Genomic DNA, 57,671 nt, shown 5'->3' on the forward strand with positions numbered 1-57,671 from the left:
CAGTTGGCAGTTGGCAGTTGGCAGTTGGCAGTTGGCAGTTGGCAGTTGGCAGTTGGCAGTTGGCAGTTGGCAGTAGTCAGTTGGCAGTTGGCAGTTGGCAGTAGTTAACAGTCAACAGTCAACAGTCAGTAGGAGCGGTGGATGGTGCGTGCGGGCCCTCTTAACTTAACAGTCAACAGTTAACAGTCAACATTCAACATTCAACATTCAACATTCAACATTCAACATTCAACATTCAACCAATGAATTATAAGGTAATTTACGACGGCAATTGCAATCTCTGTGTCACCTTGGTCCAGTTACTAGAAAACTTAGATCGAGGGCAGAATTTTGAGTATATTTCTATGCAAGATTTAGAGGGATTAGATCGCTTTGGCATCACCGCCGATGACTGCGAAATGGGGATGATTTTGATAGATTCACAGAATCTAGAAAAACGCTGGCAAGGTAGCGATGCGGCGGAGGAAATCGGGCGGATAATGCCTGCTGGTGAGGTGTTTGTGGCTGCTTACCGGGCAATGCCGGGGATGAAGTGGATGGGCGATCGCGTGTACGAACAAGTCCGCGATAACCGCTATACTTTGTTTGGCAAGCGATCGACTACTTACAAATCTGCTTATCCAGTTGGTTGTAAGTCGATCGACAATTGCGATAATAGCAAAGACTAAAGTCCTTACTACAAACAGGTTCGCAGTGAAAACTGAAGTCCTCAAAAAGATTGATTAAACAAATCGAATATCTGCTGGCAAAAGTCTTTGAGTTTTTGCGCCGACTCCACCGCAGGTTCGGTTAGACCGAGAAAATTCCAATTTTCCACAGTAGAAAAGTGCCACTGCTGACCGCTATGATCGTAACCGGCGGCCTCAACCCCGATCGCCCGCCGATATCCTTCCACCGGATCTTGGTAAAATCGGATTTGAATCAAGATGCTGCGGCTTTGCAACAAGCGGCTTCTACCGGGAAAATGGAAGCCAATGTCGATCGAATCTGGATCTACAAGTTCTCTGGTATCCTGGTCATTCATCCAAGGTTTCAAATCGACTTTTGCATCCGGGAATTCGGACTTGAATAAATTAACAACCGCAGCAATTTTGCTGGCAACTTCTATATTTTTGGCTTGTTCGGCAGCGTTCACTCGAAAAACTCCTATCAAATATAGTTATTACATTTAGCTAATAATGTAACTGCATACTGCCGAATGTAGACTGTGAACAGCGGACTTTTTCAGAAATAATTAGGCATTGACAAATTTTCATATATGTGTTGTGCCGTTTTTAGCCGAGTCTCGATCCCCCTAAATCCCCCTTAAAAAGGGGAGTAGGGGTTGACTTTGAGGATACTCTTGTCCCCCCCTTATTAAGGGGGGTTAGGGGGGATCTCCGGGTTTTAAAACACGCCATAGTTCCATAATCTTAATTCAGGGGAAGGGCGATCGCAAATTCCGAACCTTCTCCCAGCACTGATTCACAAGTTAGTTTACCGCCATGGGTTTCTTCCACAATTTGGCGGCTGATAGACAACCCCAAACCCGTACCTTTCCCTACTCCTTTGGTAGTAAATAGATGGTCAAATATTTTCGACTTGAGCTCCGATGACATCCCTTGACCGTTATCTTTGATTGTAATCACCACGCTGTTGTTATCCTCGGAGACTTGAGTGATAATGGCGATCGTATTCGGTAAAGCTTCAATTTCAGCATAAGTGCGACCCTGATTGAATTCGTCAAAACACTCGATCGCATTTGCCAGCAAATTCATAAATACCTGATTCAGTTGCCCAAAATAACATTTAACTGGCGGGATATCTCCGTATTCTTTGATAACTTTAATCGCGGGGCGAGTATCTTTAGCTTTCAGACGATACTGTAAAATCATCAAAGTGCTGTCGATGCCCTCATGAATATTTGCTGACACTTTATTCGCAGTGTCAGCGCGGGAAAAAGTCCGCAAAGACTTGCTAATATTGCGGATGCGCTCTGTACCTGATTTCATAGATAAAAGCATTTTCGGCAAATCTTCGATCAAATATTCTAAATCAATCTCCGATGCTTTATCTTCTAACTCATTTCCTGGATTAGGAAATTTTTCTTGGTAAAGTTGTAAGCAATCAATCAAATCTAAGCTAGCCTCAGCAGCAGCATCAAGATTGCCCGCAATAAAACCAAGCGGATTGTTAATTTCGTGAGCAACCCCTGCAATCAAGTTGCCGAGAGCAGACATTTTTTCGCTTTGAATGAGTTGCAGTTGCGCCTGTTGCAGTTCATTGAAAGATTTTTCTAACTGTTGAGATTTTTCTTTCTCGCGCGCGTACAAACCAGCATTTTCTACGGCAATCGCAACTTGAGAAATTAACACTTTGAATACTTCTACTCTCTCTGCTGTAAAAGCTCCTACTGTCAAAGCATTTTCTAAATAAATTATTCCGCGCCGCTGAGATTGATAAATAATCGGCAAACAGAGAATTGATTTGGGTTGATATTTCTGAATGTAGGTATCTACATTAAAAGGTTCGGCGACAGTCGCATTGTCTAAAACCAGATGCTTTTGACTGCTGTGTACATAATTAATCACAGACAGGGGAATATCTTGACAATTTTCTACGGGAATAGACTGTAAAATTGTCACTTTATCCTCCGCAAAATTCCCAGTAGCTTCTATGCAGAGAATATCGTTTTTCAGCAGCAGCAGCACTACTTTTTGAGCCGCCGCATTTTCTAAAATAATTTTGATTAATTTGGTCAACAATTTTTCTAGAACAATTTCACCGTTAATGGCTTGCGCCGACTTAATAAAAGTAGCTAAGTCTAAGAAATCGCCTAAACTACTACTGGTAGTATTTCCGGTGGCAGTGCGGGTGACATCTAGGGTTGGGGTTTGAATTGTGCGCGTCTGTGCTGCTAAGAAAGGATGTGTTGATTCTAAATGTTTAACTTTAGCTATGGCTCCCCAATGGATATATCCATAATAAGCTTTAGTCAGATATGCTTGAGAAACTATCTCTTTACCCAAAGCTTGATAAAATTCTCCTGCTAATTCATAGGCTAATGCTTCCTCTTGAATGTAACCGTTTTTGGCTGCTCCATCAATTGCGCGATCGTACAATCCCATTGCTTCGGTATTTTTCCCCAAAACTCGCGCTGTTTCCCCTGCTACCAAGTCGTATTTGTGTTGATAATTCATCGGAGCGCAATCGGCCCAGTTTTTCATCTTTTTTTGTAACTGTATCACTTTTTTAAGATATTGCTTTTGCTCACCTTTGCCAGCTTGGGGAAACAAAGCGAGGAGACTGAGAGAGTAGTAGAAGTTACTAATAGAAACTACATAAAATGCGGCGGCGGCTTCTTCATGTTTTTCAAATAACCTTGAATTATCCAAGGTTTCCACGTAGTTTTTGAACAAAAAATTAAGCTGAGCTTTGGCGTTATAAATCAAACAAACTAAAAGAAAGTTTTTAGCTTCTATTAAAGCGGGGAGCGTTTCAACTTCATTTAAGCTCTCGCCGACTAAATGGCATGGTTCGACAGATTGACCGCGCAAATTGAGGGCTGTTTGTCGGCTTATACTTATATACTGTACAGCCTGTTCTAGTTGAAATTGCTGCATTAGTTTGATATATTTCCCCATCTCCTGCTCCACCAAATCTAGAGGCTCTCCTATCGACAGTTTTTTGAAGCAATATTCATTTATAGAATAACCAGCATATTCCAACTCTCCAGTTTCCATCCCAGTTTTAAAACCTTCTTTGAGATCGCCTAATCCGGACTTGACAGAGGCTTTCCAGTGGTTAATAAAGCAACCAAAGGGTGCATAAACTCTACTTTTGATTGAACGGGAGGGAAATTTGTCTAACATCCTAATTGCCAGTTGACCGAATTGGTATGCCAAACTAATATCCCCTACCTTGTACATAACTACGCCATAAAAAACGTAAGCAATACTTGCATAAGGCGAATTACCATATTTAATGCACAGCTTGACCATCCTAAAAGCCAGTAGCGGTACCAGTCGGGGCTTGGTCTGAACAGCAGTGCTGAAAATCCCTGATAAAATCCGCATGGCTGCTTGTTTGTCGGGATCGGTCATTTCTGGCAAGTTAGCTAAATCCTCAATTCGTCTCAATCCTAAGCTTAGTTTTGTATTAATCAGTCCCGCCATAATATTTAGCGCCTTGGGATTTTGAGGAAAAGAAATGCCTAACAATTTAAGGACTTCCAGTCCTGTATTGAGTGCTTCTACAAGTCTATTCTGAGCGTTATAAGACTGAATTTGAAGTTGATAAACATTCACTTTTTCCAGTAAGGTTTTAGCTTTTTGCACTACAATATCAACCAGATTTTTTGAATCTTCATAGTTGGTATTTAAGTATTCAGCTTCTGCAGTTGACTCGTAAATGGCTAACGTTAAGTCATAGTGGCATTGCCAAGAATCGGCAGGCAATAATTCCATAGCAACCCGCAAATACCTAACAGCAGCTTCATACGCAGCAGCCGCTTTAGCCTTGCGTCCAGCAGTTAAGTTTAATTGTGCTAACTGAGTTTTTTCTGACTGTTGGCTAATCGTGTCAATTCCGACATTCAATTGATTGACGATATCAAAGATGTTTTCTTCTAGCTTGTCTAGTGGAGTATTCTGTAAAAGTAATTGACCGATTTTTAAATGGGTGGATTGCTTTTGGTCGTCGGGAATTAGCGAATATGCCGCTTGCTGAACGCGATCGTGCAAAAATCTGTAACTAACCCGCGAAGTGTCTAACTTGAGATTGATTGATTCGGCTCGATCGAAAACTAAAGGAATGCGATAAGCATCGCTCAATGGCAGAATTAACCCGGATTGCAAAGCTGAATAAAGTTCAGTTGCTGTAGTATTAGCTGACTTTTCGCTAACAAGTGACAGCACATCTAGAGCAAATTTATCCCCGACACAAGCTGCTAATTTCAACATTTTTTGCGTGGCTGCGGGCAGCTTTTCAATGCGAGAAGCTACCAGTTCCACCACACTTTTATCGGTGATTCCAATGGCTTGGATTTCATCGATACTCCAATACCAGCCACCTTGAATTCCCTCATTTATAATGTGATTAAATTCAAATTTCAAAAGAGAGTCTTGATAAAGTGCTTGGAGTAATTGGGTCAAGAAAAAAGGATTGCCACCCGTTTTATTCCAGATTAACTCGGCTAGATTTGTTACTTTTTCTTTGCAAGTGTTAAGTGTTTCAGTGACTAATTCCGTCACATTTGCTAAATCTAGCAGTTGCAACACGATATTGTTGACTATTGTACCAGTTTTTTCAATTTCTTCTACAGTCTGAATTAAGGGGTGGGTCGGACTAACTTCATTGTCTCGATAGGCACCGATTAGCAACAAATATTCTTGGTCAGGGTCAGTTATCAGTATTTGCATCAACTTTAATGTTGCTGAATCGGCCCACTGCAAATCGTCTAAAAAGATAACTAGGGGGTGTTCTTTTTGGGCGAAAACGCGAATAAATTCTTTGAATACCCGATTGAATCGATTTTGGGATTCTACAGGGGCGAGTTCTGGGACTTCTGGCTGCTTGCCGATGATTAATTCAACTTTTGGAATTACGTCGGCAATTACTTGGCCGTCTGTTCCCACTGCTGTTAAAATTTTAGTGCGCCATATTTCTAAGGAAACAGCACTTTCTGTTAGCAATTGTCGCAGCAAGGAGTTAAATGCTTGGATTAATGAGGCATAAGGAATGTTGCGTTTTAGTTGGTCAAATTTGCCGCTGATGAAGTAACCTTTTGACCTGGTAATTGGTTTGCTAACTTCGTTGACTACGGCTGATTTACCGATGCCTGAGTAGCCTGATACTAGCATTAGTTCGCTTTGGCAATGGGCGAATTTTTCTGTATTTTGGTTTGGTGGAAAAGATGCGACTGAAAGGGTTTCTGCATTGGGGCGGGCGGGTTTTTCTGTATTTAGGTTGGGTTGCAAAGATTTGGGTGAACCCGCCCCTACACGTTCAAATGCTGCTAATAGTTCGTTGACTTGTTGTTCTCTACCATACAATTTTTGGGGGATTAACAATTGGCTGAGAATATCTAAGCGTCCCGGGATGAAGTCGGCAATTTGTCCGGTGGTTTCTAACTGATCCAAAGAAATTTCTAAGTCGGCTAACAATCCGGCAGCACTTTGATATCTATCTTCGGCATTCTTTGCCATTAATTTCATCACTATCTCTGAGATGGCGACAGGTATTTCTGAATTGGTTTGATGGGGATATATTGGTTGAACTGCAATGTGGCTATAAACTACTTCTAAGGGGTCGTTGCTGCAGAAAGGCAATTTTCCTGCCAGCATTTCATATAAGGTGATACCAAGGGAATAAAAGTCTGTGCGGTAGTCGAGGGTGCGGTTCATTCTCCCGGTTTGTTCGGGTGACATATAGGCTAATGTGCCTTCGACTGAGTTGGGATTGTTAAATTGCGGATTTTCTTTGTTGAGTTTTGTAGCAATGCCGAAGTCGGTGATTTTTACTTGTTTTGTTTGCGAGTTAATTATGATGTTGCTGGGTTTGATGTCTTTGTGAATAATGTGATGAAAATGCAGGTATTGTAAGGCTTTGACTATTTGGATGGCGATGTGTAACTTGGCTTCCAGGCTCAAGGTTTCTCTTTCCAGCAGTTTTGCGAGGGATTCGCCGCCAAAGTCTTCTAAAACGATGCCTAATCGGTGGTCGAATGTTTCGATACTTATGGCTTTGACGATTTGTTCGCTGTCTAAATTTTGGCGGATTTGATATTCGTGTTTGAGCCTGGTAATGGCTTCGAGGGTGGGATATTCGGCTTTGAGGACTTTCAGAATTTCTGGTGCCGCTTTTCTCGGTGTTTGTCCGCGATAGATGATTGTTTCGACGCCTTCGTGCAGAGTAGAATTTATTTGGTATTCTGATAAGTTTAACATAACTTAACTTATAAATTACAGGAGCTAATTATCATTAGGTTAACACTACTTAATCTAAATTAAGTGTGATTTTGATCGTGTATTTGGCGATTTCCAATCACACGGAATATAAACTAAGTGAAAATGTGGGCTTGATCATTTGTGTCAACCAACATTTAAAATGTAATATTGGTCTTGTGTGTGAGTCCCGAATGCTTTGGCTGCAAAGTTTTTCAGGGGGATGGGAGCGATCGCACTGGGCCTAAAACAGCCGGAGATGGGAGCGATCGCACTGGGTCTCAAATAGGCAATTGAACAGGTTCTCAATCGCTGACTACTGTAACTTCACAGATAGTAGAAATAGATTCCGGGTCAGGTAAAATACGCACGCGGGCGAATTTTAAACCGCTGACTCCTTGGAGTGATTCTACCATACCAGTCTGAACTTTTGGCTCTACCCAACCTTCGCGAGACAAGTAGCGCAAGTATTGCTGATACTCTTCCCACTCTTCCTCCGTGGAATAAACAACAGTCAACATTCCCGACTGGGTAATTCGCTCTTGTGCGTCTTTGTCAACGGCTTTTTCGATCCGCTTTTTCACAAGTTCGTAGCGAATGTCGCGAGTGCCTTTGACATCAAACATTTTTTCGGTGTTTTCGTTGTGAAAAATGTCGATCGTGGTATTCTGCACTAAGACTAAATGTGCGAGTTCCATATTGATTTGAGACTCGGCTTGTAGGCGAAAAACTGTGCGGCCACAATCGCAAATAGCTCGCAGTTGTTCGTACCGCAAACTGTGCAGGTGAAACTGGCTAAATTTGGGATCGATCGATTTTCCTACATAAATCATGTGATCGATGCCGTCGGTGCATTCGATGTCGCAGTAGTGGGGGAGAATTTGCTGCATTTTTTCTTGCCAGCGGGCCCAGGTTTCCTGGAGTTTGGTGCTGATTAAGTTCAGCATTTGGTCGTAGCGGTTGCGATCGCTGTAAACGCAGTTATGTTCGTTTTCACAGGCTGCTTGGTAAGCTTCAACGGCTGCCTGAACCTTGGGCCCGCACTGCACAAAATAGTCAAAATATACTTCTAAATGCTCGTTTAAATACTCGGCGGCTCGCACCTCCATATCGACTGTTACTTTTTGTTTTAAATGCTGGATGTAGTCGAGCAAGTCGAGCCGCAGTTGCTCGCCGAGGTGGGTAGTTTGTGTTTCGCAAACGGCATCAGCTATGACTAAACCTAAGCGGAATTGTTCGAGCAAATCAGTTTGAATGGCTCGGTTTCTTTCGTCGCTAGAACCGCGAATGTCCGAAATTCCGTACAGCGGATGAACATCAGCAAATACGATTGTTTCAGCAGGTAGTCCCCAACTTCGCCTTTCTGCTTCTTGGGCGAACCGCCACTCGACTGCGGGGTGGATGTTGTGAATGTGGGTAAACCGTTCTTGGATGGCTTGCCGCAGGGCTGCAATGAAGGCGGGAATGAGTTCTTGGGCGTGTTGAGCGTCAATGCCGTTGAAGTGGTTTGGCCGATCGCACAACAGCCCCACAACACCCAAAATCCGCACCCCGCACCCCTCACGGGTGACGGATTTGACTACCAGGGGCACCAGCAGCATCGATCGAGTTCCCATTCTCCGCAAAGTTCGATCGCACTCGGTTTCGCACTCCCTACGCAAGTCTGGCACGTTCCAAACTTGATTTGCTGCTGTGGCCTTCAAAAAGTGAGAAGCTTCTAAAGAATTCATTGAATAAAGAATTGGCTGCAAATGTTGGCCGTCTTTTGCAACTAATAGCTGTACCTGTTCGCCGTCGGGCCGCAGCAGCAAAGTGCCGTCAGCATTGAAAAGCGATCGCAAACACCGATCAATTTTCTCAAATTTGTCTGGTCGCAGCATCGAATCTTGATCGATCAATAACTGAGTCAGTCGGCGAATTTGCTCCTGCACAGTGACATCAAAACCTTCTAGCAACAGCAAGCCTTCTACGCGGTAATTATCCAACTGCAATCGATCGGCTAAATTTTCCAGTTGATTCGGCTGCATCAGCCAAGCTTCCCGTTCCGCAACAGGCATTAATCTTAAAGAAATATCTGCGAATTCATCTATTTTTGAGTCGATTCGAGTAGTTTTTAACTGTTCCGAACCCAGCCAAAATTCTATAAATCTGGGTTCTCGGTGTTTGGGGTTTTTTACACTCGCAGTGACAGGTTCTTCTAGCACCCGCAAACCGTCGATGTCAATTTGATAATATTGCTTAAATACCCAGTGCAAAAGATGGCGGCGGTACAATTGTTCTGCTGTTTTGCCGCCCCAATCCTCGAACAGTTCCAGCAGAGTGATGTCGGTTTCTGCAAACAAACCGTTGATAGATTGAGTTGCCAAGGACGTTTCCTCCCAACCGGCCAAGCGGCAAAATGCTGCGTTAGCGTACCGCAGGGCAAAAGTTCCCGGTTGCATTACTGCGATTAAAACGCGGCGATCGCCGAGAAATTGAAACAATCGCTGTAAATCTTGTTTCCACGTTTTCAAGGGTTCAATTTCAGCAGATTTACTGGGTACTTGGGCCGCCAAAGCTTCGAGTAGCTGTTCCATGCTTGGTTCGCTTGACATCTTGTCACTGTCTTGCTCTGTTTGAGCGATACTTGCGGTTGACCGTGATTTTACGGAGTTATTGTTGTTTTGAGGGGAAGGCGATTTAGGAGTAGACATAAGCAAAACACCTGAAAGCAGTGGATTTTGTTAAAAAATGAGCGAACGGGGATTTAGAGCGAATGTAAAGAACTTAGATCTTGTTTGTAAAGTTTGTGTATTGGTCTCGGAAACTAAGTGTATTTTTGGACGATCGCCCCAGAAACTTTTACTTTGCTTGACAAACAACCTCTGAGTCTCGACGTTATAGGTGATATTAACGTGTTTGCGGCCTGACGGGTCACACCCATTATAGGCGGTGAGCCGTAGCGGATACTGTCAGCGACTAATGCTATTTGACTCCTCGGCGAAATAGCAGCTTTGGCTTGAACGACGCACAGCCTTGGTAATTTAAAATTGTAATTAGTAATTGATAATTTGCCAATTGCCATCAATTATTTAGTTAATTGAAGTAATGCAAAATAAAATATCCTTGCTATTGGCCAATGATTTAATTAAAATATATAATGTAAATATTAACATTTTGCAAGGACATACTTATGGCTTTGACGATTAACAATCTCATCGGTGATTTGACTGGATTTCCTGTATTTGCTGGCGGCGGGCCGCGTTTTTTGGCATTCGCTACACCAGATGAGATTGACGTAGAAGAGGGAAATTTATCGTCTTTTCCCTGGGGAGTTTGGGGACTAGACGGCAACGATACCATAGCAGGTTCGTCGGATTCTAACGAACGGCTGCTAGGAAATAATGGGGATGATATTATCGGCGGTGGCGAGGGAAATGATATCATTTACGGCGGCAAAGAGAACGATCGCCTGGATGGAAATGATGGCAACGATTTAGTTAGGGGCGACGCGGGAAACGACATTATTTTTGGAGGGTCTGGAAACGATGTCCTGCGGGGAGGGCAAGGAGACGACGATTTAGACGGCAATGATGGCAACGATTTCTTGGTGGGCGATCGGGGAGTTGACGTGCTCACGGGAGGCCCCGGTGCTGATATATTTGTGCTCAGAAGCAACGACGAAGGATTTGGAGTCAATGCAGCCGATGTCATTACAGATTTTAATTTTGAGGAAGGCGATCGCATCGGTTTGACTGACGGTTTAACGGAACTAGACCTCCTCTTCACTGACGACAATCTGATCGCTTACGATAACGACGGAATTATTGATGATATGGTGATTCGCAATCGAAGAGACGGACGGATTTTGGGGGTAGTTTTAAACACAGATAACTTTGAGCTTCTCGGTTCCTTTGAAGAAGCCAGTCCGTTTGCTTTGGCAATTAACGGTACTCAGTTCCAGTTTTTGGCTTAGTTTTGTGTAGGCGGATTTGATGGGCGATCGAGCTATTTATTGAGTAGATCGAAGCTAACGATCGCTGGCGCTAATAAATCTTTTCCGCAGTCCAAAAGTCCGGCAGGGAATTAATTCCCTGCCTCACAGCTCAAGTCCTCTAAAAGAAGACTGAGTTTTTTTTTGATTAATAATTATTTGTTAAATTAACAATCAATTTTTAATAGTTTAATCCTAAATTCAAAATCTAAAAATTAAAATTTGTACGCTCGCGACTTGACTGATGCGGTTATTGTCGTAGTTTACAAATGTATGTGCTGGGAATATTAGAAATTGACCATATTATTCCCAAAGCTGTGGGTGGCACCGACGCTGAAGAAAACCTCTGGCTGGTCTGCAGTCTGTGCAATAATTACAAAGGAACCCAAACAGACGCATTAGATTCAGTCACACAAACGCGCGTTACGTTGTTTAACCCGCGCACTCAGCAATGGTCGGATCATTTTGCATGGAGTGAAGAAGGTACAGAAATTCGAGGAGTTACAGACTGCTGTCGCGCGACAGTCACAGCACTACAACTAAACAATAATATTGCTGTCACCGTTAGGCGTCAGTGGGAGTGCTGGCGGCACCCGCCAACAGAATAAAACAAAAATTAGTGGAAAATCGCCAGCGGTTAAAAAATACAAACATCAAACTACCCATGAGGGCAGAAACCGGGTTTTTTACACGATGCTGTGGGTGATAAGAAATATTTTCATAAAAAACCCGGTTTCTTGAGTCGATCGTGCGTTTGGGACTCTTTCAGCAAACATCAATCCAAAAACCCCCGTTTAGCCTTAAAATAAAAAAGACTGACTAGCCAACAAAGCCCTATGTTTGAAGCCCTTGCCGATCGACTCGAATCCACCTGGAAAAAACTGCGCGGACAGAATAAAATCTCCGAGAGCAACATCCAAGACGCCATCAAAGAAGTCCGCCGCGCCCTCCTGGAAGCCGATGTCAACCTCCAAGTCGTCAAAAACTTTGTCGGAGAGGTAACGGCCAAAGCACAAGGGGCAGAAGTCGTTTCAGGCGTCCGTCCCGACCAACAATTCATCAAAATCGTCCACGACGAACTCGTCCGCGTCATGGGGGAAACCAATGTACCCCTCGCCACCGCCGAATCCGGGCCCACAGTGATCCTGATGGCAGGTTTGCAAGGAACCGGGAAAACCACAGCTACCGCCAAACTAGCCCTGCACCTCCGCAAGCAAAATCTTACCGCACTGCTAGTCGCCACCGACATTTATCGACCAGCGGCGATCGACCAATTGCTGACCCTCGGCAAACAAATCGACGTACCAGTATTTGAATTAGGCAAAGATACCGATCCCGTAGAAATCGCCCGCCAAGGGCTCGAACGCGGCAAAGAACTAGGCGTAGATACCATCATCATCGATACAGCAGGCCGCCTGCAAATCGACCAAGAAATGATGGCAGAATTGGTTCGCATCAAACAAACAGTACAACCCCATGAAACGCTGTTAGTTGTTGATGCCATGACTGGCCAAGAAGCCGCAAATTTAACCCGCACCTTTCACGAACAAATCGGGATTACCGGTGCAATCCTCACCAAATTAGACGGCGACAGCCGCGGCGGTGCAGCCTTGTCCGTGCGCCAAATATCCGGCGCGCCGATTAAATTTGTCGGCGTAGGCGAAAAAGTGGAAGCATTGCAACCATTTTATCCCGATCGCATGGCATCGAGAATACTTGGCATGGGCGATGTCTTGACGCTAGTAGAAAAAGCGCAAGAAGAATTCGACATCGCCGATGCCGAGAAAATGCAAGAGAAAATGCTCACGGCCAAGTTTGACTTTACCGACTTTCTCAAACAAACCAGGCTGTTAAAAAATATGGGTTCCCTCGGCGGCATCATGAAAATGATTCCGGGGATGAACAAACTCTCAGACGAACAAATGCGGCAGGGAGAAGTGCAGCTAAAACGCACCGAAGCCATGATTAATTCAATGACAATTGAAGAACGCCGCAATCCCGAACTTTTAGCAAGTTCTCCATCCCGCCGCCGCCGCATCGGCAAAGGCGCAGGCTACGCCGAAAATGACGTAACAAAACTCGTCAGCGACTTCCAAAAAATGCGTACCATGATGCAGCAAATGAGTCAAGGCAATTTTGCAGGAATGGGAGGAATGCCGGGAATGCCAGGAATGGGAGGAATGCCGGGAATGCCGGGAATGGGCGGTCAGAAGAAAAAGAAAAAGAACAAGCCTAAAAAAGGTTTTGGTCAGTTGTAATCGAAGGAAGAAGGAAGAGGGAAGAAGGAAGAAGGAAGAAGTAGAAAGCGTAGGGTGCGTCGCTATTGACAATCTGCAAGTCCGCTTGAAAATATCACAGCGACGCACCCTACACAATAGTTTTTTGTTACCAAGTTTTACCCAAAAAACCCTGGAATTGAATATGGTACAAACATTTACTGAACCACAAACTATATCTCTAGAAGTGCCGAATTCGATCGCCCTATTAGTCACCGGCGAACAATTCGAGGCTTTAGCATTGGCAAATCCCGACTTGAGATTAGAAAGAACCACAGAAGGAGAATTAATCGTGAATCCACCCACCGGCGGAGAATCCAGCGAAAGGAATTTCAACATTACCGGGCAACTTGCTCGCTGGTGCGATGACAACGAGGATTTAGGATCGGGTTTTGACTCTTCGGGAGGATTCATCCTTCCTAACGGTGCTAACCGTTCTCCCGACGCTTCCTGGGTGAGTCGAGAACGCCTCGAAGCCTTGACACCAAAACAGCGAAAAGGCTTCGTTCCCCTGTGTCCAGACTTTGTAGTAGAATTGCGTGAAGCGAAGCTATCCCGTAGGGAATCGGCATCTGACAGTCTCCCGACTCTCCAAGTAAAGATGCGGGAATACATGGAAAACGGGGCGAGATTGGGTTGGTTAATTGACCCGCAAAATCGGCGGGTAGAAATTTATAGACAGCAGGTAGAAGTAGAAATATTAATCGATCCAGCCGAGTTGTCCGGTGAAGATATATTGCCCGGATTTGTGCTAAATTTGAGGCGCGTGTGGCGTTAAAAAGCTTCTAATTGTGATTTGTCGTTTTTCACGCGCAGCCTCTCTAAACACTTGGAATTGCTTGTCTGAATTCGCGCATGGCTTGAAGGTGATTTTCCATATTGATACACCGCGCCAATAGTACAATATCTAAGTCTGGGAGAACACCAGAGCGATCGACCTCTGCATATCCATCAGCCCCCAACAAATACATACCAAGTGCGCCATTTTCCCAAAACCAAACTTCAGGAATTTCCAGGCGTTTGTAAGCCTCTAACTTATTAATCCCACCGCTACTCACCACCACTTCCACCACCAAATCAGGACGTTCTCGGTTAGCGCCCAATTCGTAAGACTGATCCGCTTCTCGCTTCACCTTTCCAGCTTCACTTTCCCGCGTCACCGAGCCAGTTGGAGTAAAATCAATCCCTGCATATTCCAAATACAGATTCACTAGCGTTGAAATCCGTTCTTTAACAATTTGATGTTTTCTTCCAGGCATACGTCTAATCTCCAACACCCCATCTAAAAATGACAGCCTGATTCCCGGACGTGATAGTAACTGTTCAACAGCTTTAAACTCTCTCCAGCTCAGTCCGTCAATTAAGATAGGTTCATCGAGCTTTTCTAACTTTTCTAAAGTTTTCGTCATCCGAACCGCTCCTTACTCAATCCCGTCTTCATTATATCTGCGTTCACCTGCGTTCGTCTGCCGACATCTGCGGTTGCAATTCTATTTACTTTCCAAAATTCCCTTATTTTCATCCGGCACAAACTCCGTAACAACTTGGCCGCCACCACCGTCACCCTTAACAATCACAGTTTGATTTTTAAGCTCTCCCGCCGCCCTCGGCCCAGTTAAATTAAACACCGGATTTAGTTGCTTGTAAACCACATTGCCTTCTGCGTCAAAAGTTTGGTTAGTTAAATACCATGTTACGCGATCGGTATTTAATTGAGATTGACGTTTTTCCCCAATTCCTACCACATTTCCAGTTAAATAAAAAATCTTTTTCTCTAAATCTCCCCGCCCCTGATCCCCAGTCATCGTCACCTTTTCCACCCGGTGAAAAACCTTCACAGGCCCTGGCGATACCACAGATTGAGCCGGAAAATTCCAACTCATCAAACTACTTTCTATTTGCAGCGGCGGGTCGGATGGCATTAATTGAGCGTTTTTCGTTAAGGTAGCAATCTTGGTTTTTAAGTCTACATCTACCTGGTCAGCAAAACCGCTGTCTGTTACTTTTTTATCTTTATATCTATCAATTTGAGTCGGTTGGTCGCTGTTTATTTTTTGTTGCTCGACAAACCACACTAAGTGCTCGGTACGCAGTTGCAAAACCGGATCTTTCACATTCGCCACGACAGAACCAAATAACTCCATCCTCTTCGCCCTACTGAAAACCCGCGCTTCCTTCGCTGAAGCTGTCACCTGTTTGTTCTCTCCGGTCAAATTATTGCGAACAACTAAAACATCTTCCTTCGGTCGCCACTCAAGCTCGTTTCCCCGCAATACCAAGCCATTTTTTAGGTCAGTAGCGACGATGTTACCTTTGATAAAAACCTGATTTCCTTCCTGAAATACCTGCCCGGTATCTCCCTGAATGTCGTATATTTCTTTGCCATCCTGAAACAATTTTCCCACTGGTTTCTGAACGTCAACAGTCTTTTTGTCTTTGCTGTAAACGGCAGTTTTTGAGTTCACTTTCCAGAAGGTTTCGCCCTTTTCGTTTGCTTGTTCTAGGGTTACTTTGTTCAATGTTAAACTGCTGTTTGCCTGCTGAGCGGTTTTGAGATCGTCCGCTAATTTATTCTTTTGAGTTTCTTGGGGAGCAGCACAAGCACTAATCCCCAAAATCAATGCTGCTAAAAATAGCAGCACGAATTTTGGGGATTTGAGATGGAAATTTTGAGATTGGAGATTAATCATTGGTAATCGATAATTGGGAATTTGTAATTGGTAATTGGTAATTGGTAATTGGTAATTGGTAGTTGGCTAATTAAAAACACTAAATCAAAAATTAAAAATGTTTTATACTTTATCTAAATTTTTAACTTCTTATTTTTAATGATTCCACCCCTTACCTATTACCTATGCCTATCCCCCATTTCCTATTCCCCATTCCCTACTACCTCTTGCCAAATCCCTATCTATCGTCGTGTTCTTCCATCAAGCTTAGACCCGACAGCGGGCGGTAAGCATAGTTAGGGCGCGATGTTTTTTGGATGTCATCCTTAATCATTTCTAAATCGATGTAGCGATCGGCTACATTAATTAAACTGTCACTGGTCATCGATCGCAAACTGACGACTTCCACCCGCACACCGCGATAGCTCACAGCATCCACAGCATAGGCCAAATCGCCGTCACCGCTGACCAAAACGGCCGTGTCGTAGGACCCCACTAAAGCCATCATGTCCACAGCAATTTCTACATCCAAATTGGCTTTCTTAGAACCATCTGGTAACTGCACCAAATCCTTAGAAATCACTCGGTAGCCGTTGCGGCGCATCCACAGCAAAAACCCTTGCTGTTTCTCGTTAGTGCGATCGACACCAGTGTAGAAAAAAGAGCGCAGCAGCCGCGAACCCGCAGTTAAACGGCACAGGAGCTTAGTGTAATCAATTTCTATTCCCAACTGCAAAGCCGCGTAAAAAAGGTTAGAGCCGTCAATAAAAATTGCTACTCGACCCCGATTTTCGAGAACCTGTTCCGGTGTAAAAAGGTCGTTGCTTTCTATTCTATTCAACATGATTGTTATGCCTCAATTTTTATGAAAGATTGGTTAAGGAAAAAAGTGCTAATTCATAATCTGTCATAGCACCCCGATCGCTGGCTGCGAACTATGACGGTAATGTTTCCAACAGTTCGAGCCGCTTAAACACTGGTTGGGGTTCTCCCAGAGTTTGGTTGGCAGGCATTGCGCCCCAGGCAGCATGAACTGCAAAAGTCGCTGAACTGTTAACGGCAACCCGATCGTTAAAGTCAATTGAAAAACCTAGCTGCTGATAGATAGCAGTGCTGATATTAGGAAGAATCGGCGATAAAAGGTAAGATGCCAGTCTAACAGATTCCAGAACAGAATATAGCACTTGTTGGACACTTTCGAGCTGTCCTTGCTTGTACAAACTCCAAGGTGCTTGTACGTCAATAAACTTGTTCCCGGCTCTCACTAATGCAAGTACAGCTTCGCAAGCCTTGCTAAAAGCCAATTCTTCGTAAAAACCCGCGACTCGATCGCCCAAATCCAGGCTCATACTCTTGAGAAGGTTGTCGCCGGAAATGTTATCTGCTGATACATTTGGCACTAAGCCTCCGCAATATTTGCGAGCCATGTTTAAGGTGCGGTTGAGCAAATTTCCCAAATCGTTTGCTAGCTCAGCATTCAATATATTGATAAACCGAGTTTCATTAAAATCGCCGTCTTCTCCGAACTCAATTTCTTTGAGGAAATAGTAACGCACTGCATCAGCGCCGTATTTATTTACCAATTCAACTGGGTTTAAAGTATTGCCCTCCGATTTCCCCATTTTTTTGCCGTCTTTGGTCAAAAAACCGTGAGCGAAGACGCGCCCCGGCACTGACAAACCCGCTGACATTAGCATTGCCGGCCAGTAAACTGCATGAAACCGGAGAATATCTTTGCCGATCAAGTGCAGGTCAATCGGCCACCATTTAGATAAAGCATTCTCTAACATCGGATCGCTGTCCGGATCTAGCAAGGCTGTGACATATCCCAGCAAAGCGTCAAACCAGACGTAAATAGTGTGACTCGAATCAACCGGTATTGGTAGGCCCCACGCGAGATTAACTCTCGAAATCGAAAAGTCTTGCAGGCCGGAGTTGACGAAGCTGAGAACTTCATTGCGCCGACTTTCCGGCGCGATGAAGTCTGGACGTTCTGCGTACAAGGCCAGCAGTTGGTCTTGATATCGCGACAGGCGAAAAAAGTAGTTTTCTTCGTCGCGCCACTCAACTTCCTTGCTGGTGTGGACGGAACACCGATTTCCCGGTAACAAATCCCGCTCATCTTTAAATTCTTCGCAGGAGACGCAGTACCAGCCTTGTTGCTGGTTCAAGTAGATGTCGCCGGAGTTCCAGACGCGCTGGAAAAATTCTTTGACAATGTACTCGTGGCGGCGCGAAGTTGTGCGGATGAAGCGATCGTACTGGATAGAGAGTTGTTCCCACAGAGTTTCAAAGGCCGGAACTACTAAGTCGCAGTGAGCTTGGGGCGATCGTCCCAAACTTTCGGCGGTGCGCTGAATTTTCTGCCCGTGTTCGTCAGTCCCAGTAATCATCAAGACCGATTTGCCCCGCAGCCGCTCAAATCTGGCTAGGGCATCTGCGGCCATAGTCGTGTAAGCGCTGCCAACGTGAGGTAAATCGTTTACATAGTACAGAGGCGTTGTAATTGCAAAGGTATTCTTAGTTTGATCGGTCGATTTCATTGAATGCTAAAAGAAAATTCCCTAAATTGAGTTTCGATCTTAACTCAGCGTTTAAATCTTTGATGGAGCCGCAATCAAGCTAAATTTACTGCAAGTTATTTGCATTTGTCTAACCAGAGCTATTTCCAAAAGAAATATAGCTTTCATATCAACACTAATCTTTTTTAGTTGTTTTTGACGAACTCTCTAAAATGTCTTAATATTTGGAAATTTTACTGACTTGTGCCTCCCTAGCATTGTCTGTCCAGTTTCCTTAATTTTTGGATCGCCAAGGTGCGATCGCCCCACTTGCCATCTCCCAGCGAGAAACTAAGCTATCGAGCTCTTAATCGCCTGCAAATCCTCACTGTTTGCGATCGACCCAGGGAGGCAGAAACCCCGTTTTTTAGAATAAAAATCTCTCGTGAAGCGCGAGTGGTTTAGTTTCTTGGCCCAACCAGAACCTGAAAGCCAAGATTTTTTGTCAATCAACCCCGGTTGTTTCGATGTTGCAAGCGGCTTTAGGGCACAAAAAAAACCAAATTACTTCAACTTGGGGCGATCGCATTAGCGTGCATCTAACAAGGTATTAACCCATATTCCTTACCCTGGCTGTTTCACAGTACAATCACCGAGAATAATCGATTGTTTCAGCGAGCGATCGGGCTTATTCCCGATTTATTTGCGTAAATATACGGTTTAAAGTATAATTTATAGCTTAAATGCTATATCTAAAACCGTAAAAACCGAACGTAACAGTTGATGGTGTCGAATGTGGGATCTAAGGAACAAAAATTTAATAACTTAAACATCGGCCGCGCTTTTCTCTTTCCACAAGCCGCGAGGTAAAGAGAAGCAGAGCCTTGCCTATCTGCATTACCAGGCTCTTATTCGTAACGAGCAACAATTGAGGGTGCCGAATGTGGGATCTAACTTTCAAAACCCTATTTCTCGAAACCATGAGTCGGGCGGGCACTCTTAGCCCGCCCCAAAATTAAATTCAAATGCCGTCACAGCTTATCCTTCTGGAAAATTAACTCGATTTCCGCCCATAGCTTCCGACAAATAATCTGCTGCAGCTTCCACCACCGCGATCGCATTTTCGTAAACCATCCGCGTCGGCCCCAAAACCCCAACACTACCCACCGGCACCGATCCCCGGCGGTAAATCGAAGAAATCAGAGTACAGCCGCGAATTGGTTCTAAGGAATTTTCCGAGCCAATACGCACCGTTACCCGCTTCCCTGACTTCTCCAAATCCGGCGATTCAAAAATCAAAGGCCAAAGCAGTTCCTGCTCTTGTTCGAGCAATTGCACCAGGGTTTGCACTTGCTGCAACTGCGAAAACTCAGGCAAGCGCAGGGCTTCTGCCAAACCGCCAATCAGAATTCGCGTGTAGGTGGGATTGCTTTGGCGGCTGCTCAAAGCAGCCAGCATGGTTTCCATCCATTCTGCGTAGAGTTCAAAGTCTCGATCTAACTCGCTCCAGTCTACAGTTGAGAGTTCCGAGATCGATCGCCCCCGCAGCTTGGTGTTCAAAAAATTTGACAAAATCTGCAATTGGCGATCGACAATTGCCTCATCTGGCCAGCTACCATCTGCGTGCTTGGGTAACTGCACCAACACCGAATGAGTTTCGTAAACATCAGTCACCACGATCAGCATCACCTTTCCCGCCTCTAGCTGCACCAGTTGCAAGTGGCGCAAGCAAGCCGTATTGGTTTGCGGTATCGTGATCATGGCAATGTAGCCGCTGATAGTTGCCAGGATTTGAGCAGCGCCGCGGAGTGCGGCATCCATGCGGCCGTCTGACCAGTTGAGCTGGTCTAGTACCTGTTCCACCTTGCGGGCGAGGGTATCAGAGGGCTGAATCAACTGGTCTACATAAATTCTGTAGCCGGAGTCAGAGGGGATTCGTCCGGCCGAAGTGTGGGGCTGATATAGCAGTCCAGCTTTTTCGAGAGTCCCCATAGCATTGCGAATTGTAGCTGGGCTGACGCTGAGGTTGAATTCGTCAACCAAAGCTTTTGAGCCAACGGGTTCCGCTGTAGCTATGTAGTGGCGAACCGTTGCCCAAAGGATGTGTTGTTGCCGATCGGTGAGGTTAACGCGCACAGATATTTAAGTAGAATTACAATTTAGAGTTGAAAGCCACTATTGATTGAGAATCTCTGTCGAGAGGGCGATCGGGCAGAGTTACTTATTTAAACATAACAGATTTTAGGTTAAGGAAGAAGGCAGTAGTTATTGGTTACTGGTTATTGGTTATTGGTTACTGGTTATTGGTTATTGGTTACTGGTTATTGGCTATTGGCTATTGGTTATTGGCTATTGGTTATTGGTTATTGGTTATTGGTTATTAGTTACCAATAACCTCCCATGCCCCATGCCCTGTTTGGCCGATGCCCATGCCCTGTTTGGCCGATGCCCCATGCTCCATGCCCCATGCCCTTTAAGCGTGTTCGTGAAGAATATTTTGCAAGTAACTAGCCACTGCATCCGGCTGTTCCACCATTGCCAAATGACCGCTATCAATCTGAAGGACATTCTCGCCGCAACCTTGGAACATCCAGTGAAAGCTAGCCAAATGCAGCACGTATTTTGGTTCCATAATTTTGTCTTTACTGCCGGCAATAAAATAAACAGGCTGCTTGAGTTGGGACACTATTTGCGGCAAGAGGTGAATCTCCGCTTCTGTGGTGGAGTCCAACAAAGCCCGCAAAGCTGCGTCAGGATTGGCTGCCACGAAATCTATCAAGCGCTGCCTTCCCCAACATCTGCCGATCGATCTTGCCACAGAATCGCGGGCAAACACGAAATCTGCTAGCGGCAAGTGAGACAGCCAGCGGGGACGCATTTTTACTAGCTGCTTGCCGACCGCTCGAAAGCGCTCGAATTCTTCCTTTAGATAGATGCCACCGCCTGCATTGATGCAGACGACACCTTTAACGCGATCGGACAATTGACTGGCGGCCCAAAGAGCGATCGTACCGCCGAGAGAGTGCCCCACCAACCAAGCATTAGAAATATCTAGTTTTTCGAGTAAAATTTCCAAATCGCGAGCGTAAGCTGCGGGAGTGTAGCAGGAATCGAGCGGTTCCGAAGGCCCCGGATGGCCGTCGCCGTCCGGTTGAGAATCGCCAAACCCGCGCAAATCGTAGGTCAAGCACTGATAGTTTGGTGCCAAGCGATCGGTCACAGGTTGCCAGTAGCGGCGGCTTAACAGCCAGCCGTGGACAAATACCAGAACCGGAGAAGTTGCAGTCGGAGCCGTCAGATCGCAAGCGTGCCGAACCCCTAGGATGTCGATGGTTGCCATACATTTATCCTATCCCGAAATCAACGCTCAAGAACAGATCGATCGCCAACTACAACTGCCAACAGTCAACTGCCCGCTGCCAACCACCTAAAATCGCTCGCCCAGCAATCTTTGTCTGACCCCCTCAGCGATTTTCTGGCCCAGATACTCAGGAATTAAACTTTCATTGGGCCCCAACAAGTAGAGAATCAGGCGAGTTCGCCCCCGCCAAACCAGCAAATTAGCATTTACCACCAACAAATCCTCTTGCCAGATGGCATACATAACTTTGTAAAAAAGTCCAGGCTGATTATCAGCTTCTATCAGCAAAGCTGGCAAGTGGAAAACCGGATCGACGTAAAATTCAGTTGCCACATCCTCCAAACCCGCGTCTAGATTAAATTCCACAGCCAACATCTCTTCAACCTCAAAATGGCCAGCCAAGGCCTCTCGAACTGCCCTGCAGACATTTTCTGCTGTTTTATCTGCCAGCACCTTGCCGCCGCGAGATACTACCAATTTGATAAATACCAGCATTGGCGGGTAAATTTGACCGTACAGACTCAGACTGTGAATGGTCAGCCCGTAGGCCGCCAATACTCCAAAAATGTCGCTCAGGAGAAAAGATTGGTTCCGGTAAGCAAAATGCAGGGCACTTTTATTACCTTCGGCTCTGATTTCGATGACTGCTTGCCGAGTTTTGTAAAGCTGATAAGCTAATTTGAGGTTTTGCAGTTGGATTTCGCTGCTGACAAATTGCTCGTAAAACTGTGGAAACGCTCGGTTAAAGCGCTTGAGAAGTTCTAGGGTAGATGGTTTTAAACCCGAAGCCATAATTGAGGGGAAGGTGCGGGAGATATACTAGGTATTTGCTCTCCCATGCCTTATGGCAATGGGATTTTCGATTTGACGATCGGACTTAAATTGCGATCGCCTCTAAACTAAAACCAGAGGTCAGTAGATTTTAGATTGTAGATTTACTCCACAGATGAATCTGGGAGTTGGAACTCTTGTCTAAAATTTCTATCTCTCCACGACGGTCGTAAGTGGCACGATATCCGTTGTTGGGTGGGTAAAATCTGTGTGAGAATGTATTACCAGAAGGTCACGGTTGCGATCTTCGGGTCGTATTTCCCAGCCAGCGTATAAGTTCCGGCGCGATCGGCAGCACTTAAAAGAAGCAATTCCCAAAATGCCTCTGTCGTGAGCCAGCAACAAATTTTACCTTAAGAGCGGATTGTTCGAGCACAGGCTTGCAGAACATTTCTCCCTAACTTGACGAGAATCAAAAAAAGCTCAGACTCAATGTTAGACGACAAATCGCTGCTTTCGGCGTAAGATGAGTTTACCGTAAACTGTTGCTCAAAAGGCTACCCGTAATTTATCCCACGCCACTCGGAGTGGGTTTGTCTGTCGGGTTTTCTTTCACGTAGTCCAACTTCTACTACCTCAACCGCGCCTGCATGGGTTTTTGGAAAAACTTATTTAGTAGTCCTGAGTCTGCCTCTGTATCCCAAACAGCGGAATTTGAGGAAGATGTGGCCGTCGGGTTAGGCGATCCGCTTTCCCCAACATTTCGCAAACCCGCCAGTGGCAATGCTCGCATCTTTTTCAGTTGCGATCGGGACATCGATCTCTACGAACTCGAAGAACTTTGTAATGCAGTGGGTTGGTCTCGCCGTCCCCTGCGTAAAGTCAAAAAAGCTATTCAGCACAGCTTCCTAGTCGTCTCTATGTGGGAGATGCGTGGCAACCAGCGACGGCTGGTGGGTTTCGCCAGAGCGACTTCAGACCATGCTTTTAATGCCACGCTTTGGGATGTGGTAGTTCATCCTGACTACCAGGGTAAAGGCATGGGCAAAGCGCTGATGCAATACATCATTAAAAAACTCCGCAGTGAAGATATCAGCAACATTACTTTATTTGCTGACCCTCAAGTGGTGGATTTTTACCGAAATTTGGGCTTTATGTCCGATCCGGAGGGGATTAAAGGTATGTTTTGGTATCCAGATTAGCCAGTCAGGTGCAAATCGGCGTTGATTTTTTGAGAGCAAAGTCCAGCATTCAATATCGACGCTGCTAACACCTCCTCGCCCCCTGCGCTGCGGTAAGTCGATTCGGGTATTGGAGATTTGCTTGCTGCTGGGTGAATCACCAAAGCAGGAACTTTAGTCTCAAATTTTTACCTGTTCGCGAGAACCCTGCGGGAAACTGTATCCGTGTTTGGGCGGGGTCATTTACGCTCCAGATGTTTCGCAGCATGGCTGCTTTGAAGTGGTGCAACTATTGTCACATAGCAAAAACTGAAGGTAACTTCGGCCCAGCACCCAAAGCTAAAATAAAAAAAAGCTTGACAAACTGAGGGTGTTGTGTGTTAATAGTTAAAGGATAGCTAACTATCACAACGGGATGTAGCGCAGCTTGGTAGCGCGCCTGCTTTGGGAGCAGGATGTCGCAGGTTCAAATCCTGTCATCCCGATCGCACAATGTTAAATAATAGATAGATTGAAACAGAAACAGTCTCTGAGTTTTACATTTAGTCAAAATGTAAAAAGATTGAGGCAGTTTTTGCCGATCGTGTCAAGGTGTCAGTCTTTGCGTTAATGTGTTTCAGAACTGCTCCTGGTGGAAAAACATGAAATCATTAGTTCGTTTCGGCGCAATATTGGGAATTGTCGGCTGCGCTCTGCTCGGGCCGCAGCCAATGGGTAAGATGTCTGCACTGGCAATTCCCGAACCACAAATTTTGGAAAAATTGCGATCGGTGCCGGTATTTACAATTACAGATGCTCAAGGTGCGCCCCTGATCGCTTCTGTACCCAAACAAGGTCAAGGTCAAACTGGCAATGCTTCGGTGGCGGGAATTTTTATCAGCCAGAAAGATGCTCAAGCTTTTGTCGATCAGCTCAAAACCAGAAATCCTCAGTTGGCTGCATCGGTGCGCGTGATGCCGGTGTCGCTGGGGGAAATTTATCAAATCACTCAAGCCAATAAAGGCAAGCCGGATCAGGTGCAGTTTGCTTTTGTGCCGGCTCCGCAGCAGGTGCAGTCGGCTAAAACTGTACTTCAGCAGACTGGGCAACAAGTTAACGAATTCAACGGTGTACCTCTGTTTTTGGCCAGAGGGGGCGCGGAAAATGGTTATTTGACGATTCAACGGGGCCAGCAAGAGGTGATTCCTTTATTTTTTAATAAGGAAGAATTGCTGGGAATGGTGGAGCGTTTTAAGCAGCAGCAACCCAACATAACGACCTCGATTAAGATTGAGGTTGTGAACTTGGAAAGCGTTTTGGAAGCTCTGCGTACTGAAAACGACCAGTTTTTGACCCAAATGATTTTGGTGCCGTCGCGGGAGTCGCTGGAATTTGTGCGATCGCTCCAACCCGCCGGTGCTGGCCAAAATCCACAGGTGGCCCCAGCCTCTCCGGCTCCAGCCTCTCCGGCTCCAGCTCGACCGACTCGCTAACTGTTAGTCATTGGTCAGTAGTCATTAGTCAGTAGTCATTAGTCAGTAGTCATTAGTTACAGACAGAATTTACGCAAGAAGTGGTTTTAGGCACTACTGATAATAGTGGTAAGGTGCGGTGTGAATCGAACCCTACATAATTAGGTTTTGCATTCAGGACTGAGTTAGTAGGTTGGACTGCTCGACTCAACCTACTATTTACCAATTCCAAATGACTAATGACCAATGACTACCCTTCGACTTCGCGAGCGGGCAAGATGACTAATAACCAATAATCAATAACCAATAATCAATAATTAATAACCAACAACTAATAACTAACAACTAATAACTAACAACCAATAAAAAACAGCCAATCGCAAATAACCAATAACTAGCAACTAGCAATTAACAACCAATAACCAACAACCAACAACCAATAACCAACAACCAATAACAAATAACAAATGACTAATTCTCAATTACTAAAAAATCTGATATTTGTTTCTGGTTTAGAGTTGTGGCAGTGGGTGAATCAAGCTAAGACGGAGGCGATCGCCTGTGACATTCCCAATTCAGAACTCGACTGGCTGCTGCAAGAGCTGGCAGGTTTGGATAAATTGGCTCTGCGTTTGGAGTCGTTTAAAGATTTGCCAAAAATTGAATTAAAGTTGTCTTTACCTGAACTCGATCTATTGTGGGAGCAGCGCTTGCAGGAACGGGTGCCTGTGCAGTATTTGACGGGAGTCGCACATTGGCGGAATTTTTCGCTGAAAGTAACGCCGGCGGTGCTAATTCCTCGTCCTGAAACGGAATTGCTGATCGATTTGGCTGTGGATGCTGTTAAAAGTTGTTCAATCGATCCAAAATCCCATTGGGTGGATTTGGGTACGGGTAGCGGGGCGATCGCGATCGGTCTAGCTTCGGAGTTGACAAATGCTACAGTTTATGCAGTAGATTGCAGTTCGGAAGCTTTGGCAGTGGCTCGACAAAATGCTGAAAATTTGGGTTTTGGCTCGCGAGTTAATTTTTATCAAGGTTTGTGGTGGGAACCCCTAGAATTTCTGAAGGGCAAAGTTAGCGGCATGGTGTCTAACCCGCCTTACATTCCCAGCAGCACCGTGCTGACTCTGCAACCGGAAGTTTTGAAGCACGAACCTCACCTAGCCTTAGACGGCGGTTTTGATGGCTTAGATTGCATCCGGCATTTGGTAGAAACGGCTCCCGATTATTTAGAATCTGGGGGAGTTTGGTTGGTGGAGATGATGGCGGGACAAGCTGAGCAAATAGCACAGATGCTGCAAAGTCACGGGAGTTATGGTCAAGTTCAGATATTTTCTGATTTAGCGGGAATCGATCGGTTTGCTCTAGCCTATCGTCTTTAGGGAACAAGCCCAGGAAAGATAGAATTGCTAGACTCTGCTTGCTGGATTTTGAGATATAGTTGGCGTAAAAACTGCGATCGCGCTCAGTCAGAGGTATCACGGTGAGGCTGCAATACCAGTTTACTTTCAAAGAATATTTAGAAGCGAGTAGAATTTCCACGAAATTAGTGCCTTTCTCGAAATTCGAGTTGTGGACTCGGGCTGTAGTTATTGCGGCGGGAGGAATTGCCTATATTCTGGTAGGTTTAAATCCCCTATGGGGTTATTTCATTATCGGTTTTAGCATCTGCTATATCCCTCTGGTGAAGTTCGTAGAGCGGCGTAATATCATGTCGCGCGATCTGGGTTTATTTTGGCCTGTAATTTTCTTACAGATTAGACTTTGGTTCAAACCTGGAATTCCAGCGTCCTATTTTTTTCCTTGGTTTTTAATGTGGACAATTGGCCAACTGCTTTATTGGATATTTGAATTTTTTGGCATCTTTCACCTCCGTAGTTGGATACAGAAAACTAATATTTGGCACGACTTGGTTACTCTCCAAGTGACTGAATCTGGACTGGAGTTGGAAACTGCTAAAGTTAGTCTCAAACTCAAGTGGCAATTTTACTCGCATTTTTCAGAAACCGAAAATTTGTTCATTATCTATTTTTCCGACTCCCAGCATTTTTTCCCAAAACGTGCCTTTAAACCAGAGCAGCATCAAGCGTTGAGAGAATTTCTATGCAGCAAGATTGTTCCAGTTCTTAATAGTTAGATAGAAAGTAATGAAGTTAGACTTTCAACTTAATTCTAGCGATCGCAACGAAGTTATTGGGGTGGATTTAAAAAAATACTCAAATTCGGAAGAATCGAGAAAGCGCTCCATTCATAAGTGGGTATTTCTAACAGGGTTGTTTTTTCTTGTCCTGGGAATAGTTTGTCAAGAGAAGGGCTTTTTAGTGGTGGGCATTTCTTTGGTGGTCATGCCTGTTTTGTGCAAAATTTTTGTAAAAACAAGCACAACAGACATAGATATAGAATATAGAGAATATATAGATAGAGAGAAGCCCGTAACAGGCGTAGAGATAAAGGCGCCAATTCTCAAGAATTCGACGAACGAGGGAGAAACTATGACTGTGGAAGTGATAGAAGAACGGCTGATAGTTAATACTCCTACTTGGCAAGAAACTTTTAAATGGGAAGCTTTTACACTTTTTGTCGAAACTAGCAGTTTATTCATGATTTATCCGATGCCGTCTCTCTATCCTGTGTCAAATATGCAGTGTATTATAGTTCCCAAGCGTGCATTCAGCGGTGAAGAGCAATTGTGCGATTTCCGTAAATTGTTGGAAAATAATATGGAGAAAAGCCACTAAAATTTTTTAAAGAAAATGGCGGCGCAATTTTACCCTCTAAAATCTACCCTCTAAAATCGGATGACTCAAGTTTCGATCGACTCCTTGATTCAAGGGGCAATTTCAGGAGATTATATTGTCAGTTTTCCTACTGATACTGTACCCGCTTTGGCGGCGCGGCCCGATCGCGCGGAGTTGATTTTTGCAGCTAAACAGCGCAGTCAAGACAAGCCGCTGATTTTGATGGCAGCATCGCCCCAAGCTTTGTGGCCCTACGTGCAGGGGAGTCCGGCAGAATTAACATTGTGGCAGCAAGTGGCCCAATCCTATTGGCCTGGGGCGCTAACTTTGGTGCTGCCGGCTTCGCCACTGGTGCCACGGGCGATGAATGCGATCGATCGCACTACAATCGGAGTACGAGTGCCTAATTTTCGCCTCGCCCTCAAGATTTTAGAGCAGACAGGCCCTTTGGCTACTACCAGTGCTAATCTATCCGGCCAAGCGCCTCGGTCGTCGGTGGCAGAAATAGAAGCGCAGTTTCCCGAAGTCTTGACATTAGTTGCTGCTGAATTAACAACAGCAACAACAGCTTCGAGTTTGCCTTCGACTGTGGCGAAATGGACTGGTGGTGATTGGGAAATCTTGCGACAGGGCGCGATCGAGCTAAAATGCTAAAAGCTAAACTCCTAGGCAAAGCAATATGGCGCCGATCGGCTGGAGCGACTTGATATATTTAGGTATGGGATTAGGACTGGGTTGGGGAAGCAGTTTGATTTGGCGCGGGCGACAAAAAAGCTCGCAACAGCCAGAACCTGTGTCCCCTATGCCGCCAACTCCTCAAGAAATTAACTTAGAGAAGTTTGATGCCTTGGCTGAGCAACTGAAGCAAACTCAATTGGCTTATCAGATGGCATCGGAGATGAGTCTATTTAAGGGGGGCTTTTTGGCTCGAACTTCTCACGAGTTGCGATCGCCCCTGAGCACTATGATTGGTACGCTGCAATTAATTCTGTCGGATTTGTGCGACGATCCTGCAGAGGAACGAGAGTTTGTCGAACAAGCTCACGTTGCAGCACTCAAGCTGGTGAAATTGATAGATGAAATTATCTCTGTTGCTAAAACTGAACACGGCACTGACACGATGGATATTGAGCCGATTCAGTTAGCTAAGGTGTTTGATGAAGTTGATGATTTAACTTACTTGCAAGCTGCTAATCGCAGCATTCGTTTGGAGATATTGCCGCCCGATCCGGGGATTTATGTATTGGCAGATTTGCCCAGGTTTCGGCAAGTTTTAATTAATTTGGTAGATACTGCTATTGCTCAGATGGATGAGGGGAGTATTTCTGTTTCGGCCCATTGTTCGCCGGAATCTGGATGCGTTCATATTTGGGTGGACGATCAGCGTTCAATTAGTGCTTGGAGCGAGTCTTGGGATTTGCTAAAACACGATTTGGTGTCGGATGCTAATAACAACAGCGATAATTCTAAGGTGTCTTCTGGCATGAGGTTATTGATGAATCAGACTTTGTTAAGTTTGATGAATGGAAAGTTGGAGGTTCTAGCTGTGCCTTCTGAGTCTGAAGAGTCGAATTTTAATCGCACTCAGTGTTCTATTCCTTTGGCAACTTTGTGAAGAAGTCAGTAGTCAGTAGTCATTAGTCAGTAGTCAGTAGTCAGTAGTCAGTAGTCAGTAGTCAGTAGTCAGTAGTCATTAGTCAGTAGTCAGTAGTCATTAGTCATTAGTCATTAGTCATCAGGAAGAAGGAAACGGATTGTGTAATGGATTTAATGGAGGGAGGGAAGAGGTAAATTATTTGTAAATAGTATGGTGTGCATTGCACGCCATACTATTTAGAGATTTTGGTGTAACTTTTGTGCTTGTTTAACAATTAGAAATTAGCAATTCGCCCTTGCCAATTTCTAATTCGATATTCTCGTCTAAAAGCTGATTTTCAAGTACCATTGTGGTGCTGGCGTTGGGCTGAAAACCGATGCGCTCGTAGAAGCTTTGTTTGTAGGTTGTCATCAAGTAAACTCGCTCTACTCGGCACATCCGAGGATGACTCAAGACGGTTTGGACTAATTTGCGGCCTAGTCCTGCACCTTGGTAATCTGGGTGAATGGCGACATCCCAGATGGTGGCTCGATAGATGCCGTCGGATGTGGCTCTAGCAAAGCCGATCGCCCGCGAGGAATCCCAAACTGTTACCACTGGTTCGCTATTGGCGATCGCAATTTCCCAATCTTCTATCTTGCGTTCCCTCGCCCAAAAGGCGGCTGCTTTAAATAGTTCTTGGATTTGTACGATGTCCGCGCGATCGCGCTCTATGCAAAATTGAATGTGACTGGAATCCCTACTGGTTGATGTCATGCTCAATGTGCCTTTAAGTTTTATCTAAACTCTGTTACTTTTACTGCCTTAACCGGTATAGTTGATTTTGTTGGGGAACTATCGACAATTAAATTCCCGATTTACAAAACTATTGTTATTCATACATATTGTCTAACTAATTTCGGTGATTATTAATACTATTTTGTGTAAATCTTGTGAAAAAAGTCGGACGGCGGTTGAAACCGCTGCTTCTCAAGCAAAGTCTGCCTCTGCGGACTGAAGAAGATGAGCGCATAATTTTTACCTCGTTTTCTTCAACCCGCTTAGCATGGGTTTGGTTTGACGCTGAGGCGGTTTCAACCGCCCGTTATTCCGACTCCAAACGTATTGGGGCATTAGGTAGGGCTCAGTTTTGCAGCCAGCGGGCCGCATCTTTGGCGTGATAAGTCAAGATCAAATCAGCACCAGCACGCTTAAATCCTGTCAAGGTTTCCATCACTACTCTTTCTTCATCAATCCAACCGTTGAGGGCGGCGGCTTTCACCATCGCATATTCTCCAGAAACGTTGTAAGCCGCAACTGGTAGGTTAGTTGCTTCCTTGACGCGCCAGATGATGTCCATGTATGCTAAAGCCGGTTTAACCATCAGCATATCCGCGCCTTCGGCAATGTCGAGAGCAATTTCTTTGAGAGCTTCGCTGCCGTTTCCGGGATCCATTTGGTAGGTGCGCCGATCGCCAAATTGAGGAGCAGAATCCGCCGCATCCCGGAACGGGCCATAATAAGCTGAGGCATATTTTGCCGCGTAAGACATGATAGGAACATCTTCAAATCCGGCACTGTCCAATCCTTCGCGAATTGCTCCGACAAAACCGTCCATCATTCCCGAAGGTGCAATAATATCTGCACCCGCCCTAGCTTGAGCAACGGCGGTTTTTTTGAGCAATTCTAGTGTGGGATCGTTCAAAACTCGGCCGCTTAAATCTCCGACTTCCAAATAGCCGCAGTGACCGTGACTGGTATATTCGCACAGACAAGTATCAACCATGACAATTAAATCGGGTACGGCGGCTTTCACTGCTGCGGTAGCTTGTTGGACGATGCCGCAGTCGTGCCAAGCACCAGTCGCATCTGTATCTTTGTCTGCAGGAATACCGAATAAAATAATCGCGGGAATGCCAAGGTCGTAAACTTCTTTTGCTTCTTCTACGATTTTGTCTACCGATAGCTGGTAAACTCCGGGCATTGATGTAACTTCTTTGGCAACAGCTTCCCCCGGTACGGCAAATAGAGGGTAAATTAAATCGCTGGTTGTCAAGATATTTTCGCGTACCATCCGGCGGAGTTGGGGATGGTTGCGGAGGCGGCGGGGGCGGTGGGTTGGAAACATAATATTTTTTACGGTGGATAAAGTCCTGGTTTCTAGGACTGGGGGCATTTCTTTAAAAGTCTAAAGCTTATTGTTTGTCGATCGCCCTGAAACTACGTAAAGTTCTGTAAAATCCGCGTCCGTGGTTCGTAGTAAGGACTTTAGTGATCTATACTCTCTCTAGCCTTTGTCGTTCCCCGACAGAGTTCTAGCGATGGAGAGTTCGGCTAGTACGGATATCTCGCACCGTTCACCCCTACAACCGCGTTGCCCATCCGCAAGAATAGATTGTAAATTATAAATGTATCGAATAGTAACGGTGTTATGTACAAGCAACTAATTACAAAGATGATCAAACCGCTTTTGAAATCACTATTTGCGATCGGTCTGGTAGTGACGCTAGCCCTCAGTAACGCTGACGGAGCCCTGGCTGCTCGCAGCGGAGGACGTATGGGCGGCGGATCTTTTGGAGCGCCCGCGCGCAGTTATTCATCTCCCAGTCGCGCGCCGTCTGGAGGGGGTTACTACCCTGGCGGCTATGGTGGCGGATTTGGCGGTGGATTTGGTTTCCCGTTCTTGCTGCCGTTTTTTGGATTTGGCGGCGGATTTGGCGGCCTGTTCTCGATTTTGATTTTTATTTCGATCGCCAATTTTCTGGTGCAAAGCTTCCGCAGCGCCCGGGGTGGAACTGACGAACTCGGCAACAGCGTTTCTAGCACCACGGTATCTGTGGCCCGCTTGCAAGTGGGTTTGTTAGCAGAGGCCCGCAGTTTGCAAGCCGAACTCGACTCCCTAGCGCGCACAGCGGATACCGATACAGCAGTCGGTCGCGCTCAAGTGCTGCAAGAATCTACTCTGGCGATGCTGCGCCATCCTGAATACTGGGTTTACGCGGGCGCTGAATCTATGCAAACTCGCTTGGAAGCAGCCGAAGCTAAATTTAACCAGTTTTCTTTGGCAGAACGCAGTAAGTTTTCTGAAGAAACGCTCTCGAATTATAACAATCAGCTCCGGCAGGCAGGGAGCAGCAATATCTTGCCTGGTTTGCAGGAAAACGGCGCGCTGGTTACTTCCGATTTGAATTCCGCTCCCGGTGAATTTATTGTGGTGACGGTGATTGTCGGTACTCAAGGCAAATTGGAATTGCCCTCGGTGAAAAACTCTGAAGATTTGCGCCAAGCTTTGCGCCAGATTGGTGGAGTATCGAGCGAGCAGTTGCTGGCGGTTGAGGTGCTGTGGACTCCTCAAGCTAGCGGCGACACTCTCACTGCTGATGATATGTTGGCCGGCTATCCTGATTTGCGATTGATTTAGCGAGCTAAACGGGGCGCTGAGAATTGTTTCGGGCGCCCCATCCCCAAAGAAAGCTGTGGGGCGAACCCGATCGGTTGTCAGACAAGAAATTTGCAATCTGTTGTGAATGCCGATCGAGTTCAAAAAATTTATTCAACAAATGCTATTATTGAAAGATTAATTATTCAACGCGATGCCTCAGCGATTGGGAACGAAAATTTAATAACTTAAACATCTGCCACAATTTTTTCTATCCCGAGGCGCAGAGGTAAAGAAAGGCTCTTCATCCGGATCTGCATTACTGTCGCTCCGACTGGTAACGAGCAGACGAAAGATGATTATATAAAGAAGCGATCGGGAGCTAAATTTATGCCACACAGCAGCAGCAGAAAAAAAGCACTTTTTATTTTGAGCCAGTTAAATAATGATGATATTGACTGGATCATCCAAAAAGGTAAAAGGGAAGTTCTCGATGCGGGCGGGATTTTGATTTTTGAAGGGAGACAGATAGATGCGTTATATATTGTTTTGGAAGGGAGTTTGAGCGTTTCGATCGAAGCCCAAGAGACGAAAGAACTCGCTAGAATAGCTAGCGGTGAACTTGTGGGAGAAGTTTCTTTTATTGATGCTCGCCCTCCTTTGGCTACGGTAAAGGCGATCGAAAAAACTCACTTGCTGGCAATTCCCCGGCGGCAGTTAGTAGTCAAACTCGAACAAGATATGGGTTTTGCTTCCCGTTTTTATTATGGAATTTCGCTCTGTTTGGCAGACAGGATGCGCGGTACAATTAGACATATAGAATATGGGCGCAATATAGAAGAATTTGATCAACCAGAATTAGAGCGCGAGGATATCAATCCTAGCATTATGCAAAATTTAGCCCTAGCTCAGGCAAAGTTTAATTGGCTGAGGCAAAATGTTAGGGCTTGAGTAATTTTTAGGCATCGGGATATATGTCACAGCATTCTCAAGCAAAATAGGGCCCGGATTTTAGGGGAAAGGTCGATCGACCTTTCCCGTATCTAAAAAAATCCGCGCCCTTTCGAGTTGCTACCTCGCGCGCTGAGGTGCAACTATCAACCAGACAATCTAGATAATTCCTGGCCCTTTGTGACGGGTGTCTGCTTCTTCTGTCAGTTTTCCTTCCTCGCCTTTTTTATCTTTGATTTCCGCAAGAATTCGAGCGCGTTCTGCTGCTTCGGCTTCTTCTTTTGCTTTCAAATCGCCCGGTTCGTTGATGTACATTTCCGGTTCGATCGCGTAATTGTTAACCAGACCTTCTTGGTCTACTGTATAACCATCTGTAGTGTTAATGCTTTCGTTATCGGTTTGGTCGTCTGTTTTGGCGCTTTTCTGCTTTGCTTCGGTGGTTGCGTGCATGAAGTTAGCACCTTCGCGTTCTTGGCGCGCTGCTGTCTCAGCAGGAGTAATGCCCCTGTCGTAGTGGGGGGCTTCCATATTAGCTTCGATTTCTTTGTCGGTTGGTGTTGATTTGCTAATTTCACTCTCGGGCGGTGTTGGTTGGCGATTAGTCATGATTTTTTCCTGAGTTATCTTTTCAAAAAGGTCTTTCGCTTATAGTTTAATATTAAGCTTAAGCTAACTCATTAACAAACTATCTTTGGTTATAGTTTCCTCAAAATTGCTGTTATCTATAATACACTTATTCCGTCTTCCTCAAGACAGATTTAATGGTGTTTTTATTCAAAAATTTACACCGGGCGAGTATATGGCATCTATCTAAAGATAGAGAATTAGTCATTAGTCATTGGTAATCGGGAATTCGTAATTGGAAATTGCGAAAATGACTAATGACTAATGACGTTCCCGATCGGGGACGTTCGGACATTGGACGTTCGCTCGGAGGGGAAAGCACTAATGACCAATGACTAATAACTAGCCTTCGGCTTCGCTCAGGCTAAAATGACCAATGACTAGCCTTCGGCTTCGCTCAGGCTAAAATGAATAATGACTAATGACTAATGACTACTGACTACTGACTAATGACTACTGACTTTTTTTATGCTTCTTTATAGAAGCGGATGATTTCGCGGACGTGGTTGAGAAATTGTCCGTCGTCGGTAAGCTGGGCGATCGCACTTTCTGCATCTCTTGCCAGTTTAGTGTGTTCTGCCTGATTTTTCGCTTGCAAAGATTGTAGAGATGCCGATAAATTAGTTAATTCTCTTGTGGTAGCCTGTTGCTCCCGCTCTTGGACAGCTACCCACGAATTCGGATTATTTAAACTGAATTGATTGGATAAATCTGTAACTGTAGATTCTAAGTTTGCAAAGCGGCTGCGGAGTTCGACAATATCTTCGCGGGGGTACAAAAATTGGCTGCGGATAGTTCTCAGCCGCTGGGCTAAATATTGATAACCTCGGATAGCTGGACGCATTACAGTTAACAGCAGTGCAGCACCGGAACTGAGATAGCCCACAGCACTAATTCCAGTGGCGGCTAGGGCGTAAAGTACGATCGCGCTTCCGAGATGCAGGCCGATCGCCACAAAGAGCGATCGGCGAACTAATACATTAACGTATTTGACTTGTTCATGATCGACAGCAATATTTTTTTTAGTAGATTCAGCCGCTTGCGCTAAAACTTCTTTAGCTTCAAAATGGACATTCCAAGGAACAGTAACTATCAGCAACAGCCATTCAAAAATAGCAATGGCAATTACCCAATCAATAAAACTGCCGGCGGGGACGTGCAGCCATTGCAGAATGGCAAAAATCAACAATAAAAATAAGCCAGTACCCGCACCAAAACCTGCAAAACTGTACATAAAGAGAGCCTTTGTGAAATGTTATTTTGATTGTGAGTAGGTTGTTTTGATATGGAGCCAGAAACTGTGACAGTTAAGTAATCGTCCTATTAATCTCGGTTAATTAGTTATGAGTAACAGTGCTAGGCAAGGGTTGCAACAACTTGACTTTTTTATCGAAATACTTGCTATATCTCAATCGTGGAATGTTATTTTGATTGTGGATAGGTTTTTGGGTGTAGAAGAATAAGCTGTGACAGTTGATAAAGCGTCCTATTGTTCAACCCAGTTTATTAGTGATTAGTAATATTCCAGGACACAAGAGTTTCCAGACACCTAGTTTGTTTGAAAAAAATACACGATCTTTCGCCGAGCAATAATAGTTAAATAAAACGGTTTCTCTGTGAGAATTGCCTAAGTTATAAATAATTATTCATTAGCGATTAGCGATCGGATAAAGTCAGATTTCCCCCAAGTCATACCATTTAAAATTTAAGATTTGAAATTAGTAATGACTGATTGTGTCTGGGTTTACAGCTTATCTACAGTGGCATTCTTTTTTGAACTGGTATAACTCACAGGGTTACACTTGGAGAAGAACGCAGCAATGTCAAAACGCTCCTCTCTCCACTTTTCTGTTGCAGAGCAGCTCGATCGCCTGCAGCTGAGATAAACTGATTGAAAGGTCGATCGCCCGTGAAAGCAAATAAATTACCAGCTTGTCACCGAGAGGGTCATACCGCAAGCTGCAGCCACAGCAAAATAGCTAAAATTAACTCTACCGTATCCGATTTCCAATAACTGCACGCATACAATCTCAAATCAAAAGTCAGCAGGAAGGACAAACCGATGGCGAACTCAACTATTGGTCTAGAAAATAAACTTTACGATTATCTATTATCTATTTCCCTGCGGGAGCCAGATATTCTCGCTGCACTGCGAGAAGAAACTGCTAAGCATCCGATGGGTATGATGCAAATAGCTCCCGAACAAGGTCAGTTTATGGAGATGCTGGTGCAGCTTATGGGAGCGACAAAAACCTTAGAAGTTGGCGTTTTTACTGGTTATAGCTCCCTGTGTGTAGCCTTAGCCCTGCCTCCTAACGGTAAAATTATTGCTTGCGATGTCAGCGAGGAATATACTTCGATCGCGCGACGCTATTGGGAAGCTGCGGGTGTCGCAAACAAAATTTCCTTGCAATTGGGGCCGGCAATCAATACTCTCGACAAACTAATAGCCGAGGGACAAGCCGGAACCTTTGATTTTGCATTTATAGACGCAGATAAAGAAAATTATGAGGCTTATTTTGAGCGATCGCTCCAACTTGTACGCAATGGCGGTTTAATAGTAATTGACAACGTTCTGTGGTCGGGACGAGTTGCCGATCCTCAAGTACAAGACACAAGTACCCTCGCCCTTCGTAATTTCAACGACAAATTGCGTAACGATCCGAGAGTTACTCTGAGTGTTGTCCCCATTGCTGACGGACTAACTTTAGCCCTGAAACGCCGCTGGGCGACTATGATGCAGCCGGAACATCAAAATTAAAGAGTTCTAGTTGCTGGGAACTTTATTAAGACCAAAGAAACCGGGTTTTTATCTGTATTCAAGGCTGCGATACAGTATTTTGGTGAAAAACCCGGTTTCTGCCTACCCCTTTATCTAGAACTATATTAATTACCGACGATCGATTACAATTAATCAAAATCCTCAACAAATATTATTAATTTAAAGTGACAAATGCTGGCATCAAATTTACAAATAAAATTACCGATTCACGAAACTTTTCAGTGCACTGTTCAAGGCGAAGGTTATTGGACAGGTACTTTAGTTGATTTTATTAGATTGGCAGGTTGTCCCGTGGGGTGTCCTTGGTGCGATACTGGCTACTCCAAAGGTGGCAAAGGTTTGCCGTCGGTGCCGCAGTCGATCGCACAATTGCTAGCTCAATTGCAGTCGCCGAGAGTTGTCATTACTGGCGGCGAACCTTTCATCCACTCGAATTTACCGGAGTTAGTTGCAGCATTGTTACAAGCTGACAAGCAAGTGAGTATTGAAACTTCTGGTGCCTATTGGCAAGATGTTTCGCCGCTGGCTTGGATTACTCTTTCTCCTAAAGAACACGTCAATCCTAAATATCCGGTAGAAGAGCATTTCTGGAAGAAAGCTAATGAAATTAAGTTGGTAGTTAGCACGGGCGAAGAAGTTGATTTTTACAAAAAATATTTTGTTGAAGATATGAATGTGCCTGTGTTTTTGCAGCCGGAATGGGAATCGCGCGATCGGGCGATTCCGATTATTTTGGAGTTACTAAAACAGCATCCGAGTTATAGGTTGTCTTTGCAAACTCACAAGTTTATTGGTGTGCAATAAACATCCTAAAATCCTGTAGGAGGCGGATTCACCAACTATCTATGATATCAAATTCTCTCTTCATCGAAATAGTAAATTAACTGTTAACAGTTGACTGTTGACAGTTGACAGTTAACATCATGAGGAGTGCAACCGGAATTGCTATGAAACCCACAAATAATCCCATCAACTCGCCCCATCCCCGCCATTGGTGACATCAACGTCTTAGATCGGGTATATCGGACACGATATTATTCAATTTTTTTAAGAATTGCAGATTTGGGCGATCGCCCTTTCGTCAGGATGATTGGCGATATAAATGCTCAGCCATAAATTATTTATTTACATATTTTGCTAAATTTTCTCGCCTCTTCAGGATGGGAAGCAAAGTAATCTTCCAACCACAAGCAACCTTGCCTGATAAAATGATCTAAATCAAATTCTAAGTTCCACAACTTGATAGTATTGTCAAGCCCACTAGAAGCCAGTGTTTTGCCATCTGGGCTAAACATCACGCTGGTAACGCGGCCAAGGTGTCCTTCTAAAATTGATATTTCCAGACCATTTTCTACATTCCATATCCTCACTGTACCGTCATCGCTAGAGGAAGCTAAAGTCTTGCCATCTGGACTAAAACTGATATTAGTTATATCAGATAAATGTCCTTCTAGGGTGAACAATAATCGGCCATTTTCTGCATTCCATAGTTTGACTATACTGTCCGAACCACCAGAAGCAAAAATTTTACCATTTGGGCTAAAGCTAATGGTAGCTACCCAACCGCTATGGGCGGGAAAACTCTGCATTAAAGTCGTTGTTTTTAAATTTAATAGCTGTATATCACCGTCAGAACAAGCCACAGCTAGAGTTCTTCCATCTGGACTAAAACTTAAATCGGTTACAATACTGCGAGGTTCTTTAAAGGTTTGCAATAACCTCATATCTGCTACATTCCAAAGTTTTACCGTACTATCAGAACTGCCAGAAACAAAGGTCTTTCCATCTGGACTAAAGCGAACGCTTCTCACCCAAGCGCTATGACCGTTGAGAGTTTTTAGTAGTCTACCATCTTGGACATTCCACAACTTAATTGTTTTGTCAACACTGCCGGAAGCTAATATATTACCATCGGGACTAAAACTAACACTTAGCACCAGACCTTGATGACCGTTGAGAGTTTGGAGTAAAGTACCATTTTTCTTATTCCATAACTTTATTTTAAAATCGTCGCTACCGGAAGCTAACATCTTACCGTCGGGACTAAAACTTACAGCTTGAACATTAGTGCTATTTCCTTTAATGGTTTGCGGTTCCCTCACCTCTAAATTCCAGAGCTTAATTGCACTATCAAAACTTCCAGAAACCAGAGTTTTGCCATCTGGACTAAAACCAATACTCAAAATTCTGCCACGATGTCCTTTAAGAAGTTGCGGTTCAGTTGTATTGTCGTTTATATCCTCTAAATTCCACAATTTGACTGTACTATCGGAACTGATAGTGGCTAGAGTATTGCCATCTGGACTAAAAATTGCACTCCAGACAGCCCTGCGATGGGTTGGAAGGTTTTGCAGTAAAGTTCCATCTACTACATTCCACAGTTTCACTATGCCGTCTTGATCGGTAGAAGCTAAGGTTTTACCATCGGGACTGAAACTGACACTTCTGGTGTTACTTTTATGATCTTCCAGAGTATTTATGAGAGATCCATCGCCAACATTCCAAAGCTTCACGGTTGTATCAAAACTTGCAGAAGCGAGAGTTTTACCATCGGGACTAAAACTAATATGGGTAACGATCTGGGTATGTGCTTTCAGAGTTTTTAATAATGTAGCGTCTGCTGTTTTCCACAAATTGATAAAACCAGCGGAACTACAGGAAGCGAAAATTTGACCGTCAGGACTAAAACTGACACTTCTCACCCAGCTATGATGAGCCTTAATAGTTTTAATTAAAGTGCTGCGCGTTACATCCCACAACTTGACAGTACCATCTTCACTTCCAGAAGCCAAAATCTTGCCATTAGGATGAAAACTCACACTCGTAACTCTACCAGTATGTCCTGTCAGGGTTGATATTAATGTAGCTGGTCTAGCATTCCAGAGTTTTACCGTACCATCCTCGCTAGCAGAAGCAAAAATTTTGCCATCGGGACTGAAAGTTACACTTTTGATAGCGCCACGATGACCGATCGCGCGATCGCGTTCTCTAACATGATAAATTGCCTGTTGTAGCCCCCTCGTTACTTGTATCTGTGTCTCATTGCTGGCTAATTTTTCTAATCCTTTGATCTGTTGTGCTGCTTGTAATGCTTTCAGCAGCGCCTCAAAAGAATCGGAAACCAAAGCTGCTTTAGAAAATGAAGTTTGCAAGATTACTTGTTGTTCTGCCAGTTGCTGTTGGGCTTTTTTTACTTGTAATTGGATTGAGATTGCTGTGATCATAGAAACTGCCAAAACTAGAGAACCGATAGCCACAATCCGGGTAGCTCTCCGCTGGGCTTGAGTTAATTTTAGTTTTGCTTCTTGTTGAGCCAAAACTAAAATTTCATTCGCCTCTGCTAATATCTGACCTTCTTCTTCTTTGACTGCTAAAGCCTGTTGAACTTCTCGCTTTTCCCAATTTTGAGCCGCCGCTAAAAAGCGGTAGTCCAGAGGACTTAAACTTTGATTTTTTGCCCAGTCCAAAGCTTCTTGTAGGGCATTTCCCCGCAGCAACCGCGAATTATCCTCAAAATTGGCAGCATTCCAAGCATTAAAATTTTCCGCATAAGGGCGCAGCTTGCCCAACTGTTTATCCACCCATTCAAGATTGAAAATCTCGGCATAAATTCGGTTATAAATTTTTAATTTGCCTTGATGCAGAACCACCAAACCTGAGAGGCGCAACTCGGTTTGTTCGCGACTCCCATCAGTGCCTATTTCCCGCTGCAAGATTTGCTGGTAAAGCCCCAATAACTGCCCTGCTTTTTGCTGATTTCTCAAAATGCGATCGCGAATTGTTTTCAAATGTTCAGGCTCATCCTGAGACTCCCAATTCTCCACAATCCGCAACTGCACCACCTCTTCAACCGATCGCGAATTTCCCAATGCAGATTCCTCAAGCACCAACTTGCACAGCTTTTGAGTCAAAAAAGGTTGTCCGCCCGTCCAATCTAGGATTTGGGCGATCCTCTGCGAGGGCTTCGCTAACGCACTTTCAGCATCACCAACTTGTCCCCGCCAACCATCAATCAAAGGCTGCACTTCATCAATTTTAAAACCGCCTAAATTTATCGCCTTACCAATATTAAAAGGAGTTTGAGTTTTATCAGCAATCAAATCCGCCGGTGTCGCCACTCCCAACAGCGCAAAAGTCAAACGCCGGTATAAAAAATTGTCAACTCTTTGATTGTAAAACCAGCGAATCAGAGCAAAAAACTCATCCGTAGAAAAATTCATGCTTAAAACGCGATCGATCTCGTCAACAAAAATAACAATATCTTGTTTTATTTCAACTAAAACAACTTCTTCAATAAACAAACTAAACCGCTGTAGAGGCGAAAACAAATCCCGGCGATCGCGCCACCAACTCCGCCAATTAACTTTATTGCCTAGCTGACAGCTACTGACCAAAGAATTAACAATACCAGCATACCACTTTTCCGCAGTTACATCCTCCTTACCAATCCCAGTTAAATCGATAAAAGCGCAAACAGTACCTTCAGCTTGCAATCTTTGCATAGCCCGCACCCGCAAACTAGATTTACCCATTTGCCGCGAATTTAAAACATAACAAAACTCACCAGCCTTCAAACATTCGTAAAAGTCCAAGTCTGCTTGGCGCGTCACGTAACACGACGCATCTGCTGGGAGACTACCGCCAATCTGATATTCATAACCAAGTGGAGATTCTTTCATCATTACCTGCACCCATATCTAGATTTGATTGTACGATCGCAAACCTGACTATGTAGAGATTTATCAAAAAACCTGACTTTTGCTGATTTTGACGACTGGCGAATCGACAGTCAGAAACCGGGTTTTTTGGGCAAATCCTTGGTTATAGGCGACAGATTAGGTAAAAACCCGGTTTCTTTGATCTGATTCCTGAGTCCTGATTTTGATGATGCTTTGTCAGGCTGCACCTGATTTTTCCCTATAAATTAAAAGCCTGAAGCTATTTATCAGTTCCTACAATACCTGATTTTATCACCATTGCCGTTCAAGAGTTTTAGCACGAAACTGATAACAGGAAGCAAAAGGTGCAGCAAACAAATACAAACACTTATCGCTTCCGCAAACTCAGAAAATCATCACAAATAGGAACTACTCCCATGACAGCACTTAGAACGATCGCCGATGCTAACATTTTTACCCCTAGATTCGGTTTGATTGAAGACTTGACCGACGTTCCTCGAACCAATCCCGATGACGAGCCCAAGCCTAATAATTCCGGTTTGATTGAAGACTTTACCGACGTTCCTCGGCCAGACATCAATGATAACTTAATAGTAGAAACACGTAAAATAATCGCCTCTGACCGTAACTTTGCTAACAGCTTGTTCGGCAGCTTCGATAAAATCGGTGGCTTACCCAATGACAACATAACGGGAACAGCAGGAGCTGACTATCTAATCGGGAGTGATGACAATCAGGTTCGCGATGCAATCTTTGGCGGTGGCGGTGCAGATACACTCAAAGGTCTTGACGGTGACGACTTCCTGTTTGGCGGTAGCGGTAAAGATCAGCTTTGTGGCGGCCGCGGTTCCGACTGGTTGGAAGGCAATAGTGGCGATGATATTCTCATCGGCCACACCAACGGGCCAGGACAATATGATTCTTATGAAATCGACACCTTGATTGGTGGTTCGGGAGCAGATACATTCTCGCTAGTTATGAACGGTGGCCCAGACCCTAAACTTCCTTACTTAGATGGCTTAGGCGAGACTGCTTATGCGATTATTCGGGACTTTAAGAAATCTGATGGGGATGCAATCTTAATGCTGGGTAAAAAGCAAGATTACGAATTTACATCGGGCCAATACGGTTATGGGAATCAGTCACTCAAAGACACGAAAATATTTTATCAAGGTGACATGATTGCTGTAGTTGCAGATAACATGGCTGCGGATTTAACCCTGTCATTCGTCTAATTCTATCTGTAGGTTTTGCATTACCAGCTATTGGTGTCAACTTTCCACATTTTTTCGCGAAGTCCGGCGGGGATTTAAACCCCCGCCTTATAGCTTAAGTCCACTTGCATAAAACTGAAAAACTCATACCAAATCCGCTATTCATGTGAATTATTCATCTCTCTCTTGTCTCCCTCTGCGTTCTCTGTGTCCTCTGCGGTTAAATCATTCCGATCCAACCGGAAACCATATCAAAGCGATATCTACAGCAATCGCGGTCGATCGACCGAACAGCATCTGATACAATAAACTGCAAACCATGCTTTTCAACCTAAAACACGGCAAAAATACTCGCGGTACAAATTGCAGCGCGGCATGACATAATTGTTTTGCCGCCCCACAATTCCCATACTGTGCAACTTGTAAATTTGCATTGAATCTAATTCAACTGCTTCCGGGGAATTTACAACTTTTTTCAAAGCTAAAGCTAATTCGGGATTTTGTTGCAGAATCTCTAAATGCTTCCGCAAATGATTGCTGTAGATTCCCGATTCTGAGGCAGCATTTTCTAATAGCTGATTTAATGAAATTTTGCCACAACTAACCTCATACATTGCCAATCTTACTAAATAAGGATGTCCGCCGATCGCACTTATCAACTCTTGAAACTGTCCATCACCCCAATCCAAGCCGTGAACCCCAGCCAAATCGTGGATTTGCTGGCTGTCAAACTCCTGCAGTTCCACGGGCACTCCCGCATTAAACGGAGATTGATTCATATCCAAAGGAATATAAACCTCCGTAGAATGCGCCATTACCAACCGTAAATTTTTCCAGATATCAGAAATTTTGGCTTTTTCGTGCCAGCTTCGCAGCATCCCCAGAAAATCTTCAACTACTTCTGTGTAGGGAAATATGCGATCGACTTCATCCAATCCCAACACTAGAGGAGTTGCTATTTCTGCCAGCAAATACTCTTCAAAGTATACAGTACAGTTATCGTTGCTGCCCAAAATATCCGTATCCCAATACTCGTTTAACTTATTTTCTAACTTTAACTGCCGGCTTACCATCAAGCACATCCAACGCAAAAATTTATCAAGATTTGTTAAAATTCCTCGATCGGCGGCGCTCAAATCCAAATAAACTGCGTGATAATTTTCTCGGACAGCGCGAGCTAAAATCCGGTTCATCAGTGAAGTTTTACCCATCATCTCCGGGGCCTTAATCCGAATCAGAGAACCGGGTTTGACAACCGTTTCCTCGCAGAGAGAGTCGATGCTGGAACGCTCTATATAAAAAGGTGAATCTAAGGCTACTGAACCTTCGGGGAATTGCAAATTTGCCGCCGTCGGTAATGTTGGCGAGGGCGGATTTGCAGACAAAGATTGACTGGGTTCTGCTTCATAAGCTCTCCTCAGCGCTTCTTTGAAATTTTTCTTAGTAATTCTTTCTCCCAAAGCTTCAGAAAGCTTGTGCCACAATTTGTTACCGACATCTTTGTTGAGGTATTCAGCGCTGTAGCCGTAGGTTTTGGCGATTTCATCGTAACTTTTGCCTTCCCAAGAACCTTGCAGGACTTTCGTTTCGAGGTCGCTGAGATATTTGCCAGTGTTTTGGGCAAAAATGCGATCGGCAGATTCTTTGGTTTTGCTCCAAGATAATTCTAATTCTGAGTTCATGGGCTCGCCCGTGAGTACGTATATACGTAAGTATGCAGACTATTGCCAGAGAAGAGTTGTTCCTCCATCGGGAAATTACCCTGACTTTTCCCTATTTTAACTGATTTAAGCTGAGTTTTTACTGTAAATCATTGTTGCCAGCCATTTTTTAGTTCTTTAAACACCTGATTTTATTCCCATTGTCGCTTGCTTGACGAAAGGAGAAACTAGACACATCAAGCAAGTTAGTTGAGTCTTTCTCACCCTTGCACCACTTGAAAAGTAAACAGGAGTCACAAAAATGTCATCAGTTATCAACGGTACAGACTACGACGACGACAACACTGTCAACGGCGACGGTCAATTCCACAAATCCTTAGTTGGACAAAATTGGACAATCAACAACCAAGGTCAAATTCAGCTTTCAAATGATACAATTTACGGCAATAAAGGCGATGATATCTTGTCAGGTCTCGCGGGAGACGACCTCCTCGACGGCGGCTTCGGTAGCGATAAGTTAGATGGCGGCGCGGGTAATGATAAATTATACGGCGAAGCTGGCGAAGATATGCTGTATGGAGGTGCTGGGCAAGACTTTCTGTCCGGCGGATTTCACAACGATTATTTATTCGGAGGAAGTGGCAAAGACTATCTCATCGGCGGCGACGGTAACGATTACCTTGACGGTGCTAATTTTTCGGGTGCTGGTAACGGTATCGGCGGCGGTACTGAATCGGATTCTCTCGCAGGCGGCGCGGGTGCGGACACATTTGTACTCGGCAACGTTAACAATGTTTACTATCTCGGCACCGGCTATGCTACGATTACCGATTTTACTTTAGGTCAAGACAAAATTCAAATTAAAGGCAATTTCGCAGACGGCTATTCTCTCAAAGTTGGCGAGTGGAACGGCAATAATGTTCAAGATACTGGTATCTTCTACAAGGACAATTTGATTGGGGTTGTGCAAGACCAAAAATTAATTAATGTCAACCCAAATCTAGTATTCTCATCCGCACCTCCCGTCCCTCTATAGTAGACTTGATTTGCAAAAATTGCTTTTTTATCTGGAAATTATCTGCGTCTGTCAGTGTTGCATCTGCCCGATATCTGCGGTTGAATTATCTATAAAATCGCGCTCGCTATCGCTACGCAAGGGCGGGAAAATTAGTACCGCCCTACATTTTAAAACCAGAGGCTTTTATGATAAAAATTGCTGTCAATCCAATCAAATTTAACAGATTTTTTTACACAAATCTAACCTTAATTTGTGCTATCCTCTTAGGAGGCTTCGGAAAAGTTTTTGAGTCGAACAACAACATAGCTTTAGCAGAAGAAAGCATCCCCGTTAGCGGTAGCGGCGACGCGCAACTACAGCCGATTTTGCAATCCCTGACAGAGTTCATGCGCTACCGCTGCGTCGGTGCGGCTGTCCTCGGTGTTTCTGTCAAAGGTAAGCCCGTGGGTGTTTGGGGCTTGGGGCGCATGAAAGACCGATCGACCTTGAACGCAAATCCGGCTTGCGGCGACGATATGCAGGCTCCTCAAAGCGCGATCGTACCCGCAGATACCCCCATGCGTATGGGCAGCATCAGCAAGCCTGTTACCTTTGCAATGGTGCGCTGGGCGCTGAAACAGACGGCGCGCGATCGGGCGGGCTTAGAACTGACTGACGAGCAAATCGAAGGGATGAAATTGTTCGATCCCCAGCATCATCCGCCCCTAATTCCCGGTTTGAACAAGCAATATCCAGTCGCGATTATCCCTGAAAAATTGCACGCCGTATTTTCGGGGAAAGTCAAATTTCCCGTAGCAATTAAAGACCGTAATTGTAGCAATCTCAACTCAGGATTTGCCGACAAACAGTGGCAAAACGTCACCCTCGGACACCTGCTCTCGCACCGCTCGGGACTTCAGCGCAGCGCCCCCAGATACGGTCAAGATGTAACTGCAAATTTGCCAGTGCTTCGGAATTTGAAAACAGCAGCAGATTTTCAATCGCAAGAACAGCTACTTATCAATGAATGGGGAAACAAATCTGTCGGTTCAGCTAAAACTCAACTGGGAATTTCCCCTAACGCAGGCTATTTTTTGCCAAGTCCTAATTTAGAAGAAACTATGCTGGTTTTGGCTGGGCGATGCCTTCAGTATCCCCTCGGTCAATATCATTATTCCAATACCAGTCCGGCATTTCCTACGATTATTATGCAGCAGTTGGTAGCCTCCGGCAGATATGCTGCTAAAACGGGTAAACCAGAAACTCATCAAGGCTCTGCTTTGGAGCTTTTTTTCAAAACAGAGTTGGGAATTCCTACTACGTCTAACAACGGAATTTTTATGACCCAAGAAGTAGAAAATTTTAGCAGTCGCGAACCGGAAAAGCGCCACTGGAACGGAAAGAATTACTACGGTAAGGGATGGGATTTGAAGCGGCCGCACTGCATTTGGAAGGGTAACTTTTGCGATTTTTCTAGCTGGATAAATACCAAGCCGGGGAGGATAAATTGGTCTTGGAATTTAAGCCAGGTTCTTTTTTCCCGCAGAAACACAGATCTGAGTCCCGGCACCGGTTCGCTAGCTGCAGAAGCTGGAGTTTTTCTCAAATTTATGTCACAATATTGGGTTGGTGGTTATGAGAATAACCCGCGCATTGGGGAAAAGCGAAATAATGTTTGGAATCGATATACTGCTCACAATGGAGCGCTTGATGGTACTCATGCTTGGGCAATTCAGTTAGGGGGAAAGAATAATCCGAAGGAGTGGAAATTGCCGCCTGTGGACGATGGAGGTCACATCCTTGATGATTTTGCTAATTTGAAGATGTATGCGGGTGTGTTGCCGGATGGAGTTGATATTTTTGTGGCGGTGAATCAAAGGGCGGACAAGAAATGTGTAGAGGCTAAGGGTTACAATTGCGGGGATGCTTACGGACTTTTGGATAATTTTATTTTGTACGGTGCTTCTCGGGTAAATTGGAATAGGGTTGCACCGAGTGCTGATGTCAAATAATATTGATAAATCATATCAATTTCGGTTGCACTCATATATATGAATGTTGACTGTGGACTGTTGACTGTTGACTGTTGACTGTTAAGTTATACCAATTTCATAAAGCTAGATATGACCCCCCCAACCCCCCCTTAGTAAGGGGGGGCTAAGAGTTCATCTATAGTACATCTTTAGAAAAATGGTATTAAGAGGGCGGGCACGCACCATCCACCGCCCCTACTGACTGTTGACTCGATTTTATTATTCCGATGCAACCGGAAACGATATCATATCGTGTCCGAGCGATTGACCGCAATAAAATTAGTTCGTCGTGCAGACTTAATTCCGCACTACGAACTGTTTTTGTTATAGAAATCGCTCGGACATAATATCAACGGCAGAAGCGAGGCATATCGACACAGAGAAGCGCCGATAATTTCACAAAACTCTGCAATTTTTGCCAGAAATTTAGGGTAAAATTAAGACTCAATTTAAATATGAGTTTCTGAACAAACCCATGAATTTCCGCTTCCGATTGTGTACTTCCATCAGTTGAGCGCGATAAGCAGACCACTCAACTTTTTGCCCAGCTTGTATATAGGCAGCACGGGCTTTTTCTAGCCACTTAATTGCACTATCGTACTCGGCTGATTTCATTGCATTTAGAATCGATTCAGCGCGCCGACAAGCATTGGCGATTACCCAATCTGGGCGATGGGGAATTGCTGCCATCATCACTCGATGAACCAGTTCGGAACTGTAAGATGTTTCTACAAGTGCGATCGCCTCTTCAATCATTTTTTCATGCAGAAAAATATCAACCTTTGCTTCGGTAGAACTGTAGCTTTGAATGGTTCTTACAATTGCCAACAAATCTACTCTCAAGGTTGACCAATTATCTCCTGACAACTCCTGCAATGAAAGATAATCCTTCAAGGAAGGTTGAATTTCAAAAATTTTAAGTTTAGCATTAAACGCAGCTTCTTTTTCGCCCAATTCATCGGCCAATTCACTCATACAAATTGCCAGTTCGTAGGTGGAATTGCCGGGTAAATTCAACCCAGCTTGACAAATTTTTAGAGCTTCTTCTGAGTATCCGTCTTCTTGTAAAATTTGAACTAGAGCAAAAGCTTCTTCGACTGATGTCATCTCGGTTGCCGCAGCTTTCACAGCTTCTTCTATTCTCCCCAAACGAGCTAACATGGTCAGATATTGTTGAATACAGCCTTCTGCTTTGGCTAGGTATAAGTATTCTTTGTCGCGGTTCTGGCGATCGAGAATTTGTAAGCGAGTCAAGGTTAATTCACGAGCATAATCTGGTGCATCATCAGCCCATATTCCCGATCCAGTAAGGTTTCCTTCCAATATCTGCTGGAGTGGCGGGTAGTCCCAACCTTGGCGTAAAGCTTCCAAACTCATGCTGAAATTACAATCCCATTCATCGTTCCAACCTTCTAACATCACCTGAAAATCTATTTCTTCCTCAGCAGTTAGTTCGGCGGTCAAAATGGCTGCTGTCCAAGCTTCATTCAAAGCATTGGTGATTTGATAACTTTCAAAACCATATTCTTCTACGTCATCCCAATCATCAACGCAGCCTGCGGTAATGGCTTCTAAAATTACTAAAGCGTTTTTACCATCTCCTTGTTCGCTGAATTCGTGGGCTTGCTGAATCAATTCTAAAATTTCTTCTGTAATCGGGTCTTCTTCATCATAACCATATTCATACTCGGAATAATTCTCAGCTTGTCGGAAAATGTCTCGTACTTGTCGCCGAAAAGGAGCAGGATCGATCGCACTTTGGCGATGTATTTTCGTCAATTGGCTTGTCGGCGCAGACACAGCGTTAGAATTAACGTATAGTTCGATCGCATTGATCAGCGACGGTTCATTGTCCACTAAATGCTCTACTAACTCATAGATTTGGGCATCGTTGAGCCGAGAAAGCAAGTCTTCCAGCCTCTCGCCATGTTCAATTTTTTCGGGTTCTCGCAGACACAAAAACAGCGTCGCGATAATGTGTTTGCACCATCCATCGCCATCGTAAGGACAAGTGCAGAATACTCCAGATGTTAATCCCGCAGGATTGAACGGCAGGCTAACGCTGTAGGCTTGAGATTGAGAACCGTATACTGTTGCTTGCACCATATTGCCACGGAGGACTGCGTTAGTAACAGTTCCACCTAAATAGTAATCTTCGGCTCGGTTGAGCGATCGCTCAGAACTGTTATTTTTGATGATTGTTTCACTAAGTTTGGGAATAGGCATGACACTAAGCCTCAGTAATTAAAATATTAGACTCGATTTTACCCGAAAAATGTCGATTTGTAGTGAGGGCTAAAGTCCTCGGATTTAACTAGGACTCGCATTCCAAACGCTCAAACCATGCTGGGAATTGAAGTGGATTTGAAGCATCAAATTTTGAAGGTTTTGCCCGACGGGCCGACGGAAACTTATTTAAAGATTCTTTGATGTTAATCTCAATGCAGGGGAAGTAAACATTATGCAGTCTACTGTGCAAACAGCAGCGGGCGTTAAAACTGAACCCTCAACTGTCAACTGTCAACTATTTGACGATTCTTTGATATTCTTGAGTTTGGATGCTATCTATTCCAAAGGCAGCGCTAAGATGGTTAAGCACTGTTTTGCACTACTCTCATGTCCCAACGCGCCGAAACCTCACCCAGTCAGTCAAGTGCATCCCACAACGGACATCATGTGACGACTTTGAACTCCAACAGCCAAAATACGATTCAGATTCGGGGTGCGAGACAGCACAACCTGAAGAATATCGATTTGGAACTGCCGCGCGATCGACTGATCGTGTTTACTGGTGTCTCCGGTTCCGGTAAGTCTTCCCTGGCTTTCGATACAATTTTTGCAGAGGGACAGCGCCGCTACGTTGAGTCTCTCAGCGCCTACGCGCGCCAGTTTTTGGGACAGTTGGACAAACCGGATGTGGACGCGATCGAGGGGTTGAGTCCGGCTATTTCGATCGACCAAAAGTCAACTTCTCACAACCCGCGATCGACTGTCGGCACTGTTACAGAAATTTACGATTATCTCAGATTGCTCTACGGCAGAGCTGGCGAACCGCACTGTCCGATTTGCGATCGCTGCATTGCGCCGCAGACAATTGATGAAATGTGCGATCGAGTTATGGCACTTCCCGACGGCACTCGCTTTCACCTTCTGGCACCCGTGGTACGCGGAAAAAAAGGCACTCACCGCAAATTACTGTCTAGTTTAGCTTCCGAAGGATTTATTCGAGTCAAAGTTAACGGAGAAATTTTAGAACTGTCAGAAAATATCGAATTAGATAAAAATCATACGCACAACATCGAGATAGTTGTTGACAGGTTAGTTAAAAAAGCCGGTTTAGAAGAACGTTTAGTTGACTCTCTAACAACTTGTCTGCGACATTCTGAGGGAATTGCGATCGTTGAAGAGTTACCGACTGATGAAAATTCCGAACCCAACGGGCCGATCGTATTTTCCGAAAACTTTGCTTGTCCCGAACACGGCGCGGTGATGGAAGAACTTTCGCCCCGATTGTTTTCGTTTAATTCGCCCTACGGCGCTTGCCAAAACTGCCACGGTTTGGGGAATTTGCGGACTTTTGCGCCGGAGTTGGTCATTCCTGACGAGAAAGCACCTGTTTATTGCGCGATCGCCCCTTGGTCAGACAAAGACAACTCCTATTATCTCTCTTTGTTGTGCAGTGTTGCTGATGCTTGCGGCTTTGATATCGACACTCCTTGGTTCCGATTGAAGCCACAACACCAACAGGTGATTTTGTATGGAAACGAGTTTAAACAAACCGCAGAAGGTAAAAAGCGAGACACCAGCGTCAATGATTTGCGGAGAGATTTTAAAGGTGTAATTTCCATGTTGCAGCGCCAGTACGACGATACTGGTTCTGATTTAATTAAGCAGAAACTGGAACAGTATCGAGTCGATCGCCCTTGCGAGGTTTGTCGCGGCAAACGCTTGAAAGCAGAGGCGCTGGCGGTGCGGCTGGGACAGTACCGCATTGTCGATTTGACCAGTATTTCGATTCGCGACTGTCGAGAGAGAGTCGAGAATTTGGGATTGAGCGATCGGCAATTTCAAATATCCGACTTAGCCCTGAGAGAAATCAAAGCAAGGCTGCAATTTTTGCTCGATGTCGGATTAGATTATCTGACATTAGACCGTCCAGCAATGACGCTTTCCGGCGGCGAAGCCCAGCGAATTCGCCTCGCCACTCAAATCGGTTCCGGCTTGACCGGTGTCCTCTACGTTTTGGACGAACCCAGCATCGGACTGCACCAAAGAGACAACTTTAAGCTGCTGCAAACCTTAACAAAGTTGCGGGATTTAGGCAATACTTTGATTGTAGTAGAACACGATGAAGAAACCATGCGATCGGCCGACCACATTGTCGATATCGGCCCAGGCGCAGGCGTTCACGGCGGCAAAATTATCTCGCAAGGAAGTTTAGAAAACTTGCTGGCTGCCGAGGAATCTTTAACCGGTGCTTATTTGTCGGGAAAACGAGTAATTGAAACTCCCAATGAAAGGAGAAAAGGCAATGGTAAAGCTCTCTCAATCAAAAATGCGACGCGCAACAATTTAAAAAATATTGATGTGGAAATTCCGCTGGGTAAACTCGTCTGCGTTACAGGCGTTTCCGGTTCTGGAAAATCCACCTTAATCAATGAATTGCTGTACCCGTCGCTGCAACACTATCTCACCAAAAAAGTTCCTTTGCCGCCCGATATGGAAGCTCTCAAAACGAAGGGCGAACGGTCTCTGCAGGATGTGGTTGATAAGGTAATTGTCATCGATCAATCTCCCATCGGCCGCACTCCGCGTTCCAATCCCGCTACTTACACCGGAGTTTTTGATGTGATTCGGGATTTGTTTGCCGAAAGCATTGAAGCAAAGGCAAGAGGTTACAAAGCTGGGCAGTTTTCTTTTAACGTAAAAGGAGGAAGGTGTGAAGCTTGCGGCGGCCAAGGAGTAAACGTAATTTCGATGAATTTTCTGCCCGATGTTTACGTGCAGTGCGAGGTTTGTAAAGGTGCGCGCTACAACCGGGAAACGCTGCAAGTGAAGTATAAAGGCAAGTCAATTTCTGATGTTTTGAACATGACAGTGGAGGAAGCCTGGGAAATGTTTAAAAATATTCCTAGGGCTGGTGTCAGATTGCAAACTTTGGTGGATGTGGGTTTGGGTTATATTCAGTTGGGACAGCCTGCACCGACTCTTTCTGGGGGCGAAGCGCAGCGGGTGAAATTGGCAACGGAACTGTCGCGCCGCGCTACTGGGAAGACGCTTTATTTGATTGATGAACCGACGACTGGTTTGTCGTTTTATGATGTTCACCATTTGTTAAATGTGCTGCAAAGATTGGTGGATAAGGGTAATTCAATTTTGGTAATCGAACACAATTTGGATGTGATTCGGTGCTGCGATTGGGCGATCGATTTGGGGCCAGAAGGGGGAGATAAGGGCGGCGAGATTATTGTGGCGGGGACGCCGGAGGATGTGGCGGCAAATCAGAGGTCTTATACTGGGAAGTATTTGCAAGCGGTTTTGCAGCAGCATCCTTTGGGGAGTGCTGTAGCTGTTAGTTAATACTAACAGGAATTACGCAATTCTCCTAATTAGTAAGGTGCGTCAGATATTTAAACCTTAAATAGTTGTTAAAGAAACTCACCTGACGCACCCTACAATTAAAATACTATTACAAGTTAGTCTGCTTAGTCGTCAGAGAGTTCTGCTCTGCAATCCGATCGGCTTTGGGACAGAGGTATACTGGTACAAATTAGCCAAACTTCATCAAGGAAAACAATGGGTCAACTATATAACTTTGTATGTCCTGGTTGTGGGTACATAGCAAAAGAGGTTTCTGGTGGTCTGGGCTTTGGAATGATCACTGTTGTTAGAACAATGACCTGTGAAGATTGTAAAGCAGTAGTTGACGTTGTGATTGATCGCGATGGCAAAGATGGCCCGACTGGCGATCCTAACTATCATTATCCGAGTATTTGTCGTCAATGTCGGGGATCGCGGTTCTATCCCTGGCCTAGTACACATCCTTGCCCAAAGTGTGATGCCAAGATGATTAAGGATAAAACATCGACGCTGTGCTGGGATTAGTATTTTGTAGGGTGCGCAATGCGCACCGGCTAATCTTGTAGGGTGCGTCAAAAAGTATTAAAAAGCAAACCAGTACGTATTTCAATGGGTATCAAAGTCAACCGGTGCGCAGTGCACACCCTACAAACTACGATATTTCAAGCATTTTCGGCACTAAAAACCAAACTCAGCACACACGCCAGACAGGGCTAATCTGGCAGTGCCCACCGATACCTATCAAATGTTTCTCAGATTTGAACCCGCAAAAACTGTCGTCGAACGTTATGAAATCCGACTAATTATTTACAATCCAACTCGTGAGGCGATCGACCAATGGATAGACTAAACCAATACCGCAAAATTGTTTGTGACTTTCTCGAAGACTTTTCTAAAAATGACGCAAATGCTCAGCTAATATTCGATTTCGCCCGCGATCGATACCTCGTCATGCACAACGAATGGCGCGACGAATATCGCATCTATGGCTGTGCCATGCAGCTCGATATCATCGAAAATAAAATCTGGATTCAACACAACAGTACCGAAATCTACATCGATCGAGAACTGATTCAACATGGCGTGTCTCCTCAAGATATCATTCTTGGGTTTCGCTCCCCCAGCATCCGAAAACTCCTTGCCGCCAACTATTCCTAGAGACAAAAATTCTGTGATAAAATGATGAGATAGCACGTTATTCTTTGCCCCATGAGAATGGCAGAACTCATATTTCAATTGTCTTGTGTTTCGGGAGTTCCAGTCACAAAGTTCTATGCGTATTTTGTCCCGCAGCACCTTGCGAAACTTCTGGTAAACTCATCCAGATGCCTCAGAAGCACTAAAAACTTGGTACTACGAAGCGTCTCACGCCGATTGGCAGAGTCCAGTCGATGTTAAGTCCGCTCATCGTAATGCCCGCATCATTGCAAACAATCGTGTTGTGTTTAACATCAAAGGCAATTCCTATCGGCTGATTGTTGCCATTCGTTATGACATCGGCATTATTTTTATCCGCTTTATTGGCACTCATGCCGAGTATGACAAGGTAGATGCAGAAACAATCTAAACACAAATTGATATATGGAAATACGTCCAATTAGAACCCAAACTGACTATCAGGCAACCCTTCGAGAGGTTGAGTTGCTGTTTAATGCAGCTCCTAATACACCTGAGTCCGATCGCCTAGATGTGCTCAGTACCCTAGTAGAAGCTTACGAGAAGGCACACTTTCCGATCGAAATCCCGGATCCAATTGCAGCTATTCAATACTACATGGACGCCCGCGGATGGTCGGGTAGCGATTTGGAACCATGTATTGGCAGTCGAGTTAAAGTTTCTGAGATATTATCTCGCAAACGCTCGTTGACTCTGGAAATGATTCGGAAGCTGAATCAAGAGTTAGGAATTCCCGCTGAGATTCTCATCCAGCCCTATGAGTCGCTACAAACCTCTGCCTAACAATAGAACACCATATTTTGGGACAGTTGGTAATTTTCCATTGCACAGACAATTCACCCCAACTGTCACAAAGCGGGATTTTGGATGAAAAATTAACTATCTTGAATTGTGGGAGACATTGCTATATTTTGCGCTTGTTTCTGCATGAATTCAATGTCCGATCGCAACCAAGTGCGGGGCCCGCTGCATTGATGAGCAACTAACAGCCCCCACAGCCCTTTTTTAGTTAAAATTGGCACGACTAAATTGGCCCGAACTTTCAGGCTACGCAGAAAATCTCGGTGGCATTCGTGAATTGGTTCTACTTCAATATCTGCAATTGCTCTAACTCTGCCGGCTTCGTACAAAGCAGCGTAGTCGCCGTTAAAACACTCGTCAGGCCCGGTTGAGCCTAAGATTGAGAATTCGATCGCACTCAACATCTCGCAAGTCACTTGACCTTGCCACTGCCTGTAAAAATAATACAGCACCGCGCGATCGCTCTGCAAAACTTCTCGAATGTCGTATAGGCATTTTTCAACTAATACGTCGCGCTTGAGCTGATCTGTCAAGCGGTTAACAATGTGTTGCAGGCGATCGCCAGACATGGTATGAACTCCTTCAATTTCTAGTGTACTCGCAAACTATGAATTATTTAACTTGCATCCTCAAAAATTGTCAAAAATTTGATAATCTGGATTTTCGCCAGATCGAAAATAAGTTATTTTTGGCTTGACAGTTGTCGAAACGGAAGTAACATTATACTAATATTTTGACTGAAATTGCAATCCTTTCGGGAAACGGGCCCGACACCTGTCCCACACAGGAATCACCAAATCACGAAGGGCGATCGGTCATTTTGAATTGTTCAATTCTTTAATCTGAAATCTCAACTTATTTAACTGCTAAAATCTATCTCTAGCTAGAGGAACTATCAAATATGCCTGTGCTGAAAGAATCTTGGAAACACGAATTTATTGCGACAAATAGCATCAAGCTTCATTGTGTCACTCAAGGTTCCGGGCCGCTGATGCTGATGCTGCACGGATTTCCCGAATTTTGGTATTCTTGGCGCCATCAAATCCCGGAATTTGCATCAGATTATCAAGTTGTCGCTGTGGATCTTAGAGGTTACAATGACAGCGACAAACCGAAGGATAAATCTGCCTACGTGATGGCAGAGTTTGTGCAAGATGTCAAGGGAATTATTCAGGGTTTGGGATACGAAAGTTGCGTTTTAGTCGGTCACGACTGGGGAGGAGCGATCGCCTGGAATTTTGCCTATGCTTATCCAGAGATGGTCGATAAATTAATTGTGATGAATTTACCGCATCCGGCCAAGTTTGCGGAAGGGCTGCGAACTCCCCAACAATTGCGAAAAAGTTGGTACGTTTTTTTGTTTCAGTTGCCGGTTTTGCCGGAGTTCTTAATTCGGTTGGGTGACTATCGGGCGATCGCCCTTGCTTTTGAAGGCATGGCAGTTGACAAAAGCAGCTTTACCCCCTCTGACATCCAAGCTTACAAAGATGCGGCGGCTAAACCGGGCGCTCTGACTGCTACTATCAATTATTACCGCAACATTGCTAGCGGATTGGTCGATCGCCAGAATTGGGATGTGCTGCAAGTTCCGACGCTGATGATTTGGGGAGAAAACGATAGCGCCCTCGGCAAAGAGTTAACTTACGGGACTGAAGATTACGTCCGGGATTTTCAGATTCAGTACATTCCTAATTGCAGCCACTGGGTACAGCAGGAACAGCCGCAGTTAGTGAATCGGTACATGAGAGAGTTTTTGGCAAGCAAAGCTGTTTGAGAAAATATTTTGCACTATTTTCCGCTGGCGCAGGGTTTTCCCCCCGGAGGACTTTTTAGTAATTTCAGTTTTGGACGCACTCCGACACTCAGAAACCGGGTTTTTTAGCGAGATTGAAGGTCTTAATTAAGTATTTTCGTAAAAAACCCGGTTTCAAGTGAGTCCTATTTTCTCTACTCAACCCAGATGTCTCCAAGCTTACCGACTGCTGATTCCCTGCGTCGTACGCCCGCTCATTTCGCTGGGGTAAATGCGGTAGATTGCTATTACCTCCGCACGCCCCCAAGAGTCAATCCAAGTGCGATTGATGGCGGGTGAAAGTGTGGGGTTGTGTTCTTTGACCAATTGCATCGCGCGATCGATGTCTGGCTGCTGGGTGAGGCGTTCTGCTCGCCCGTTGACGACAACGCTGCGCCAGTGTTCCGAATCGCGGACTTCTTCAACTTGCAAGCAGACTTCTGGATTTCCGTCCATATACTTAGTTTTCATCCCGACAGTTGTGAAAATGTATATGTCGGAATCTTGGAGATAATAGTGCATTGGGACAACGTATGGATGCCCTTCAAATACACAGCCGAGGTGTCCGTGCCCTACTTT

44 protein-coding genes, 1 tRNA gene and 2 pseudogenes (1 of these 47 running past the window's edge) are annotated in these 57,671 nt (G+C 44.7%); 27 read left to right on the top strand and 20 right to left on the bottom strand.

Annotated features, from left to right (window positions below):
• Nucleotides 1-242 precede the first annotated feature (242 nt).
• A complete protein-coding gene (locus tag QT998_RS20245) occupies nt 243-668 on the top strand; it encodes a thiol-disulfide oxidoreductase DCC family protein (RefSeq protein ID WP_333091825.1) in 426 nt (141 codons plus the stop codon).
• A gap of 41 nt (nt 669-709) precedes the next feature.
• Here QT998_RS20245 and QT998_RS20250 read toward each other — a convergent pair whose 3' ends face one another.
• The 3 genes from QT998_RS20250 to QT998_RS20260 all read right to left on the bottom strand — a co-directional run bounded on the left by QT998_RS20250 (nt 710) and on the right by QT998_RS20260 (nt 9,517).
• A complete protein-coding gene (locus QT998_RS20250; protein ID WP_333091824.1) occupies nt 710-1,135 on the bottom strand; it encodes a hypothetical protein in 426 nt (141 codons plus the stop codon).
• Nucleotides 1,136-1,412: 277 nt separating this feature from the next.
• Complete coding sequence (locus QT998_RS20255) at nt 1,413-6,926, bottom strand: trifunctional serine/threonine-protein kinase/ATP-binding protein/sensor histidine kinase (protein ID WP_333117408.1); 5,514 nt, start codon at nt 6,924-6,926, stop codon at nt 1,413-1,415.
• A 302-nt stretch (nt 6,927-7,228) separates the two neighbouring features.
• Nucleotides 7,229-9,517, bottom strand: a complete 2,289-nt coding sequence (locus QT998_RS20260) for a GAF domain-containing protein (protein ID WP_333117406.1) — start codon at nt 9,515-9,517, stop codon at nt 7,229-7,231.
• A 578-nt stretch (nt 9,518-10,095) separates the two neighbouring features.
• On the opposite strand from QT998_RS20260, the gene QT998_RS20265 reads away from it, so the two are divergent.
• The 4 genes from QT998_RS20265 to QT998_RS20280 all read left to right on the top strand — a co-directional run bounded on the left by QT998_RS20265 (nt 10,096) and on the right by QT998_RS20280 (nt 13,950).
• Nucleotides 10,096-10,878 carry a calcium-binding protein gene (locus QT998_RS20265; protein ID WP_333091821.1) on the top strand — a complete coding sequence of 261 codons (783 nt, stop codon included), beginning with the start codon at nt 10,096-10,098 and terminating at the stop codon, nt 10,876-10,878.
• Nucleotides 10,879-11,165: 287 nt separating this feature from the next.
• Entirely contained in the window at nt 11,166-11,504 is a 339-nt protein-coding gene (locus QT998_RS20270) for an HNH endonuclease (RefSeq protein WP_333091820.1), read from the top strand.
• A 228-nt stretch (nt 11,505-11,732) separates the two neighbouring features.
• On the top strand, nt 11,733-13,154 hold the full coding sequence (gene ffh, locus QT998_RS20275) for a signal recognition particle protein (RefSeq protein ID WP_333091818.1): 1,422 nt from the start codon (nt 11,733-11,735) through the stop codon (nt 13,152-13,154).
• A 163-nt stretch (nt 13,155-13,317) separates the two neighbouring features.
• Nucleotides 13,318-13,950, top strand: coding sequence for a Uma2 family endonuclease (locus tag QT998_RS20280; RefSeq protein ID WP_333117416.1), 633 nt, complete (start codon nt 13,318-13,320; stop codon nt 13,948-13,950).
• Nucleotides 13,951-13,993: 43 nt separating this feature from the next.
• Here QT998_RS20280 and QT998_RS20285 read toward each other — a convergent pair whose 3' ends face one another.
• The 7 genes from QT998_RS20285 to QT998_RS20315 all read right to left on the bottom strand — a co-directional run bounded on the left by QT998_RS20285 (nt 13,994) and on the right by QT998_RS20315 (nt 22,495).
• Entirely contained in the window at nt 13,994-14,581 is a 588-nt protein-coding gene (locus QT998_RS20285; RefSeq protein ID WP_333117404.1) for a Uma2 family endonuclease, read from the bottom strand.
• A gap of 81 nt (nt 14,582-14,662) precedes the next feature.
• Nucleotides 14,663-15,862, bottom strand: coding sequence for an LPS export ABC transporter periplasmic protein LptC (gene lptC / locus QT998_RS20290; RefSeq protein ID WP_333091814.1), 1,200 nt, complete (start codon nt 15,860-15,862; stop codon nt 14,663-14,665).
• 217 nt (nt 15,863-16,079) lie between these two features.
• The gene (locus QT998_RS20295; RefSeq protein WP_006631885.1) at nt 16,080-16,685 is read right to left on the bottom strand and encodes a LabA-like NYN domain-containing protein; all 606 of its coding nucleotides are present in this window, start codon (nt 16,683-16,685) and stop codon (nt 16,080-16,082) included.
• Between the two features lie 91 nt (nt 16,686-16,776).
• Nucleotides 16,777-18,384, bottom strand: coding sequence for a methionine--tRNA ligase (metG, locus tag QT998_RS20300; RefSeq protein WP_333091813.1), 1,608 nt, complete (start codon nt 18,382-18,384; stop codon nt 16,777-16,779).
• Between the two features lie 996 nt (nt 18,385-19,380).
• A complete protein-coding gene (gene hrcA / locus QT998_RS20305) occupies nt 19,381-20,484 on the bottom strand; it encodes a heat-inducible transcriptional repressor HrcA (protein ID WP_442921562.1) in 1,104 nt (367 codons plus the stop codon).
• A 331-nt stretch (nt 20,485-20,815) separates the two neighbouring features.
• The gene (locus QT998_RS20310) at nt 20,816-21,682 is read right to left on the bottom strand and encodes an alpha/beta fold hydrolase (protein ID WP_333091811.1); all 867 of its coding nucleotides are present in this window, start codon (nt 21,680-21,682) and stop codon (nt 20,816-20,818) included.
• An 87-nt stretch (nt 21,683-21,769) separates the two neighbouring features.
• A complete protein-coding gene (locus QT998_RS20315) occupies nt 21,770-22,495 on the bottom strand; it encodes a hypothetical protein (RefSeq protein WP_006631881.1) in 726 nt (241 codons plus the stop codon).
• Between the two features lie 629 nt (nt 22,496-23,124).
• Between QT998_RS20315 and QT998_RS20320 the strand changes: the two genes are divergently transcribed.
• From QT998_RS20320 to QT998_RS20330, 3 genes are all read left to right on the top strand, one after another.
• Entirely contained in the window at nt 23,125-23,676 is a 552-nt protein-coding gene (locus tag QT998_RS20320; RefSeq protein WP_333091809.1) for a GNAT family N-acetyltransferase, read from the top strand.
• Nucleotides 23,677-24,066: 390 nt separating this feature from the next.
• Nucleotides 24,067-24,140 (top strand) — tRNA-Pro (locus tag QT998_RS20325).
• A gap of 156 nt (nt 24,141-24,296) precedes the next feature.
• Nucleotides 24,297-25,127, top strand: a complete 831-nt coding sequence (locus tag QT998_RS20330; protein ID WP_333091808.1) for a Tic22 family protein — start codon at nt 24,297-24,299, stop codon at nt 25,125-25,127.
• Nucleotides 25,128-25,388: 261 nt separating this feature from the next.
• Here QT998_RS20330 and QT998_RS27565 read toward each other — a convergent pair.
• Nucleotides 25,389-25,573: pseudogene (locus QT998_RS27565) on the bottom strand (hypothetical protein).
• Here QT998_RS27565 and prmC point away from each other — a divergent pair.
• From prmC to QT998_RS20355, 5 genes are all read left to right on the top strand, one after another.
• Nucleotides 25,574-26,491 (top strand): peptide chain release factor N(5)-glutamine methyltransferase, encoded by a 918-nt coding sequence (gene prmC, locus QT998_RS20335; RefSeq protein ID WP_333091807.1) that lies wholly within the window; start codon nt 25,574-25,576, stop codon nt 26,489-26,491.
• A gap of 101 nt (nt 26,492-26,592) precedes the next feature.
• On the top strand, nt 26,593-27,246 hold the full coding sequence (locus tag QT998_RS20340; protein WP_333117401.1) for a YcxB family protein: 654 nt from the start codon (nt 26,593-26,595) through the stop codon (nt 27,244-27,246).
• Between the two features lie 10 nt (nt 27,247-27,256).
• Nucleotides 27,257-27,847, top strand: a complete 591-nt coding sequence (locus QT998_RS20345) for a YcxB family protein (RefSeq protein WP_333091804.1) — start codon at nt 27,257-27,259, stop codon at nt 27,845-27,847.
• 60 nt (nt 27,848-27,907) lie between these two features.
• Nucleotides 27,908-28,501, top strand: a complete 594-nt coding sequence (locus tag QT998_RS20350) for an L-threonylcarbamoyladenylate synthase (RefSeq protein WP_333091802.1) — start codon at nt 27,908-27,910, stop codon at nt 28,499-28,501.
• Between the two features lie 25 nt (nt 28,502-28,526).
• Complete coding sequence (locus tag QT998_RS20355) at nt 28,527-29,462, top strand: sensor histidine kinase (protein ID WP_333091800.1); 936 nt, start codon at nt 28,527-28,529, stop codon at nt 29,460-29,462.
• 249 nt (nt 29,463-29,711) lie between these two features.
• Here the strand turns inward: QT998_RS20355 and QT998_RS20360 are convergent, their stop codons facing one another.
• Nucleotides 29,712-30,200, bottom strand: coding sequence for a GNAT family N-acetyltransferase (locus QT998_RS20360; protein ID WP_333091799.1), 489 nt, complete (start codon nt 30,198-30,200; stop codon nt 29,712-29,714).
• Nucleotides 30,201-30,567: 367 nt separating this feature from the next.
• Nucleotides 30,568-31,551, bottom strand: a complete 984-nt coding sequence (gene hemB / locus QT998_RS20365) for a porphobilinogen synthase (protein ID WP_333117397.1) — start codon at nt 31,549-31,551, stop codon at nt 30,568-30,570.
• Nucleotides 31,552-31,854: 303 nt separating this feature from the next.
• On the opposite strand from hemB, the gene QT998_RS20370 reads away from it, so the two are divergent.
• Together QT998_RS20370 and QT998_RS20375 are read left to right on the top strand one after the other, a co-directional pair.
• Nucleotides 31,855-32,844 carry a DUF1517 domain-containing protein gene (locus QT998_RS20370; RefSeq protein ID WP_194070635.1) on the top strand — a complete coding sequence of 330 codons (990 nt, stop codon included), beginning with the start codon at nt 31,855-31,857 and terminating at the stop codon, nt 32,842-32,844.
• Nucleotides 32,845-33,192: 348 nt separating this feature from the next.
• On the top strand, nt 33,193-33,753 hold the full coding sequence (locus QT998_RS20375) for a cyclic nucleotide-binding domain-containing protein (protein ID WP_333091795.1): 561 nt from the start codon (nt 33,193-33,195) through the stop codon (nt 33,751-33,753).
• Nucleotides 33,754-33,912: 159 nt separating this feature from the next.
• Here the strand turns inward: QT998_RS20375 and QT998_RS20380 are convergent, their stop codons facing one another.
• On the bottom strand, nt 33,913-34,359 hold the full coding sequence (locus QT998_RS20380; protein WP_194070633.1) for a hypothetical protein: 447 nt from the start codon (nt 34,357-34,359) through the stop codon (nt 33,913-33,915).
• A gap of 484 nt (nt 34,360-34,843) precedes the next feature.
• Complete coding sequence (locus tag QT998_RS20385; protein WP_194070632.1) at nt 34,844-35,611, bottom strand: hypothetical protein; 768 nt, start codon at nt 35,609-35,611, stop codon at nt 34,844-34,846.
• Between the two features lie 828 nt (nt 35,612-36,439).
• Between QT998_RS20385 and QT998_RS20390 the strand changes: the two genes are divergently transcribed.
• A complete protein-coding gene (locus QT998_RS20390; RefSeq protein WP_333117394.1) occupies nt 36,440-37,138 on the top strand; it encodes a class I SAM-dependent methyltransferase in 699 nt (232 codons plus the stop codon).
• A gap of 192 nt (nt 37,139-37,330) precedes the next feature.
• Nucleotides 37,331-37,963 carry a 7-carboxy-7-deazaguanine synthase QueE gene (locus QT998_RS20395; RefSeq protein ID WP_333117393.1) on the top strand — a complete coding sequence of 211 codons (633 nt, stop codon included), beginning with the start codon at nt 37,331-37,333 and terminating at the stop codon, nt 37,961-37,963.
• 317 nt (nt 37,964-38,280) lie between these two features.
• Here the strand turns inward: QT998_RS20395 and QT998_RS20400 are convergent, their stop codons facing one another.
• Nucleotides 38,281-41,841: an AAA-like domain-containing protein gene (locus QT998_RS20400; RefSeq protein ID WP_333117392.1), complete on the bottom strand. Its 3,561-nt coding sequence runs from the start codon at nt 41,839-41,841 to the stop codon at nt 38,281-38,283.
• Nucleotides 41,842-42,254: 413 nt separating this feature from the next.
• On the opposite strand from QT998_RS20400, the gene QT998_RS20405 reads away from it, so the two are divergent.
• The gene (locus QT998_RS20405) at nt 42,255-43,073 is read left to right on the top strand and encodes a calcium-binding protein (protein ID WP_333091788.1); all 819 of its coding nucleotides are present in this window, start codon (nt 42,255-42,257) and stop codon (nt 43,071-43,073) included.
• Between the two features lie 305 nt (nt 43,074-43,378).
• Here the strand turns inward: QT998_RS20405 and QT998_RS20410 are convergent, their stop codons facing one another.
• Nucleotides 43,379-44,734, bottom strand: a complete 1,356-nt coding sequence (locus tag QT998_RS20410; protein WP_333091786.1) for an AAA-like domain-containing protein — start codon at nt 44,732-44,734, stop codon at nt 43,379-43,381.
• Nucleotides 44,735-45,014: 280 nt separating this feature from the next.
• On the opposite strand from QT998_RS20410, the gene QT998_RS20415 reads away from it, so the two are divergent.
• Together QT998_RS20415 and QT998_RS20420 are read left to right on the top strand one after the other, a co-directional pair.
• A complete protein-coding gene (locus QT998_RS20415; protein WP_333117391.1) occupies nt 45,015-45,749 on the top strand; it encodes a calcium-binding protein in 735 nt (244 codons plus the stop codon).
• 167 nt (nt 45,750-45,916) lie between these two features.
• Complete coding sequence (locus tag QT998_RS20420; RefSeq protein WP_333117389.1) at nt 45,917-47,722, top strand: serine hydrolase; 1,806 nt, start codon at nt 45,917-45,919, stop codon at nt 47,720-47,722.
• A gap of 465 nt (nt 47,723-48,187) precedes the next feature.
• Here QT998_RS20420 and QT998_RS20425 read toward each other — a convergent pair whose 3' ends face one another.
• Complete coding sequence (locus QT998_RS20425; RefSeq protein WP_333117388.1) at nt 48,188-49,969, bottom strand: SWIM zinc finger family protein; 1,782 nt, start codon at nt 49,967-49,969, stop codon at nt 48,188-48,190.
• A 235-nt stretch (nt 49,970-50,204) separates the two neighbouring features.
• Between QT998_RS20425 and QT998_RS20430 the strand changes: the two genes are divergently transcribed.
• The 6 genes and pseudogenes from QT998_RS20430 (at nt 50,205) to QT998_RS20455 (ending at nt 55,282) form a co-directional block, all read left to right on the top strand.
• Nucleotides 50,205-50,423: a hypothetical protein gene (locus tag QT998_RS20430; RefSeq protein ID WP_333091778.1), complete on the top strand. Its 219-nt coding sequence runs from the start codon at nt 50,205-50,207 to the stop codon at nt 50,421-50,423.
• Complete coding sequence (uvrA, locus tag QT998_RS20435) at nt 50,360-53,323, top strand: excinuclease ABC subunit UvrA (RefSeq protein WP_333117386.1); 2,964 nt, start codon at nt 50,360-50,362, stop codon at nt 53,321-53,323. The genes QT998_RS20430 and uvrA overlap by 64 nt, the downstream gene beginning before the upstream one ends.
• Nucleotides 53,324-54,047: 724 nt before the next feature.
• The gene (locus QT998_RS20440; RefSeq protein ID WP_333091774.1) at nt 54,048-54,173 is read left to right on the top strand and encodes a hypothetical protein; all 126 of its coding nucleotides are present in this window, start codon (nt 54,048-54,050) and stop codon (nt 54,171-54,173) included.
• Entirely contained in the window at nt 54,161-54,481 is a 321-nt protein-coding gene (locus QT998_RS20445; protein ID WP_333117384.1) for a XisI protein, read from the top strand. The genes QT998_RS20440 and QT998_RS20445 overlap by 13 nt, the downstream gene beginning before the upstream one ends.
• Nucleotides 54,482-54,665: 184 nt before the next feature.
• A pseudogene (locus QT998_RS20450) lies at nt 54,666-54,890 on the top strand (type II toxin-antitoxin system HigB family toxin); the annotation flags it as partial.
• A gap of 14 nt (nt 54,891-54,904) precedes the next feature.
• Nucleotides 54,905-55,282 carry a helix-turn-helix domain-containing protein gene (locus QT998_RS20455; protein WP_333117383.1) on the top strand — a complete coding sequence of 126 codons (378 nt, stop codon included), beginning with the start codon at nt 54,905-54,907 and terminating at the stop codon, nt 55,280-55,282.
• Nucleotides 55,283-55,374: 92 nt separating this feature from the next.
• Here the strand turns inward: QT998_RS20455 and QT998_RS20460 are convergent, their stop codons facing one another.
• Entirely contained in the window at nt 55,375-55,869 is a 495-nt protein-coding gene (locus QT998_RS20460; protein ID WP_333117381.1) for a GAF domain-containing protein, read from the bottom strand.
• Nucleotides 55,870-56,201: 332 nt separating this feature from the next.
• On the opposite strand from QT998_RS20460, the gene QT998_RS20465 reads away from it, so the two are divergent.
• Nucleotides 56,202-57,074 (top strand): alpha/beta fold hydrolase, encoded by an 873-nt coding sequence (locus QT998_RS20465; protein WP_333117379.1) that lies wholly within the window; start codon nt 56,202-56,204, stop codon nt 57,072-57,074.
• 198 nt (nt 57,075-57,272) lie between these two features.
• Here the strand turns inward: QT998_RS20465 and QT998_RS20470 are convergent, their stop codons facing one another.
• Nucleotides 57,273-57,671 carry the 3' portion of a pyridoxamine 5'-phosphate oxidase family protein gene (locus QT998_RS20470; RefSeq protein ID WP_333117378.1) on the bottom strand. It continues 51 nt past the right edge of the window, so the window shows 399 of its 450 coding nt (coding positions 52-450); its start codon lies off the right edge, out of view; its stop codon occupies nt 57,273-57,275.

Origin of the sequence: Microcoleus sp. S1D4, assembly GCF_036700765.1 — a bacterium.
GTDB lineage: Bacteria > Cyanobacteriota > Cyanobacteriia > Cyanobacteriales > Microcoleaceae > Microcoleus.

Coding starts and splice junctions, on each gene's coding strand:
- QT998_RS20445 (WP_333117384.1), top strand. CDS start 54,161: ATGGATAGACTAAACCAATACCGCAAAATTGTTTGTGACTTTCTCGAA.
- QT998_RS20320 (WP_333091809.1), top strand. CDS start 23,125: ATGGGTTTTTGGAAAAACTTATTTAGTAGTCCTGAGTCTGCCTCTGTA.
- metG (WP_333091813.1), bottom strand. CDS start 18,384: ATGAAATCGACCGATCAAACTAAGAATACCTTTGCAATTACAACGCCT.
- QT998_RS20410 (WP_333091786.1), bottom strand. CDS start 44,734: ATGAACTCAGAATTAGAATTATCTTGGAGCAAAACCAAAGAATCTGCC.
- QT998_RS20385 (WP_194070632.1), bottom strand. CDS start 35,611: ATGTACAGTTTTGCAGGTTTTGGTGCGGGTACTGGCTTATTTTTATTG.
- QT998_RS20460 (WP_333117381.1), bottom strand. CDS start 55,869: ATGTCTGGCGATCGCCTGCAACACATTGTTAACCGCTTGACAGATCAG.
- ffh (WP_333091818.1), top strand. CDS start 11,733: ATGTTTGAAGCCCTTGCCGATCGACTCGAATCCACCTGGAAAAAACTG.
- QT998_RS20360 (WP_333091799.1), bottom strand. CDS start 30,200: ATGACATCAACCAGTAGGGATTCCAGTCACATTCAATTTTGCATAGAG.
- QT998_RS20390 (WP_333117394.1), top strand. CDS start 36,440: ATGGCGAACTCAACTATTGGTCTAGAAAATAAACTTTACGATTATCTA.
- QT998_RS20350 (WP_333091802.1), top strand. CDS start 27,908: ATGACTCAAGTTTCGATCGACTCCTTGATTCAAGGGGCAATTTCAGGA.
- QT998_RS20420 (WP_333117389.1), top strand. CDS start 45,917: ATGATAAAAATTGCTGTCAATCCAATCAAATTTAACAGATTTTTTTAC.
- QT998_RS20285 (WP_333117404.1), bottom strand. CDS start 14,581: ATGACGAAAACTTTAGAAAAGTTAGAAAAGCTCGATGAACCTATCTTA.
- QT998_RS20395 (WP_333117393.1), top strand. CDS start 37,331: ATGCTGGCATCAAATTTACAAATAAAATTACCGATTCACGAAACTTTT.
- prmC (WP_333091807.1), top strand. CDS start 25,574: ATGACTAATTCTCAATTACTAAAAAATCTGATATTTGTTTCTGGTTTA.
- QT998_RS20265 (WP_333091821.1), top strand. CDS start 10,096: ATGGCTTTGACGATTAACAATCTCATCGGTGATTTGACTGGATTTCCT.
- QT998_RS20315 (WP_006631881.1), bottom strand. CDS start 22,495: ATGGCTTCGGGTTTAAAACCATCTACCCTAGAACTTCTCAAGCGCTTT.
- QT998_RS20465 (WP_333117379.1), top strand. CDS start 56,202: ATGCCTGTGCTGAAAGAATCTTGGAAACACGAATTTATTGCGACAAAT.
- QT998_RS20260 (WP_333117406.1), bottom strand. CDS start 9,517: ATGTCAAGCGAACCAAGCATGGAACAGCTACTCGAAGCTTTGGCGGCC.
- QT998_RS20330 (WP_333091808.1), top strand. CDS start 24,297: ATGAAATCATTAGTTCGTTTCGGCGCAATATTGGGAATTGTCGGCTGC.
- QT998_RS20270 (WP_333091820.1), top strand. CDS start 11,166: ATGTATGTGCTGGGAATATTAGAAATTGACCATATTATTCCCAAAGCT.
- QT998_RS20425 (WP_333117388.1), bottom strand. CDS start 49,969: ATGCCTATTCCCAAACTTAGTGAAACAATCATCAAAAATAACAGTTCT.
- QT998_RS20405 (WP_333091788.1), top strand. CDS start 42,255: ATGACAGCACTTAGAACGATCGCCGATGCTAACATTTTTACCCCTAGA.
- QT998_RS20310 (WP_333091811.1), bottom strand. CDS start 21,682: ATGGCAACCATCGACATCCTAGGGGTTCGGCACGCTTGCGATCTGACG.
- QT998_RS20355 (WP_333091800.1), top strand. CDS start 28,527: ATGGCGCCGATCGGCTGGAGCGACTTGATATATTTAGGTATGGGATTA.
- QT998_RS20400 (WP_333117392.1), bottom strand. CDS start 41,841: ATGATGAAAGAATCTCCACTTGGTTATGAATATCAGATTGGCGGTAGT.
- QT998_RS20375 (WP_333091795.1), top strand. CDS start 33,193: ATGCCACACAGCAGCAGCAGAAAAAAAGCACTTTTTATTTTGAGCCAG.
- QT998_RS20370 (WP_194070635.1), top strand. CDS start 31,855: ATGTACAAGCAACTAATTACAAAGATGATCAAACCGCTTTTGAAATCA.
- QT998_RS20345 (WP_333091804.1), top strand. CDS start 27,257: ATGAAGTTAGACTTTCAACTTAATTCTAGCGATCGCAACGAAGTTATT.
- uvrA (WP_333117386.1), top strand. CDS start 50,360: ATGTCCCAACGCGCCGAAACCTCACCCAGTCAGTCAAGTGCATCCCAC.
- QT998_RS20245 (WP_333091825.1), top strand. CDS start 243: ATGAATTATAAGGTAATTTACGACGGCAATTGCAATCTCTGTGTCACC.
- QT998_RS20280 (WP_333117416.1), top strand. CDS start 13,318: ATGGTACAAACATTTACTGAACCACAAACTATATCTCTAGAAGTGCCG.
- QT998_RS20255 (WP_333117408.1), bottom strand. CDS start 6,926: ATGTTAAACTTATCAGAATACCAAATAAATTCTACTCTGCACGAAGGC.
- QT998_RS20415 (WP_333117391.1), top strand. CDS start 45,015: ATGTCATCAGTTATCAACGGTACAGACTACGACGACGACAACACTGTC.
- QT998_RS20295 (WP_006631885.1), bottom strand. CDS start 16,685: ATGTTGAATAGAATAGAAAGCAACGACCTTTTTACACCGGAACAGGTT.
- hemB (WP_333117397.1), bottom strand. CDS start 31,551: ATGTTTCCAACCCACCGCCCCCGCCGCCTCCGCAACCATCCCCAACTC.
- QT998_RS20380 (WP_194070633.1), bottom strand. CDS start 34,359: ATGACTAATCGCCAACCAACACCGCCCGAGAGTGAAATTAGCAAATCA.
- QT998_RS20455 (WP_333117383.1), top strand. CDS start 54,905: ATGGAAATACGTCCAATTAGAACCCAAACTGACTATCAGGCAACCCTT.
- lptC (WP_333091814.1), bottom strand. CDS start 15,862: ATGATTAATCTCCAATCTCAAAATTTCCATCTCAAATCCCCAAAATTC.
- QT998_RS20430 (WP_333091778.1), top strand. CDS start 50,205: ATGCAGTCTACTGTGCAAACAGCAGCGGGCGTTAAAACTGAACCCTCA.